Genomic DNA, 55,284 nt, shown 5'->3' on the forward strand with positions numbered 1-55,284 from the left:
CAACCCCGGAGGCTCGGTGAAGGACCGCGCAGCCCTGGCCATCGTCCGCGACGCCGAACGCCGGGGCCTTCTGCGCCCCGGCGGCACCATCGTGGAAGGCACGGCGGGCAACACCGGCATCGGGTTGGCGCTGGTCGGCAACGCGCTCGGCTACCGCACCGTCATCGTGATGCCGGAGACGCAGAGCCAGGAGAAGAAGGACATGCTGCGCCTGGTCGGCGCCGACCTTCGTCTGGTGCCGGCGGTGCCCTACTCCAACCCCGACAACTACGTCCGCTATTCCGGCCGGCTGGCCGAGGAGCTGGCGAAGACCGAGCCGAACGGCGCCGTCTGGGCCAACCAGTTCGACAATGTGGCGAACCGCGAGGGCCACCGCCTGACCACCGGTCCGGAAATCTGGACCCAGACCGAGGGGCGGGTCGACGCATTCACCTGCGCGGTGGGCAGCGGCGGCACGCTGGCCGGCGTCGGGCTCGCTCTGAAGGAGCGCAACCCGGACGTCCGCATCGTGCTGGCCGATCCGATGGGCGCCTCCCTTTACCACCACTACGCCCATGGCACGCTGAAGGCGGAGGGCAGCTCGATCACCGAAGGCATCGGCCAGGGCCGGATCACCGCCAACCTGGAGGGCGCCCCGGTCGATCAGGCTTTGCAGATCCCCGACGAAGAGGCCCTGCCGATCATCTTCGACCTGATCAAGTCGCAGGGGCTGGTGCTGGGCGGATCGTCGGGCATCAACGTCGCGGCGGCCATCCGCATCGCCCGGGAGATGGGGCCGGGCCACACCATCGTGACGATTCTCTGCGACGGAGGGCAGCGCTACCAATCGAAGCTCTTCAATCCGGCGTTCCTGCGTGAGAAGAATCTGCCTGTGCCCGATTGGCTGGATTCGTAAACGCACCCGAGGTTCCATGGAACTGATCTTCCGCGAGGACGCCTACGCCACCTCCTGCACCGCCACCGTGACGTCCGCGGACGAGCGGGGCATCCGATTGGACCGGACGGTCTTCTACCCCAACGGCGGCGGCCAGCCCGGCGACACCGGGCTGCTGCGCGTCGCCGGCGCCACGCTGCGCATCGTGGACACGGTGAAGGGCGACGGGCCGGACGATGTGATCCATGTGCCCGAGCCCGGCGCCGCCCTGCCCGCCCCCGGCACCCCGGTGGAAGCCGAGATCGACTGGGACCGCCGGCACCGCCACATGCGGATGCACACGGCGCTGCACCTCGTCTGCGCGGTCCTGCCCGGCGCCTCGATCACCGGCGCCCAGGTCGGGGCGGAGCGCAGCCGGGTCGATTTCAACGTGCCGACCGAGGGACTCGACAAGGAGGCCATCGCGGCGGCCCTGAACCGGCTGGTCGCCGCGGACACGCCGGTCGGCTCGCTGTGGATCACCGACGCGGAGTTGGACGCCAACCCCGAGTTGATCCGCACCCTGACGGTCAAGCCGCCGCGTGGTCATGGTCGCGTCCGGCTGGTGGACATCGCTGGGGTCGACCGCCAGCCCTGCGGCGGCACCCATGTGAAGCGGCTGGGCGAGATCGGCGGGCTCGACGTCGTGAAGATCGAGAACAAGGGCAAGCAGAACCGGCGCGTGATCGTCGCGCTGCGGGATTGAACGGGGAGGACATTCCATGACCGAATCGCACACCATCCACACCCTCCCCGGCCCGATCGTCCCGACGGCGTGGCTGGCGGAGCGGCTTGGCCAGCCAAGCTTGCGCGTTCTAGACGCCTCCTGGTTCATGCCCGGCTCCGGCGGCGACCCGGCCGCCGAGTTCCTGGAGCGGCACATCCCCGGCGCCGTGCGCATCGACATCGACGATGTGGCCCAGCCGGACACCCATCCCCTGCCGCACATGGTGCCGGACGAGGCGACCTTCGCGGCCAAGGTGGGGGCGCTCGGCGTCGGCAGCGGCGACGCGGTGGTCGTCTATGACAGCGCCGGCATGGCCACCGCCGCCGCGCGCGTCTGGTGGATGTTCCGCCTGTTTGGGCATGGCCGCGTCGCCGTGCTGGACGGCGGCCTGCCGAAATGGATCGCCGAGGGCCGCCCCTTGGAATCCGGAGCGGCCGAGCCGGCCCCGGCGGCGTTTGGGGCGACCCTGCAGCCGGGCCTGCTGCGCCGGGCCGACGATCTGCTCGCCAACATCGACTCGCGGGTGGACCAGGTGGTCGACGCCCGGGCCGCCAACCGCTACGAGGGCGCCGTCGCCGAGCCCTGGCCGGGCCGCCGCAGCGGGCGCATCCCCGGCAGCCTCAACCTGCCCTTCAACGAGCTGATCGACGCGGACAGCAAGACCCTGCTGCCGCCCGAAATCATCGCGGAGCGGGCGACGGGCGCCGGCCTCGATCTGGAACGCCCCATCGTTGCCTCCTGCGGCAGCGGCGTGACCGCCTGTGTGCTCGCGCTCGGGCTGGCCGCAGCCGGCAAAGAGGATGTGGCCGTCTATGACGGGTCCTGGGCGGAATGGGGCCTGCGCCCCGATCTGCCTCTGGAAACCGGACCGGTGAATCGGTGACCGACGCGCTGAGCATCCGCCACTACGAAGCTGCGGACCGCGACGACGTGGTGGCGCTGTGGACCGCCTGCAACCTCGTGGTGCCGTGGAACGACCCGGTGGCCGACATCGCGCTCGCCGTGTCGAAACCGAACGCCACGATCCTGATCGGCCGGGTGGACGACCGGACCGTGGCGTCCGTCATGGTCGGCCATGACGGTCACCGCGGCTGGTTCTACTATCTGGCGGTCGATCCTGCCTGCCGCGGAAGCGGCCATGGCCGGGCGATGGTCCGGGCGGCGGAGGGCTGGCTTGTCGAGTCCGGCATGCCCAAGGCGCAACTCATGGTGCGCACGACGAACCACGCCGTGGTGGCGTTCTATGAGCGGCTGGGCTATGCCACCGGTCCCGTTACCGTGATGCAGAAATGGCTGAAGACCGATTCTCCCTGACACCGCCGCCCCGGACGTCCCTGCCGCAGTCCCGGATCGCGGCGCCGGTGCCGCCGGGCTGCCTGTCCGTCATCGTCACCTATCTGGAGATGACGGCACCGCCGACCCATTCGCCCCTGCCCCGCCCGGCGGGTGACGTGGCGCTGGTGCGGGCCAACCCGCCAACCGCTTCCTACTACCGCTATCTCTACGACACGGTCGGCGAGCCCTGGCTGTGGCACGAGCGGCGGCGCATGCCGATGCCGGAACTGGGACGCATCGTCACCGACCCGCGGATCGAAATCTGGGTCCTCTACGTGAACGGCACGCCCGCCGGCTACGCCGAGATTGACCGGCGGGAGGACGACACCGATCTGGCCTATTTCGGGCTGATCCCCGATTTCATCGGCCTGAAGCTCGGCCCCTGGCTGCTCGACACGGCGATCCGGTTGGCCTGGCAGGGCGGGACGACGCGGCTTCTGGTCAACACCTGCACCTTCGACCATCCGAAGGCGCTGCCGCTCTACCAGTCGATGGGGTTCGTGCCGATCCGGCATGTGACCCGCGAGATCCGCGATCCCCGCCTCCTTGGCTGGCTGCCGCGGACCTCGGCCCCGCACATTCCGATCAACGAGTGACGGGCCGCTCCGGCCCGCTCGCCCGAGTTCGCTCCACGCCGTTCCGAACGCCAGGACACCGACGCCATGACGAAGGGCATTCTGTTCGCGTTCCTGGCCTTCGCCTTCTTCGCCTGGGGCGATGCGCTGGTGAAGGCGATCGGGCATGGGCTGGACCCCTTCGAGGTCACCTTCTTCGCCTACATCCTGCCGTTGCTGCTCTCCCCGGTCTTCATGACCCGGGGCGACCGGCTCGGCGACCTGCTGCGCTGGAACCGGCCCTGGCTGATGACGGTGCGGCTGGTCTTCGTGGCGGCCTCCACCCCGCTCAGCGTCATGTCGTTCCGCAGCCTTCCCTTCGCGGAAGCCTTCGCTATGATCTTCCTGATGCCCAGTTTGGTGACGCTGCTGGCGATCGTTGTGCTGAAGGAGCCGGTGCGCTGGCGTCGCCGGTTGGCCATCGGCGCGGCCTTCATCGGTGTGCTGATCGTCGCCCGCCCCGGCTTCCGCGAGCTGCTGCCCGGCCATTTCGCGGCGCTGGGCTGCGCCTTCAGCTCCGCCGTCGTGGTCATCACCGGGCGGATGATCGGGCATTCCGAGAAGCGCTTCACCCTGATCGGGACGGTCTTTCTGTCCACCGCCGTCGCGTCCGGCCTGCTGATGATCCCCGGCTTCGAGTGGCCGACGCGGGAGCAATGGATTCTGACGGTGGGCTTCGCCACCACGACCTTCGCCGCCCAGGCCCTCTTCACCCTGGCCGCCGCCTTCGCCCCGGCCGATCGCGTGGGGGCGGCCCAGTACAGCCAGATCCTGTGGGCGCTGGCCATCGGGGCGATCTTCTTCGACGAGTGGCCGGACCTGCTGTCGCTGGTCGGCATCGTGATCGTGGTCGGCTCCGGGCTGTTCATCTTCGCCCGCGAGCACGCCCGGCATCCCGACCCTATCCCTGGCCCGGCTCCCGATGCGGAGCCGGAGGTCAGCTCAGAATCTCTCCCAGAGCGGCGACCAGAGCCCGGTTTTCGTCCTCCCGCCCGACCGTGATGCGCAGGCAGTCGGCCAGCCCGTAGTCCTGGGTTGGCTTCACCAGGATGCCGCGGCGCGCCAGATGGTCCAGCACCGCCTGGACACCGAGCGACGGGTCGGTCGGGATGCGCGCCAGGATGAAGTTGCAGACGCTGGGATAGACGCGCACGCCGAGCTGTTCCAGCTCATGGCTCAGCCAGGGCAGCCATGCGCTGTTGTGGGCGAAGGTCGCCTCCTCATGCTCGGTGTCGCCGACGGCGGCCTCCGCCGCGGCCTGGGCGGCGATCCCGACGTTGAAGGGGCCGCGCGTCTGGTTGACCGCCTCGATCACCCCCGCCGGGCCGTAGGCCCAGCCGACTCGCAGCCCGGCCAGCCCGTGCAGCTTGGAAAAGGTGCGCACCATCAGCACGTTGTCGGAGTTCTCGACGATCTCCGTCCCGTCGCTGTAGTTGTCGCGGCGGCAATAGTCGGCGTAGGCCGAATCGAGCACCAGCAGCGTGTGCGACGGCAGGCCGGCGCGCAGCCGCAGGACCATCTCCGACGGGATGTAGGTGCCGGTGGGGTTGTTCGGGTTGGCGAGGAAGCAGAGCTTGGTCTTCTCGTTCGCCCGGTCGATCATCGCCTCGACATCGACGACCAGATCGCGCTCCGCCGCGATCACCGGCGTCGCCCCGGCGGCGCGGATCGCCTTCATGAAGCCGCGGTAGCCGTGCTCGTGGCACAAAACCTCGTCCCCCGGCCCGGCGAAGGCCTGGGTGACGAGGTGGATCATCTCGTCGGAGCCGTTGGCGCAGGTGATGTGTCCGGCGTCCAGATCGTAGCGCCGGGCAATGGCGTGGCGCAGGCGGTCCTGCGACCAGTCGGGATAGCGGTGGATCTGCGCTGCCATGTGGCGGTAGGCGGTGAGCGCCTTCTTGCCGGGTCCCAGCGGATTGACCGTCAGCGACAGATCGACCCAGGCGCCGCCGTCCTCCGGTGGTCTTGCGGGACGGTAGGGCTTGATCTGGCCAATTCCGGGACGGGGACTCAGCAGCTCCATCAGGCAGGCTCCGTTGTGCGCAGCGGCAAACAGCACGAACGGACTGCATTCAACCCGAAACCGGGGCAACCCGCCAGCGTTCCTTGCGGGTTGCGCTGGTTTACCGCGCCGGAACAAGCCGTTCCGGCGCGGTTGTGAGCATCAGTGGTTCAGGATCTGGCTGAGGAACAGCTTCGTCCGGTCCGACTGCGGGTGGTTGAAGAACTCGTTGGGCGTGTTCTGCTCGACGATCTCGCCGCGGTCCATGAAGATGACGCGGTCGGCGACCGACTTGGCGAAGCCCATCTCGTGCGTCACGCAGAGCATGGTCATGCCGTCCTCGGCCAGACCGATCATGACGTCCAGCACCTCCTTGACCATCTCGGGGTCGAGCGCCGAGGTCGGCTCGTCGAACAGCATGACCTTCGGGCTCATGCACAGCGAGCGGGCAATGGCGACGCGCTGCTGCTGCCCGCCGGAGAGCTGGCCGGGGTACTTGTGCGCCTGCTCGGCGATGCGCACCCGCTTCAGGTAGCGCATCGCCATCTCCTCCGCCTCGGCCTTCGGCTTCTTGCGGACCCATATGGGGGCGAGCGTGCAATTCTCCAGCACGGTCAGGTGCGGGAACAGGTTGAAGTGCTGGAACACCATGCCGACTTCGCGGCGGACCAGCTCGATGTTCTTCAGGTTGCCGGTCAGCTCGATGCCGTCGACGACGATGGAGCCCTTCTGGTGCTCCTCAAGCCGGTTCAGGCAGCGGATCATGGTCGACTTGCCGGAGCCCGAGGGGCCGCAGATGACGATCCGCTCTCCCTTGGCGACCGACAGGTCGATGTTCTTCAGGACGTGGAACTCGCCGTACCACTTGTGCACGCCCTGGCACTGGATGATCGGCTCCCCCTGGGGGAAGCTGCGCGCGGCGCCGGCGGTTTGGGTCATGGTCATCTCTTTTCCCTCTCCCTCAGCGACGGTGACCGCGACGCAGGTCGCGTTCGAGCTTTTGGCTGTATTTGGACATCGAGAAGCAGAACACCCAGTAGATCACGCCGATGAACAGGTAGGCCTCGCGGTAGAAGCCGCGCCAGGCCGGGTCGGACAGCGCCGCCTTGGCCGTGCCCAGCAGGTCGTAGAGGCCGATGATGATGACCAGCGACGTGTCCTTGAAGAAGCTGATGAAGGTGTTCACCAGCGGCGGGATGGAGATGGCGAGCGCCTGCGGCAGGATGATCTTGCCCATCGCCTGCCAGTAGTTCAGGCCGAGCGCGTCCGCCGCCTCGTACTGGCCTTTTGGAATGGCCTGCAGACCGCCGCGAATCGCTTCCGCCATGTAGGCGGCGGCGAACATGATGAAGGCGATCTGGGCGCGCAGCAGCTTGTCGAAGTTCACGCCGGTCGGCAGGAACAGCGGGAACATCACCGACGCCATGAACAGCAGGCTGATCAGCGGCACGCCGCGGATCAGCTCGATGTAGGTCACCGAGATGACGCGGATGGCCGGAAGCTGCGACCGCCGCCCCAGGGCCAGCAGGACCGACGCCGGAAAGGCCACGGACAGGCCGACCACCGAGAGCATCAGCGTCAGCGGCAGGCCGCCCCACAGCGTGTTCTCGACATAGGTCAGACCCAGAACGCCGCCCCACATCAGCACGCCCACCGCGGTCAGGCCAGCGATCCAGACGAGGCCCAGCCAGGGCTTCCAGAAACGGCGGTCGCAGCTCGCCAGCACCAGCGCGATGATGATCACGATGGTGATCAGCGGCCGCCACTGCTCGTCGTATGGGAAGGTGCCGAACATGACGAAGCGCAGCTTCTCGCTGACGAAGGTCCAGCAGGCGCCGCCCTCCTGCCGGCACACCTGGGGCGGCGTGCCGAAGCTGTTGGCGCTGAAGATCAGCCAGTCGAGAAGCGGCGGGATCGCCTTGAACAGCAGCCAGGCGATCAGGATCGTCAGGAGCGCGTTGTACCAAGTGTTGAACAGGTTGTTGCGCAGCCACGCCACGGGGCCGACGGTGTTGGCCGGCGGACGCTCGTCGGGAATGCTTCCGGTATGGACGTTGCCGGTATGGACGTTGCCGGTATGAACGTTGTTTGCCATGGCCGTCAGCGCTCCACCAGCGCGATGCGCTTGTTGTACCAGTTCATGAAGATCGAGATGCCCAGGCTGATGACCAGATAGGTGCCCATGATCATCGCCACGCCCTCGATCGCCTGACCGGTCTGGTTCAGCGTCGTGTTGGCGATCGACACCAGATCCGGGTAGCCGATGGCGAGCGCCAGGGAGCTGTTCTTGGTCAGGTTCAGATACTGGCTGGTCAGCGGCGGCACGATCACCCGCAGCGCCTGCGGCAGGACGACGAGCCGCAGCGTCTTGCCGCTGTCGATGCCGAGCGCCCTTGCGGCTTCCGTCTGGCCCCAGTTGACCGCCAGGATGCCGCTGCGCACCACCTCGGCGATGAAGGCGGCGGTGTAGACGACCAGCCCGACCAGAATCGCGAAGAACTCCGGGGTGAGGACCACGCCGCCGACGAAGTTGAAGCCCTGCAGCTTCGGAACGTCCAGCGCCGTCGGCGCGCCGCCGGCGATGTAGGCGATCAGCGGCAGGCCGATCAGCAGACCCAGGCTCGCCGATCCGATCGGGAAGGGCTGGCCCGTCCGCTCCTGCCGGGCCTTGGCCCAGCGCCGCAGGAAGATCACGCCGATCACTGCGATGGCGAGCGCGAAGCCCATCGTGCCCCACACCGGGTCGGCGGAGGGCACCGGCACGAACAGGCCACGCTGCGACAGGAACACGCCGGGAATCGGGTTCAGCGCCTGCCGCACCGGCGGCATGCTTTCCGAGACCAGCGCATACCAGAAGAAGAGCTGGAGCAGCGGCGGAATGTTTCGGACGATCTCCACATAGGTGGAGGCCAGCTTGGCGATCAGCCAGTTGCTCGACAGGCGGGCGACGCCGATCAGCGTGCCCAGCACGGTCGCCAGGACGACGCCGATGATCGACACCTTCAGCGTGTTCAGCACGCCGACCAAGAAGGCCCGGCCGTAGCTGTCCCGCGGATGGTAGTCGATCAGGCTCTCACCGATGCCGAAGGAGGCCTCGCGGTCCAGGAATCCGAATCCCGTCGCGATGGACCGCTTCGACAGGTTGTCGAGCGTGTTGTGAATAAGGAACCAGCCGACCGCGATGACGATGCCAACCACCAGAACCTGGTAGAACACGGCACGGACCGTCGGGTCGCTGAGGGAAAATGAAACACCGCCAGGCGCGCTTGGGCGCGCGGTGTCCCGGGTCTCGCTGGCCACGGTTCTCTCCCCTCACCAGCATGGCATAAGGGCGTCGGCCGCCTCCCGAACGTCCGCCGCAACTTGCGCCACGTATATCGTCTCCCAAACGGGCCTGCGGCACGGGCATTGATTCTTGTCGCCCTGCAACCGCCCTGCCCGTCGTCAAAAAAGGAAGGACCGCGGGCCTCCCTGTGGTCCGCGGTCCCCCTTTCCGTCCTTAGCGGATCGGCATCGCGTACTGCAGACCGCCGTTGGTCCACAGCGCGTTCAGGCCGCGCTCCAGCTTCAGCGGGGTCTTCGTGCCGACGTTGCGCTCGAAGATCTCACCATAGTTGCCCATGGTCTTGATGATGTTGTAGGCCCACTTCTCGTCCAGGCCCAGCGCCTTGCCCATGCCCGGCGAGGTGCCGAGGATGCGCTGGATCTCCGGGTTCTTGCTGTTCACGAACTCGTCGACGTTCTTGGACGTGATGCCCATCTCTTCGGCCTGGATGGTCGCGTAGACGGTCCACTTCACCACATCGAACCACTGGTCGTCACCATGGCGGACGGCGGGGGCCAGCGGCTCTTTGGAGATGATCTCCGGAAGGATGATGTGATCGTCCGGAACCGGGGCCACGCCAGCGCGGGTGCCGGCCAGGCCGGAGGCGTCCGTCGTCAGCACGTCGCAGCGGCCGGCGAAGTAGGCGGCGTTCACCTCGTCGTTCGACTCGATGACGACCGGGTTGTAGGACATGTTGTTGGTGCGGAAATAGTCCGCCAGGTTCAGTTCGGTCGTGGTGCCGGCCTGGACGCAGACGGTGGCGCCGTTCAGCTCCTTGGCGCTCTTCACGCCGAGCTTCTTGTTCACCATGAAGCCCTGGCCGTCATAATAGGTGACCGGGGCGAAGTTCAGGCCGACCGAGGTGTCGCGGGTCAGCGTGACGGTGGTGTTGCGCGACAGCAGATCGACCTCGCCCGACTGGATGGCGGGGAAACGCTGCTGGGCCGACAGCGGGGTGAACTTGACCTTGTTGGGGTCGTTGAACAGCGCAACCGCGACCGCGCGGCAGTAATCGACATCGAGACCGGTCCAGTTGCCCGAGCTGTCGGGGTTGCCGAAGCCCGGAAGGCCGGCGTTCACGCCGCACTGGACGAAGCCGCGGCCCTTGACGGCGTCCAGCGTCGGACCGGCCTGGGCGCCGGTCACGGCGCCGAACACCACGGCCGCGGCAGCAGCGGCGAGGATTCCCGATTTCATATTAAGCTCCACCCTGTTCTTGCGTTTTTACGCTTAGGTTCATGCATTGCGCGCCCCGCATGGCGGACACGCGCGTGTGACAAGAGTGCACCAACAGCAACCGGCTTGTCGAATCATCCTTAAGCCGTGCATTTGGCTTGGTTATCCCTTACAGAGGCTTGGGGAAAAGAAATCTTTGGCGGTCGGGTCCATCCTGGAAAGTCAGGATACGACCACCGTCACTGTTGTTGCGGGAAGACCCATGAAAGACGCACGAAAAGATACGGTCCTCGGACACGCCGGGCGCAGCCCGCGTGAGAATCACGGAATTGTGAATCCGCCGGTCTACCATTGTTCGACCGTGCTCTTTCCGACTCTGGAGGAGTTGGAGGCGAGCGACCGCGCCCCCTTCGACACGATCAACTACGGACGCGTCGGGACTCCGACCACGCTGGCCTTCGAACAGGCGGTGACGGAGCTTGAAGGAGCCTACCGCTCCGTCAACACCGGGTCCGGCCTGAACGCCATCGCGACGGCGCTGCTGGCCTTCACCAAGACCGGCGACCATGTGCTGATCACCGACAGCGCCTACGCCCCGACCCGCCGATTCGCCACCGACACGCTGGTCCCCTACGGCGTGGAGGTCGAGTATTTCGACCCCACCATCGGCGCCGGCATCACCGCGCTGCTGAAGCCCAACACCCGCGTCGTCTTCCTCGAATCGCCGGGCTCCCTGACCTTCGAGGTGCAGGACGTTCCGGCCATCGCCGCGGCGGCCAAGACGGTGGGCGCCACGGTGATGATCGACAACACCTGGGCCACCCCCCTCTTCTTCCAGCCGCTGAAGCATGGGGTGGACGTGTCGATCCACTCGGCGACCAAGTACATCGTCGGCCACGCCGACGCGATGCTGGGCGTGATCTCCTGCGCCGACGAGGCGCACTGGCTGGCGGTGAAGAAGGCGGCGACGCGGACGGGCACCTGCGCCGGGCCGGACGACCTCTATCTGGGGCTGCGCGGCCTGCGCACCCTGGCCGTCCGCCTGCGGCAGCACGAGGAAAGCGCGCTCGCGCTGGCCGGCTGGCTGTCGAAGCAGCCCGAGGTCACCCGCATCCTTCATCCGGCCTTCCCGGAATGCCCGGGCCATGATTTGTGGAAGCGCGACATCGGACGATCCTCCGGCCTGTTCTCCATCGTCATGCACGCGGCGCCGAAGCCGGCCCTGTCGGCGATGCTGAACTCCCTGGAGCTGTTCGGTCTGGGCTACAGCTGGGGCGGGTTCGAGAGCCTGATCCTGCCGGCGCGGCCCGGGGCCGTGCGCACGGCGACCCGCTGGACCGATCCCGGCACCGTGCTGCGGCTGCACGCCGGGCTGGAGAACGTCGACGATCTCATCCGCGACCTGGACGGCGCCTTCGCCCGCCTGAGGGCGGCCCGCTGACACGCGGCACGAACACGAGGACTGGACACCATGACGGACGCCACCGCGCCCGAGCCCGCATACCCCGAGCCCGCATACGATGACGTGATCGCGGCCATCGCCTTCAACGCCGACGGGCTGGTCCCCGCAATCGCCCAGGCGGAAGGCACCGGCGAGATTCTTATGATGGCCTGGATGAACCGGGACGCCGTTCTGGAAACCCTGCGCACGGGGCGCGTCTGCTACTGGTCGCGGTCGCGCAAGGGGTTGTGGCGCAAGGGCGAGACCTCCGGCCAGATGCAGCGGCTGAAGGATTTCCGCGTCGATTGCGACGGCGACACCCTGCTGGTCATCGTGGAACAGGACGGCGTCGCCTGCCACACCGGACGCCGCAGTTGCTTCTACCGAGCGCTGCGTGATGGAAAACTCGAAATTATTCAGGATGTTGAGACCGATCCTTCGGTTCTCTACGGACACACGCACAAATAAGACGGCAATAATTAAGACGCTAAACCTTCGCTGCAATGCGAAAAGTGTTTGATCTATGTCAAAGTAGCCGGGGTCCGGAGGAGGTAGAACGCTCTTGTCTCTAACCCTCCCTGTATTCGCCTATGCCGGGGGTTCCAATGGAACCCTCGGCTATTTTTTTGCCCGAAGACAATCTGGGCCGGTTGCAGGCAGCTGATAAAATTAGCGTCGATTGACGCAGATCAACGAAGCGGATGAGCCGCGGGAGTAAACAGTCCTTGTCTCTAACCCTCCCTGTATTCACTTAGCCGGAGATCCACTGGATCTCCGGTTTTTTCTTGTGCGGGTGATGGGCATTGCGCCGCAATCAGGGGCGGTGCCGTGTGCGGGTCCAGCGCATGACCGCTCCGATGACGGACAGCGGGACGACGATCACCGCCCCGATCAGGATGTAGGGCAGCGCCCAATGAAAGAAGTCGGCCGCCAACCGGGCGATGTCCTGGATCGTGCCCCAACTGTTGGTCAGGATGCTCGCCGGGTTGATGTCCAGAAAGGACAGAACCAGCCCGACCACGAAGCACAGAAGAAGCGTTCTGACGATCCAACCGACCAAGACATCACCTCGTGCTGACGCCGAACGGCGTGGGATTGCACACGCGCCCCGTGCAACGTCTCCGGTATGGAGACCGTTCCCTGAGGTAGATGGTGACGGCGGTGGCGCATGATAACGCCCAGGCCCGCCTTCGTACCGGCGCGTTCGGGTTATCCCCATTTTCTGTGGATAACTTTGTGGATGAGTCGTCAAGCCCGTTGGGGTGGCGGTCGGTTACCGCCATGCCCCTAATTTGGGCATGGCCATTGCGGTGCGAAACCATTGGATACACTGCGAATTGTCAGGCTTTGACCGCGATCGCGCGCTTCGCTATCCCTTCGTCTACGACGAAAGGGGTATGGGGATAACTGTGTTGACCAATTTTGGAATCAGGTGACCGACCACCGATGAAAATCAGCGGCCGGTCCAAATCGATAATGAGCAAGCGGAACTGCAAAGGAGATGGCGACCCCAGCAGGATTCGAACCTGCGACCTATCGCTTAGAAGGCGATTGCTCTATCCAACTGAGCTATGGGGCCCCGGTCCGGATCAGAAGCGCGGACGGTCCATGCGGAAGTTGTCGGCGTAGTTGCGCGGCCGAACGCGGCGCACGGGAGCGTCCTGGACCGTGTAGTCCCAGCCCTTGCGCTGGGCGAAGGCAACCGCCTCCTCCGACGTCTCGAAACCGATGCGCACCTGGTTGAGCGTGTCGCCAGAGCTGATCCAGCCCATCAACGGCTCCGGACGGCGCGGGGTTTCAATCTCGTATTCAAGCAGCCAACGATGCGTCTTGGCACGCCCGGACTGAGTGGCCGCTTTGCTCGGCTGGTAGATCCGGACCTTCATGACGCGGCATCTCCTCTGATACGTGCGTGGTGCATCGTTCGAATTTCGTTGGTCGGGGCGCCCGGATTCGAACCGGGGGCCTCCAGTACCCAAAACTGGCGCGCTGACCAGACTGCGCTACGCCCCGACGTCGGGCAGTGGAATACACGAACCCCGCGCGAACGGCAAGACGCAGCCGCATCTATCCCGCAGGGTGGGGCTTCCGTATGATGCCGCCCCTTTCGCCCCTGTCGAACAGCCGCCGTGAACAGCCCTTCCCTGCCCCCTCCCCGTCTTGCCGTCTTCGTCTCCGGACTGGACGACTCCCCGGCCGGGCGTGCCGCCGTGGGCGTCGCCAACGCTTTCCAGAGGTGGGGGTACGGGCTCGACGTCATCGCCCCGATGGGGGGCGGGCCGTTGCGGGCAGCGCTGCACCCCGGCATCGGTCAGATCGACCTGGCCAAGCGGCACACCGGCACCTCCGTCCTTGCGCTCTCCCGCATCGTCGCGGAGCGCCGGCCGGCCGGACTGGTCGGGGTGGGCTCGGACGCCGGGCTCGTCGCCCTGGCCGCCGCCCGGCTGGCGCGGCAGGGCACGCCGACGGCGGTGCTGGAGACGGCGTTGCCGCCCGGTGGAGCGTTGCGGCGCGCCCTGCGGGGATGGCTGCACCCGCGCGCCGCCATCGTGCTGAGCGGTGCGGTCACCAACCCCGAGACGGACCCCGAGGCGGCGGCCCGGCTCGTGCTGACCGCCTTCGGGTTCCCCGAGCAGGACCGTTAACGCGGCGCCATCACTTCGCGGTGCCGAACGCCGCGTGCACCACGCGGTCGCCTGGACGGATGCCCAGCCGCGCGCTCATGCCGCCGTTGATCTCCAGGATGCCCTTCACCGGACCGGCCGAGTTCACCGCGTCCAGCGACTGCGGCACGGCGTTGGCGTGGATGTTCACGATGCGGCCGTCGGCGCCGATGAAGATCATGTCGAGCGGGATCAGCGTGTTCTTCATCCAGAAGCTGGCCGGCTGCGGACGGTCGTAGGTGAACAGCATACCGGCGTCGGCGGCCATCTTTTCTCGGTACATCAGCCCCTGCGCCTGCTGCGCCGGGGTTTCCGCCAGTTCGATGTCGAAGCGGTACTTACCGCCTCCCGCCGTCTCGACGGTCAGGGAAGAGCGGGCGAAGCTCTCCAGCGCCACCGCCGGCAAGGCCGACAGCAGAACCACGGCTCCCATCAGAAGCCCACCCAGAAGGACACGCGCAGCCCGTCCGATCATCGCGACCAACCCATCCCTTGACGTTCGAGAGCCTGGACGATGCCGCCGCGCCGCCCGCCTGTCCAGAGGCGTCTCGTGAACGGCGTCACGCCGCCGTACGGTCGGTGGCGGTGGTGTAGATGTCCTTGGTCAGCGGCTTGATCTGCTTGATCTGATAGCCGGGGCGCGCGCTGAAGCGGCGGATGGCCCGCTCCCCGGCCTCGCGGTCGCTCTCGGCCCAGACGAGATAGTCGCGCCCACGCGCCCACTCGACGGCCAGCGGGTGCAGGGCGTCGATCTCGCCGATCTGCGTGTTGACGACCGTCACCAGCCATTCCTTGTCGTTCGGATTGCGCCGGTCGGTCAGGATCAGGAGCTGGGGCCGCTGCTTGGTCTGCGCTTCGGACAGGCGCCGCTGGATCTCCGACTGCTTGCGCCGCGCCTCGACGGTCCCGGCCATGCACTCCTCGATCTCCTTGACGATGTGCTCGTCCTCCTGCTGGAGCCGGCGGATCGTCGCCTCCAGCTTGCCGATCGTGTCCTTGGTGGCCCGCATCCGGCTGCGGCTCTGCGCGACCTGGGAATCGACCGCCAGCAGCACGTTGCCCAGCCACGCCCCGATGGCGATGATGCCGAGAATGATGAGGAAGTTGATCATCATGATGCGGGCGCCTTGATCCGGCCGGGGTTGGGGCGCCCCTGGGTCCTCTGGAAGGACTTGGTGAAACCCATCTTGAAGGGGAACGCCACCTCGACCAGCTGCTTGGCCTCCTCCGCTCCCGATGCCCAGACCTCCGCCACGTTGGCGCAGCGCCAGATCGGGTTGACCTGCGACTTGTCACCGCCGGCCGACGCCTTCTCCTGGCCGACGGTCACCAGGAACTTCGACAGGCCGGCCTGGGGATCGCCGACCTCATGCACGAACACCGGGGGCTGAAGGGCGATTTCCGCGATCGCCCGCTCCATCTTGCGGTTTTCGGTTTCGGCGCGGTGCTTCTCGGCGGACACCTGGTTGCGCCGCTGCACCTTGCCGTTCACCCGGTCCTGAAGCTCATGGATTTCCGAATGCAGGACATAGATGCGATTCTCAAGCTGGTCGAGACCCGCGGAGCGATGAAGAAAGTCGGGCAAGAAGCGCTTCAGCATCATGGCGACCGGGACGGCGGCCAGCATCATCGCGGCGATGGTCAGCAGGAGCAAGGTGGTGTTGGACATCGTCGGCCTGCCCCCTCTCCGTCTCTCCGGCTCCCGGTCTCCAGCGTGACGTGGCCGGTCGAACCAGCCTGCGGACAGCGCGAGTCGCGCGAATCAGGCTGGCCGATTCGTTCCATTACGTCAACTGCGTGACATATGTGAATGAAAAACTTTCCAAAGATTATCCGGTTCGGACCATTTTCGTGATTGCCGCAGCGGCAACGCGCCGCACCTCGTCGCGCAGCGGGCCGGGGCGTGGCGCGTCGGCGAGCGTGGTGAACCAATGCTCGGGCGGGTTGCGCCCGGCGGCGCGCGACCAGGACAGCGACCGCAGGACGCCTTCCGCCTCGGGCGTCGGCGGCACCGCCGGGTCGATGCCGTTCAGCACCGCCCAGATGCCCGCCCAGCAGCGCCCGACCGACCAGGGATTGTAGCCACCCCCGCCGACGACCATCAGGCGCGGCGCCAACCCCATCAGCGCCCGCACCGCCCGCCACAGCGCGCCGTTCGACAGCTCCAGCCGGCTCAGCGGGTCCTCGGCGAGCGCGTCGGCCCCCGTCTGGATGACCAGCGCCTGAGGGCGGAACCCTTGCCCCAGCGGCAGGATCACCGTCTCCAGCAGGTAATCCATCTCCGTGTCGTTGAACCCCGGCGGCACCGGCAGGTTGACGGCCATGGCGCCGGGGCGGTCCTCCGCCTTGCCGGTGAAGGGCCAGCGTCCGTCCTCATGGACCGACAGGGTCAGCACGCGGTCGTCGTCGGCAAAGGCGTCCTCCACCCCGTCGCCGTGGTGGGCGTCGAGATCCACGTAGAGCACCCGGTCGATCCCGGAATCGAGCAGCGCCAGGATGCCCAGCACCGGGGCGTTGAGGTAGCAGAAGCCGCTGGCCCGCCCCGGACGGGCGTGGTGCGTGCCGCTCGCAGGGCTGTAGACGATGCCGGATGGCTGCTCCGCCAGCAGGCGCCCAGCCAGGATGGCGGCGCCGGTGCTGATGGCGGGACGGCGGTACATCTCAGGAAAGACGGGATTCTCCAGCCGGCCGAGGTTGTAGCGCTCCCCCGTCGCGGCATCCACGCGCTGGTCGGCCTCGGCGCGGTGCAGGGCGGCGATGTAGTCCGGGGCGTGGAAGCGGGTCAGTTCCTCCGGCGTTGCGAACGGGCTGTCGCGGTAGACCGCGTCGGGCAGCCAGCCCATGGCGCGGCTGAGGTCGATGGCGGTCGAGACCCGCGGGATGGCCAGCGGGTGCTTCGCGCCATAGCTGGAGCCCCGGTAGATCTCGCTGCCCAGGAACAGCGGGTGGGCGGGAAAATCAGGCGGACATTCGGATCGGGATTCGGTCGGCATGGGGTGGAGAGGTGGAGCGGCGACGCCCGTCCGTCAACGTCTCGTGCACAGGGCCCCTTGTCGCGGCGGCGCAGCGATCTCTTTTCTTGAGGGGTACGGGCGACAATATCCGCGGGGGAGGCACGGCATGGACGGTGCGTGGCGTCTGGCGGGGATGGCCGTCGCGGTTTTTCTGGCCGGCGGAATGGGGGCGCCGGCCCTGGCCGACACGCCGGTCGATCTGGAACTGGTGCTGGCCGTGGACGTGTCCGGCAGCGTGGACGCGGAGGAAGGACGCCTGCAGCGCGAGGGGTACGTCGCCGCCCTCACCGACCCGAAGATCCAGGCGGCGATCCGCGGCGGTCCGTTCGGGCGCATCGCCGTCACCTACGTCGAATGGGCCGGCGACAGCTTCCAGCGCATCACCGTGCCCTGGACCCTGCTGAGCGACCACGGCAGCGTCGAGGCCTTCGCCTCCTCGATCGCCGAATTGCCCACGCTGAGCGCGCAGTGGACCTCGATCAGCGCGGCCATCGATTTCAGTGCCCGCCTGTTCAACGACAATGGATTCGAAGGGACGCGGCGGGTCATCGACGTGTCGGGCGACGGAGTCAACAACCGCGGCCGTCCCGTGCAATGGGCGCGCGACGAGGCAGTCGCCGCTGGGATCACCATCAACGGCCTGCCGATCCTCAACGACCGGCCCAATCCTTGGGGCGGGGCGGCTCCGACGAACCTCGACGGCTATTACGAGGAGCATGTGATCGGCGGGCCCGGCGCCTTCCTGGTGCCCGCCGTCAGCTTCGAAGCCTTCGCCGACGCCATCCTGAGCAAGCTGCTTCTGGAAATCTCCGGGCTCACTCCCGACGAAGGTGCGGGCGGGCGCAGCGGTTTTGCCAGCCGATAGAGAACCCGTGTCAGCCGGGCCGTTGCCATGTTGGCTCAACAAACATTACCTATGGAGTGCCGGTCATCCGGTTCGAAACCTGCGAGCGAGACCATGCCGATCAAGACGATCCTGCTGCACATGTCGAACGACGACCGCCACACCCAGCGGCTTGAGGTCGCGGTCGGTCTCGCCAAGCGCTTCTCCGCCTTTGTCGAGGTGCTGTTCGTGGCGACGCCGGTGTCGATGCCCCCAGCGGTGACCGGACGCGCCGCCTCCTACGCCTACATCGCCGAGGCCACGGCCATCGCCCACGAGAAGGCCGGACAGATCGAACAGGAGGTCCGGTCGGCGCTGAAGGACTGTTCCTACTCCTGGACGGTCGACGAAGGGGACCATGTGGAGTTGCTGGCCGCCCGCGCCGCCTATGCCGACCTCGCCATCGTGAGCCAGAGCCACGGCGACGATCTCAGCAATCGGGTGATGCTCCAGGTGCCGGACCGCCTTCCGCTGACCAGTTCCTGCCCGACCCTGGTGCTTCCCTACACCTTCCCGCCCCGGACCGAGATTGGCCGCCATGTGGTGGTGGCCTGGAAGAACACGCGGGAAGCCGGGCGCGCCGTGCGCAACGCCCTGCCCTTCCTCACGGCGGCCGGACGGGTCACGGTGGTTACCATCGACCCGCCGGGCGATGCGTTGGATGGTGGCCGTGACCTGATGATCTGGCTGGAGCGCCATGGCGTTCGCAGCCAGCATCAGGCCAGCATCTTCCAGGGCGGTGACGTCGGGGAGATCATTCTGGACAGCCACCGCAGCCTGGGCGGCGATCTGCTGGTGATGGGTGCCTACGGCCATTCCCGTCTGCGCGAGATGGTGCTGGGCGGGGCGACGCGCACGGTGCTGTCGAACCTCACCACCCCGGTCCTGATGGCCCATTGAAATTCGGCAGGCGGGCGGTGCTTCGGCACGGCCCGCCTGCTTATCGAGGGGGACCTAGAGGAAGAAGACCCAGGTCACCAGGACGAACAGCGGCACCAGGATGCCGCAGGACCACAGCATGTAGCCGAAGAAGCTCGGCATCGCCACGCCGCGCTCCTCGGCGATGGCCTTGACCATGAAGTTCGGCGCGTTGCCGATGTAGGTGTTGGCGCCCATGAACACCGCGCCCGCCGAAATGGCCGCCAGTGTCACGGCGAGGTCGGTCATCAGCACCTGCGCATCGCCGCCCGCGGTGTTGAAGAAGATCAGGTAGGTCGGCGCGTTGTCGAGGAAGCTGGACAGGATGCCGGCCGCCCAGAAATAGGCCGCGGGGACCGGCTGGCCGTCCTGGTTCACCGCCGCGATGATGGCGCCCAGCGCCCCGTCGGTGCCGGCCCGCAGGATGGCGATGGCCGGGATGATGGTCAGGAAGATCGCCGCGAACAGCTTCGCCACCTCCAGGATCGGCCCCCAGGTGAAGGCGTTGAGGCGGCGGCTGCGCGCGCTGGTCAGCACCAGCGACAGGCCGGTGATTCCGAGAAGCAGCAGGTTGCTGACGATCGTCTCCAGCGGCACCTGGATGTGGTAGATCTCCACCCCCACCCCGGGATGCCAGACGCCGCTCAGCAGCACCGCGCCGACGATGGCGACGAGCAGGAGCAGGTTCACCGCCCCCTCGATTCGCACCGGCTCGCGCTCATGCACGCCCTCGATCAGCGGGTGCTTGCCGGGGTCCTTGGTGTGCAGGTAGAGGTCCACCACGAAGTAGATCGCCAGCAGGCAGCCCGACACCAGAACCATCGGCCAGAACAGATGGATGGTCGGCCAGAAGAAGCTGACCCCCTTCAGGAAGCCCAGGAACAGAGGCGGATCGCCCAGCGGCGTCAGGGAGCCGCCAACGTTCGACACCAGGAAGATGAAGAAGACGACGGTGTGCACCTTGTGCCGCCGGTGCTCGTTGGCACGGATCAGCGGGCGGATCAGCAGCATCGAGGCGCCGGTCGTCCCCATCAGGCTGGCCAGCAGCGTGCCCAGCCCAAGCCCCAGCGTGTTCGCCAGTGGCGTGCCCACCAGCGTTCCGCAGATCCGCACGCCGCCCGCAACCGTGAACAGGGCGGTCAGCAGCACGATGAAAGGGATGTATTCGAGAAGCAGCGTGTGCAGCAGCTCGTAGGTGGCGAGGCCCGCCCCGAAGGTCAGCGCGAAGGGCAGCAGAAAGGCGATGGCCCAGCCGGCGGCGACCTTGCCGAAATGATGGTGCCAGAAGGATGGCGCCAGCAGCGGCATCAGGGCGATGGACAGCAGAATCCCGACGAAGGGAATCACCCAGAAGACATTCAGGTCGCGCCCGTCGAGATGCGGAGCCCCCGCAGCTTCCGCCGCCAGGGCCAGCCCCGGCAGTCCGGCGGCGGCGAGACCGGCCAGGGGAGCGGCAAGTGAACGGGCGAGGCGATGTCGGGTCGGTCGGGCGTCGGTCATAACAGGCATTCATCTGTAATATCAGTTACCGAAGTATGCGTCCCCGAAAGGGCTAAGCCAAGCCGGAACGCCCCTTCGGAATTCCCTTATCGGCCGTGCGTGAAGAACGTGTCTCTAACCGCAGGGCCTGAGTTCGAGTGGACTCGGGCCCGGCCCGCCGATCCAGCCGTGAAGCGGGCGGCACGTTCCGCCCGCGCACAATGTGTGGTCCGGTGTGAAGGAGGAAGCGGCCAGGACCAGCCGTTCCAGCGGCGGCACCGTCGGTACCCAGACCCACCAACCGTCGGCAAAGCGGGACTCGGCGGGCGGCTCCATCCCGGCACCGGCGCCCTTCACACGGGCCTCGGTCAGGACGAGACGTCCATCCTCGATGCGCCAGTCCTCCCGCCATTCGGTCTTTTCCACCGAATGGGTCCAGGACAGGGTGAAGGCGGGACCCGGCAGGGCGGCCAGAACCGCCCCACCGAGCGCCGACAGGCACAAGGCCACGCTCATGCCGCCGCCATCATGCCGGGGCGCTGGTCCGACCCAGGCGGCGCAGACGGTGGCGCTGCCACAGCAGGAAGGCCGCCGTCATGACGAAGCCGGCCTCGTCCGTCACGGGCAGGGACAGGACAAACAGGAAAGCCGCCGCCGCCGCGAACACCCGCTCCGCCCAGTTCATTGGCGTCCAGAAATACCCGATGGTCGCCGCGCCCCACAGGCCGATGGAAATCAGCGCCTTGAACAGGACGTAGGCCACGGCCAGCGGGTCGTCGGTCTGGAGCATCAGCGCCGGGTCGTACACCGCCATGAAGGGCACGACGTAGCCCGCCATGGCGACGCGTGTGGCGATCCAGCCGATCTCCATGTGCCCGGCCCGGCAGATGGACGAGGCGGCCAGCGCCGCCAGCGCCACCGGCGGGGTCAGGTCCGCCATGATGCCGAAGTAGAAGACGAACATGTGCGAGACGATCAGCGGCACGCCCATCTGCAAAAGGGCCGGCGCCGCGATGGCCGCGGTGATGATGTAGTTCGCCGTGGTCGGCAGGCCGGTGCCCAGAACGATGCAGGCCAGCATGGTCAGCAGCAGCGCGATCAGCAGATTGCCGCCCGACAGGTCCATGATGGTGGAGGCGAAGCTGGAGGCCAGCCCGGTCAGGGTCAGGATGCCGATCAGCACGCCCACCAGCGCGCAGGCCACGCCCACCCCCACGGCGTTCTTGGCGCCGTCGGCGAGGCTCTGCACCAGCAGCGCCAGCGTCTCCCGCCCGCCCTTCAGCGCCAGACAGGGCAGGACCAGCAGGCCGACGATGGCGAAGGCCAGATGCTCCGTCCGCAGCCCCATCCGCCACAGCGCTGCGGCGATGAGGCCAAGGACGACCCAGAAACCGACCCGCAGCACCGTCGTGCCGATGAAGCCGACGATCCGCGTGCCGAGGATCAGCGCGACGGTCAGGGCGATGCCGATCACCCCGGCGAACAGCGGCGTGAAGCCGGAGAACAGGAGGTAGACCAGCGCCGCCAGGGGCAGGATCAGGTACCAGCTCTCCTTCAGCGCGCCGAGGACGCTGGGGCATTGGTCCTTCGGCAGGCCGACGAGGTTGTGCTTGCCGGCCTCCAGATGGACCATCCAGAAGGCGCTGCCGAAATAGAGGATGGCCGGGATCGCCGCGGCGATGGCGATGTCGCTGAAGGGGACGCCGATGGTCTCCGCCATGATGAAGGCGGCCGCCCCCATGACCGGCGGCATGATCTGCCCGCCCATGCTGGCCGTCGCCTCCACCGCCCCGGCGAAGGCCGGGCGGTAGCCGAAGCGCATCATCAGGGGAATCGTGAACTGGCCGGTGGTCAGCACGTTTGCCACGCCCGAGCCGTTGATCGTCCCCATGAAGCCGGACGAGATGACCGCCACCTTCGCCGGCCCGCCCTTGGCATGGCCGACGAGGCCGAGCGACACGTCGTTGAACAGCTTGATCATGCCGGCGCGCTCCAGGAAGGCGCCGAACAGGATGAACAGGAAGATGAAGGTCGCGGAGACGAAGGTGGGCGTGCCGTAGATGCCCTCCGTTGAGAGGTACAGGTTGTCGATCACCTGGTCGACGTCGTAGCCGCGGTGGGCCAGCCCGAAGGGCAGATGGCGCCCGAACAGCGCGTAGGGGATGAAGACGCCGCACATGATCGGCAACGCCCACCCCATGATGCGCCGCGCCGCCTCGAACACCAGGGCGATGGTCAGCGCGCCGACGATCAGGTCCGTGGTGTTCGGGTCGCCGGCCCGCTGGATGAGATCGACCTCGAAAACGTAATGGTAGAGGCCGAGCGCGAACGCGCCCAGGCCAAGCAGCCAGTCGTACCAGGGAACGCTGCGCCGTTCAGCCTCCTGCCGGAAGCCGAACAGCGTGAAGGTCATCAGCAGCAGGAAGCCGACATGGACCGACCGCACGACCATGCTGGACAGCGGGTTGAAGGCCGCCGTCCAGATCTGGAACAGCGAGAAGGCGACGGCGATGGCGAAGACGGCCTTGCCCGCCACGCCTTCGAAGGCCACGACCGTGGAGGGGTTCTCACGGTCGATGGCTTGGCGGATTTTGTTGTCCGCCTCTTGGGGGGATGCGCTCATCGCACGGGGGTTCCGGGACGACGCGGCGCGCTTACATCAGGCCCTTTTCCTTGTAGAACTTCTCCGCCCCCGGATGCAGCGGCACCGGCGACTGGATGGTGGTGGCGTCCAGCTTGATCTGCTTGGCGGCGGCGTGGGCCGCACCCATCGCGTCGAGATTCTCGAACATCGCCTTGGTCATCGCGTAGACCGCGTCGTCCGACACGCCGGAATGGGTGACCAGCAGGTTGCGCACCGCCGCGGTCGGCACCGGCTCGCTCTGGCCGCTGTAGCTGTTGGCCGGGATGGTCTCGGCGATGTAGGCGGGATCACCGACCTTCTGGATGACGTCGGCCGGGATCGACACGATGGTGATGTCCTGCGAGGTCGCCAGATCCTTGATCGCCGCCACGCCAAGGCCGGCGGAGATCAGGGTCGCGTCGAGCTGCCGGTTCTTGATCAGGTCCACCGATTCGGCAAAGGGCAGATACTCGGTCTTGGCGAAGTCCTTGTAGCCCAGCCCGGCGGCGGCGAAGATCGCGCGGGCGTTCAGCTCCGTCCCCGACTTCGGCGCGCCGACCGACACGCGCTTGCCCTTCAGGTCGGCCAGCGTCTTAACGCCGGAATCCTTGCTCGCCACGATCTGGATGTAGTTGGGGTAGATGGCGGCGACGGTGCGCAGCTTGGTCAGCTTGCTCTTGAAGCCGGCCTCCTCGTCGCCCTTCCAGGCGCCGCTCAGCGAATCGCCGAGCGAGAAGGCGATCTCGCCGCGCTCCGACTGGAGGAGGTTCAGGTTCTCCACCGACGCCTTGGTGGCCTGGACCGTGACCTTCGCCCCCGGAATGGCCTTGCCGTAGATGCCGGACAGCGCGACGCCCAGCGGGTAATAGACGCCGCTGGTGCCGCCGGTCAGGACGGTGACGAACTGCTCGGCCTGGGCCGGCAGCGCGGTGAGCATGCAGACGCCGACCGCGGCCAGGAAACGTTTCATACTTCTGCCCTCCCAAAAGGCTGTCCGTTGCGGATCGTTCGTAAGACGCTTTGGTTTGCGTCGGATTGTTGGCTATCCTAACTTGTGGTCGGTGGGTCCGCCAGTCCGTAGGAACCGATAGACGCGCGGCGGTTCGGCACAAGCCCTCTCCCTTCGGAGGAGGCCGAACGGCGTCTTGACCGGATAGGACGGCGCGCCCCTATCCTTGTTCCGGTTGGTCCTGCACCACACTTTATCCCGCAGATCTGGAAGTACCGTCGAAAGAAGCGTCGCGAAGGTCGGGGCAACAGAACGTCACCAATCAATGGGAGGACAGCGGATGCCGTGTACCGTTTCCATGACCGTCAACGGAAAGGCGGTCTCGCGCGAGGTGGAGGAGCGGACCCTGCTGGTCACCTTCCTCCGTGACCAGCTCGGCCTGACCGGCACCCACGTCGGCTGCGACACCAGCCAGTGCGGCGCCTGCGTCGTCCACATCGACGGGCGGTCGGTGAAGTCCTGCACCATGCTGGCGGCCCAAGCCGACGGCGCCGCGGTCACCACCATCGAGGGGCTGGCGGCGGCGGACGGCACGCTGCACCCGATGCAGGCGGCCTTCCGCGAGCATCACGGCCTGCAATGCGGTTTCTGCACGCCGGGCATGGTGATGAGCGCCGTCGATCTGGTGACGGCCAACCCCTCCCCCAGCGAACATGAGGTCCGCGAAGGGCTGGAGGGCAACATCTGTCGCTGCACCGGCTACCACAACATCGTCAAGGCGGTGATGGCCGGGGCGGAGGCGATGCAGGGCGGCACGTTGAAGGCCGCCGCCGAATAACGGGCGGAAGCAAGGCTCACATGGGAGGAACACGAAGATGGCGAACCCCACCGGCATCGGCGCTTCCGTGCGCCGGCGCGAGGACGCGCGCTTCCTGACCGGGCGCGGCACCTACACCGACGACATCAACCGGCCCGGCCAGACCCACGCGGTCTTCGTCCGGTCCCCCTACGCCCACGCCCGCATCACCGGCATCGACGCGGCCGAGGCCATGCAGGCCCCCGGCGTGATCGCCGTGCTGACCGGCGCCGACATGGAGACCGACAAGGTCGGCAGCCTGCCCTGCGGCTGGCAGATCCACTCCAAGGACGGCTCCCCGATGAAGGAGCCGCCGCACTTCCCGATCGCCCGCGACCGCGCCCGCTACGTCGGCGACGCCGTCGCCGTGGTGATCGCCGAGACGCGCGAGCAGGCGAAGGACGCCGCCGAGCTGGTGATGGTCGATTACGAGGAGCTGCCGGCGGCGGTAACCTCGCTGAAGGCGCTGGAGGGCGGCGCGCCGCTGGTCCATGACGAGGTCGGCGGCAACCTCTGCTTCGACTGGCATCTCGGCGACGCGGCGGCGGTGGACGCGGCCTTTGCACAGGCGGCGCATGTCGCCAAGCTCGATCTGGTCAACCAGCGCCTCGTCCCCAACGCCATGGAACCGCGGGCGGCGCTCGGCGAGTACGACCGGGCAACCGGCGAGCACACGCTGACGACCACCAGCCAGAATCCGCACGTCATCCGCCTGCTGATGGGCGCCTTCGTGCTGGGCATCCCGGAGCACAAGCTGCGCGTCGTCGCCCCCGACGTCGGCGGCGGCTTCGGCTCCAAGATCTTCCATTACGGGGAGGAGGCGGTCGTCACCTGGGCGGCGAAGAAGGTCGGGCGTCCGGTGAAATGGACCGCCGAGCGCTCCGAGAGCTTCCTGACCGATGCCCACGGCCGCGACCATGTCAGCCACGCCGAACTGGCGATGGACCGGGACGGCAACTTCCTGGCGCTGCGCGTCGCGACCATCGCCAACATGGGCGCCTATCTGTCGACCTTCGCGCCGTCGATCCCGACCTACCTCTACGCCACGCTGCTGGCCGGCCAGTACAAGACCCCGGCGATCTACGCCGAGGTGAAGGCGGTCTTCACCAACACCGTGCCGGTGGACGCCTACCGCGGCGCCGGACGGCCGGAGGCCTGCTACCTGATCGAGCGGCTGGTCGAGGTCGCCGCCGCCGAGACGGGCATCGACAAGGCGGAGCTGCGCCGCCGCAACTTCGTGCCGGCCAGCGCCATGCCCTACCAGACCCCGGTGGCGCTGCAATACGACACCGGCGACTTCGCCAAGAATCTGGACATCGCCCTGCCGCTCGTCGACTACGACGGCTTCGCGGCGCGCAAGGCCGAATCCGCCCGGCGCGGCAAGCTGCGCGGCATCGGCTTCGCCACCTACATCGAGGCCTGCGGCATCGCGCCGAGCAACATCGCGGGCGCGCTCGGCGCGCGGGCCGGGCTCTACGAATCGGCGGAGGTGCGTTTCCACCCCACCGGTTCGGTGACGGTCTTCACCGGCTCCCACAGCCATGGGCAGGGGCACGAGACGACCTTCGCGCAGCTCGTCTCCGAACGCTTCGGCGTGCCCATCGAGAATGTGGAGATCGTCCACGGCGACACCAGCAAGATCCCCTTCGGCATGGGCACCTACGGCTCGCGCTCGCTGGCGGTCGGCGGGTCGGCCATCGTCAAGGCGATGGACAAGGTGGAGCGCAAGGCCAAGAAGATCGCCGCCCACATGCTGGAGGCCGCCGAGGCCGACATCGAGGTGAAGGATGGGCGGTTCGTGGTGGCCGGCACCGACAAGGCGCTGACCATCGGCGACATCGCCCTGCAGGCCTACGTCCCGCACAACTTCCCGCTCGACGAGCTGGAACCGGGGCTGGACGAGCAGGCCTTCTACGACCCGAAGAACTTCACCTACCCCAACGGCTGCCACGTCTGCGAGGTGGAGATCGACCCCGACACCGGCGTGGTCCAGGTGGCGAGCTTCGCCGCAGTGGACGATTTCGGGCGGGTCATCAACCCGCTGATCGTCGAGGGGCAGGTCCATGGCGGGCTGGTCCAGGGCATCGGGCAGGCGCTCTACGAGAACTGCGTCTACGACGAGGAGTCGGGCCAGCTCATCACCGGGTCCTACATGGACTATTGCATGCCGCGGGCGGACGACGTGCCGTCCTTCACGGTGCGCTACCACGAGGACCAGCCCTGCACCCACAACCCTTTGGGCGTGAAGGGCTGCGGCGAGGCCGGGACCATCGGTGCGTCGGCCGCCGTGATGAACGCGGTGGTGCACGCCCTGTCCGAGTACGGCGTCACCCATCTCGACATGCCGGCGACCCCGGAACGGGTCTGGCAGGCGATCCGGCGCCACACCCCCGCCCAGGCGGCCGAGTAAGAGGGAGGAGACATCATGTACGCCTTCACCTATCACCGCCCCAAGAGCGTCGCCGACGCCGTGGCCCTGCAGAGCCGGTTCGAGGACCCGAAGCTGCTGGGCGGCGGGCAGACGCTGCTGCCGACGCTCAAGCAGCGCCTCGCCCGGCCGAGCGACCTGATCGACCTCGGCCAGATCCCGGAGCTTCAGGGCATCCGGGAAGAGGCCGGCGGCTTGACCGTCGGCGCCTTCACTCGCCACGCCCAGGTCGCCCATTCCGACGTCGTGCAGCGCGTCATCCCGGCGCTGGCCAGCCTCGCCGAGGGCATCGGCGACCGGCAGGTGCGCAACATGGGCACGCTCGGCGGGTCGATCTGCAACGCCGACCCCTCCGCCGACTACCCGGCCGCGGTCGTCGCGCTGAAGGCCACGGTGCGGACCGACCGTCGGGAGATCGCCGGCGACGACTTCTTCACCGGCATGTTCGAGACGGCGCTGGAGCCCGGCGAGATCGTCACCGCCGTGCATTTTCAAAAGCCGGACAAGGCCGCCTACGCCAAATTCCGCAACCCGGCCAGCCGTTACGCCATCGTCGGCGTTTTCGTGGCCGTGTTCGGCAGCGAAGTCCGCGTGGCCGTGACCGGCGCCGGCCCGTCGGTCTTCCGAGCGGACGACATGGAGGCGGCGCTGGCCCAGGACTTCCGCGCCGACGCCCTGAACGGCGCGTCGGTGTCGGCGGACGGGCTGAACGCCGACATCCACGCCAGCGCCGACTACCGCGCCCATCTGGTGCGGGTGATGGCGCGGCGCGCGGTTGAAAACCTGCTCTAGATATGCTTATTGGGTTGAGGAGGTTGTCAAAAAACCTCCTCAATCGCGCAATTTTTCTAGGACAATCTATGCACACGCTTATACTGGGGAATGTCCGTTGTTTTCCTGAAGAAATTCGGATCCCTATACGTCCATTAACAGTCTTAGTGGGCGAGAACAGCTCAGGGAAAAGCACAATTTTATCCTGTGCTAGAGCGATTTGGGATGTATTCTTTGGAAATGGCGTACCTGGATTTAATGACGAACCATTCTATTTTGGGGCCTACAAGAATATAAAATCTTACCAAACGACCGAAGGAGCCCCAATCACTTTAGGCTTCGTTACTACCTTAATTAATAGAACTTCAAAAAAGAATGAAAAATTTTTCCCAGATTCTTTTGAAGTCGAGCATCGTTCAGAATTAACTGAGAAATTTGGTAGTTTGCTTGTCAAAAATATGTCGGTATGTTTTTTAGACATAGAACTCATGTATTCAGAAATGGATAATGGTTTTCTGAAGTATATGATAAGAAAAAGTGGTGATGTGATCGTGGAGTTCTCAATAAAAAAGCAGGATATTTATCCTCATATTGTCGATCTTTACGGAGGAAGCGTGCTTAGAGCTTTCTTTCAAGGTGACTTCATATCAACTTATGCAAAGAAGCCAGTAAGCGAAGAGAATGATGAGCTTATTCGTCGCATTAGTTACCTTATGGGTTATATCGCTGCACATTATGCTCGTCGGCCGTTTGCAATAGCACCAGTTCGCTCGAAACCAGAACGGACTTATGAAATTATGAATGGAAAGAAGCAGTCTGTAGGGAGCCATACGGCTCAATTCCTTGTCAATAGACATCAGAGCGCGAATAAAACTTGGACACAAATAAAGAGAAAGATCGACCGCTTTGGAAAAGCATCTGGTCTATTTGATGAGATTGAGATCAAACATTTTGGAGATTCTACAAGCGACCCGTTCCAGATCCGATTCCGAGTTGGAAGCAAGTACATAAATATCGCTGACGTTGGATACGGTGTTAGCCAGATACTTCCAATTATTGTAGATTGCATAGATCCAACAGAGGCGGAACTGTTGTTACTTCAGCAACCGGAGGTTCATCTGCATCCAAGGGCTCAGGCTGAATTTGGCACTTTCCTATTGGATGTCGTTTCGACAACTGGGAAATCTTTTATAGTTGAAACGCACAGCGACTATTTCTTGGACAGAATATTAATGACCATGAGGATGTCAAAAAAAATCAAAAACGACAACATTTCCCTCATCTTTTGCGACTACAAGAGCGGGAAAACTTCAGTTAAGCGCATACGCGTCGATGAAAATGGCAATATCATTAAGCCTCCGCCACGTTATAGGAGATTTTTTCTTGAAGAAGAGCGGCGGTTTTTCAACATTTAATGGCTGAAGAAAGATCATGTGCTTAATCATAGATGCAAACGCGTTGAGCTTAGCCTTCCCTAAGCAAGGGGGAGTTAGCGACGAGGCTCAGCCAATTATGAAGTGGTTAGCTTCGAAAAATGGCCACACTGTATTCGGAGGGCATCTTGCAGCCGAGATCCAAAAGGTGGGAAGCGCCAGCCGCCTTTTCAAAGAGCTGGTGAAACAAGGGAAAGCTCATATTCTTTGTGATGATCGAATAAAAAAAGAAGAGGATGCAGTTAATCGTTTGGGATTGTGCGTCTCAAATGACACACATGTAATTGCTCTCGCAAGAACATCAAAATCTCGTGTTTTATACACTCATGACAAGGCATTAATGGCTGACTTTACCAATAAATCACTTATTGATAATCCGAGAGGTCATATCTACTCAAGCCCATCTCATGCACATTTATTAAATAGCACTAAAAAGTGTGCTAGTTGCAAACCCCGCTAGGCTAGCTTGATCCAAATGGAATGAAAATATTTAAAAAATGCAAAAATTCATGATTTAATTTTATACGTCAAACTATTGTCACCATAAAATTGGAGTTGTTTTATGATTAAGCGGAGATCAACGGACTTAGATACGGTTCAATACTATGAAGCAGCTCAGTGGAACAACACCCGCCTCTGTCGATGACACGCTGGAACTGCTGCGGCGGGGGAACTACGTCGCCGACCGCTCGCTGGCGACGGCACTGTACCTCGCGCTGAAGCTTCGGCGTCCGCTGTTCCTGGAGGGCGAGGCCGGGGTCGGCAAGACCGAGATCGCCAAGGTGCTGTCCGCCACGCTGGGCCGTCGCCTGTTGCGGCTGCAATGCTACGAGGGGCTGGACGTCGCCGCGGCGGTTTACGAATGGAACTACGCCCGGCAGATGATGGAAATCCGGCTGGCCGAGGCGTCGGGCGACCGCGACCGGGACGCGCTCGCCGCCGATATCTTCTCCGAACGCTTCCTCATCAAGCGGCCGCTGCTCCAGGCGCTGGAGCCCGATCCGGCCGGCGCGCCCGTCCTGCTGATCGACGAGCTGGACCGCACCGACGAGCCGTTCGAAGCCTACCTCCTCGAAATCCTCTCCGATTTCCAGGTCTCGATTCCGGAGTTTGGAACGGTCACGGCGCCGGAGCCGCCCATCGTCATCCTGACCTCCAACCGTACCCGCGAGATTCACGACGCGCTGAAGCGGCGCTGCTTCTACCACTGGGTCGACTACCCCAACGCCGAGCGCGAGCGCGCCATCCTGGCGGTGAAGGCGCCGAACGCCGACGCCCGGCTGGCCGCCCAGGTCGTCGGCGTCGTGCAGAGCCTGCGCGGGATGGACCTCTACAAGGCGCCGGGCGTGGCGGAGACTCTGGACTGGGCGCAGGCGCTGGTCGAGCTGAACCAGCTGGAGCTGGAGCCGTCGGTCATCAACGACACGCTGGGCACGCTGCTGAAATACCAGGACGACATCGCCCGCATCCAGGGCAGCGAGGCCGCGCGCATCCTGGCCCAGGTCAAGACGGAACTCGCCGCCTCCACGGCGCGGTGAAAATGGCCATGCAAGGCGGCCTTGCCATCAACCTGATGCATTTCGCCCGCGCGCTGCGGGCGGCGGGGCTGCCGGTCGGACCGGGCAAGCTGCTCCAGGCCGTGGAAGCCATTGAGGCAGTCGGGATCGGCAACCGGGCGGATTTCTACTGGGCGCTGCACGCCGTCTTCGTGAACCGGCGCGACCAGCGCGAGGTCTTCGACCAAGCCTTCCACGTCTTCTGGCGCAATCCGGACATCCTGAAGCGGATGATGGGGCTGATGCTGCCGACCATCCGCACGGAGGCGCCGGACAGCCAGGACCCGATGTCCCGCCGCGTCGCCGACGCGCTGCGCGGCACCGCGCCGGAGGCCGAGGGGCCGGAGAAGTCGGAGATCGAGGTGGACGCCGCCTTCACCGTTTCGGCCCAGGAACGGTTGCAGGAGAAGGATTTCGAGAAGATGTCCGCGGCGGAGATGGCCGAGGCCAAGCGGATGCTCACCCGCATCGCCCTGCCGGTCGCCGAGGTGACGACCCGCCGCCATCGCCCCGACCCGCAAGGACCGCGCGTGGACCCGCGGGCGACGCTGCGGCGGATGCTGCGCTCCGGCGGCGATCTGGCCGATCTGGCGCGGCGCAGCCGCCGCACGCGCCCGCCGCCGCTGGTCGTGCTGTGCGACATCTCCGGCTCCATGACGCGCTATTCGCGGATGCTGCTGCATTTCATGCACGCGCTCAGCAACGACCGCGACCGGGTGCACAGCTTCGTCTTCGGCACCCGCCTGACCAACATCACCCGCCATCTGCGGCACAAGGACGTCGACGTGGCGCTGGACGCCGTGTCGGCGGCGGTGGCGGACTGGTCGGGAGGAACGCGCATCGGGACGGCGCTGCACGCCTTCAACCGGACCTGGGCGCGCCGGGTCCTCGGCCAGGGGGCGGTGGTTCTGCTCATCACCGACGGGCTGGACCGGGATGCCGGAGAAGGTCTTGCGGCGGAGGCCGAACGGCTGCACAAGAGCTGCCGCCGACTGGTCTGGCTGAACCCGCTCTTGCGGTGGGAGGGGTTCGCACCAAAATCCAGCGGTATCCGGGCCTTGTTGCCGCATGTGGACGACTTCCGCCCGGTCCACAACCTGAACAGTCTGGCCGGGCTCGCCGACGCGCTGAACCGCGACGGGCCGCGACGGGCCGAAAGCCTGCGCAAGTGGCTGAAGGAGGCCGCATGAGGGACGATATTCTGGAGCAGGCCGCGGGCTGGCGCGCGGAGGGCCGCAAGGTCGCCCTGGCGACGGTGGTCGCCACCTGGGGGTCCTCCCCCCGCCCGGTGGGCAGCCAGATGGCCGTGGACGACGCCGGTTCGATGATCGGCTCCGTCTCCGGCGGCTGCATCGAGGGGGCCGTCGTGCACGAGGCGCGCAAGACCATGGAGGATGGCGAGCCGAGGATGATCTCGTTCGGGGTCAGCAACGAAATGGCCTGGGAGGTCGGGCTGGCCTGCGGCGGCCGGGTGCAGGTCTATGTCGAGGCCGTGGAATGAAGCGCGACATCACCGAACGGCTGCTCGCCGCCCGCAAGGTCGGGCGTCCCGTGGCCCTGGTCACCGACCTCGGTACCGGCCTGCAGACGCTGGTCTACGAGGACGCCATCCACGGCGGCTTCGGGCTGGAGGACGATCTTCTGGAGGAGGTGCGGGAGCGGCTGCGCCAGGATCGGTCCGGCCTCATCGCCGATTTGGAGGAGGAGGATGAGGACGGCGTCCAGCTGTTCGTCCAGACCCACAACCCGCCGCTGCGGCTGCTGGTGGTCGGCGCCGTGCACATCGCCCAGGCGCTGGCCCCGCTCGCCGCGCTGACCGGCTACGCCGTCACGGTGATCGACCCGCGCGGCTCCTTCGCCACGGAATCGCGCTTTCCCGGCGTCGCCCTGCATGAGTCCTGGCCGGACGAGGCGCTGTCCGCTCTGGCGATCGACAACCGCACCGCCGTGGTGACCCTGACCCACGATCCCAAGCTGGACGACCCGGCGCTGCTGGTGGCTCTGCGCTCCCCGGCCTTCTACGTCGGCTCGCTCGGCAGCAGGCGCACCCACGCCAAGCGGCTGGAGCGGCTGAAGGAGCAAGGCGTGACCGACGCGGAGCTGGCGCGCATCCACGCCCCGGTCGGGTTGGACATCGGCGCCGTGACCCCGGCGGAAATCGCCCTGTCGGTCATGGCCCAGATCACCGCCGTGCGGCGCAAGGCCGGCGCGGCCTGACAGGAGTTCATCAGCATGTTTTTCGGCCCGCTGCCCCTGCGGGAGCTGGAAGGCGCCATCCTGGCGCATTCGGTCCGCCGCGGCTCCGTCAGCTTCAAGAAGGGCCGCGTCCTCAGCGCCGAGGACGTGACCGCGCTGCGCGACGCCGGCCTTACCACGGTAACCGCCGCCAAGCCCGGCCCTGACGATGTGGGGGAGGACGCGGCGGCGGCCCGCATCGCCGCCGCCTTGAAGGGGCAGGAGATCACCGTCGGCGCCGCCTTCACCGGCCGCGTCAACCTGTTCGCCGAATCGCGCGGCCTGTTCGTTCCGGATGTCGAACGGATCAACGCGCTGAACCTCATCGACGAAAGCGTAACGGTCGCCACCCTGCCCGCCTTCGCGCCGGTCGAGCCCGGCCAGATGGTCGCCACGGTCAAGATCATCCCCTTCGCCGCCCCCCGTGGCGCCGTGGAGGGGGCGGAGGTCGAGGCGTCCGCCGGGATGCCGGCGCTGCGCGTCGCCCCCTTCCGCCCCGTGACCGCCGCGCTGATCCAGACCCGCCTGCCCGGGGTGAAGGACAGCGTGCTCGACAAGACCGTGTCCGTGACGCGGGAGCGTCTGGAGGCGATGGGCGGGCGGCTGGTCCGCGATTCGCGCTGCTACCATGGCGAGGCGGCTCTGGCCGACGCCATCGCGGCGGCGGGGCGCGTCGACCTGCTGCTGATCGCCGGGGCCTCGGCCATCACCGACCGGCGCGACGTGCTGCCGGCGGGCATCGAGCGGGCGGGCGGCGTGATCGAGCATTTCGGCATGCCGGTCGACCCCGGCAATCTGCTGCTGATCGCGCATATCGGGGAGACGCCGGTGCTCGGCCTGCCCGGATGCGCGCGGTCGCCAAAGCTGAACGGCTTCGACTGGGTGCTCCAGCGCATCGCCGCCGGCATTCCGGTGACGCGGGCCGACGTCATGCGCATGGGGGTGGGCGGCCTGCTGGCCGAGATCCCCAGCCGCCCCCTGCCCCGTTCCGGCACGGTCGCGGTGGAGCCGCCGCGGGCGCCGCGCATCGCCGCACTGGTTCTGGCCGCCGGACGGTCGAGCCGGATGGGCGGCAGCAACAAGCTGCTCGCCGATGTCGGGGGGGAGCCGCTGGTCGTCCGCACGATCGAATCGGTGCTGGCCTCGCAGGCCAAGCCGGTGGTGGTGGTGACGGGCCACATGGCGGAGGCGGTGTCCGCGCCGCTGGCCGGGCGCCCGCTGACGATCGTCCACAACCCGTCCTTCGCCGACGGGCTCAGCGCCTCGCTGCGCGCCGGGCTGGCCGCCCTGCCAGCGGACATCGACGGTGTGGTGGTGTGCCTCGGCGACATGCCGCGCGTCACGCCGCAGGCCATCGACCGGCTGATCGCCGCCCACAACCCGCTGGAGGGCCGGACCGTCTGCGTCCCGACCGTCCATGGCAAGCGCGGCAACCCGGTCCTGTGGGACCGCGGCTTCTTCGCGGAGATGGCGAAGCTGAGCGGCGACGCCGGGGCCAAGACCCTGCTGGCCACCCACGCCGATCAGGTGGTCGAGGTGCCGGTGGAGGACGGCGGCATCCTCTACGACGTGGACACGCCGGACCTGCTGGCGGAGCTTCGCGGGTAAGGTTCAGGCGGCCCGTTCGATCACCAGATCCAGCCAGCGGCGGGAGATCGTCCGGGCGACCGCCCCGGCGGCGGGCAGGTGCCGCTCCAGCGCCGCGTCCAGCCCGTCGAGGACGGCCCGGTTGCGCTCACGCGAGTCGACGCCGAATTTATCCGCCCAGCCGCGGACGATGGCGGCGTCGGCCTCCGGGTGGAACTGGAAGGCGTAGAGGTTGCGGCCGAGCCGGAAGGCCTGACGCATGCAGGCGTCGCTCCAGGCCAGGGGCACGGCGCCCTCGGGAAATTCGAAGGTGTCGTAGTGCCACTGCACCATGCGCAGCTCCGGGGCCAGCCCGCCGAACAACGGATCGTCCGAAGCGGCTTCGAACAGCCGGACCGCGCCGACGCCGATCTCCGCCACCGAATGGCGGTAGACGCGGGCGCCGAAGGCGCGGGCGGCCAACTGCGCGCCCAGGCAGATGCCCATCACCGGGCGCTCCTCCGCCGCGAAGGCGCGGATCAGCTCCATGACCTGCGGAAAGTGCGGCCCCTGCGCGTCGTTCCAGGCGTCCTGCGGTCCGCCGAGAACCAGCAGCCCGTGATAGCCCTCCGGCGTGGCGGGCAGCGCCTCCCCCTCGTCCGCGGCGACGGTGACCAGCGTGGCGCCGAACTCGGCCAGCGCGTCCCCGACGAGTCCGGCGGGGGCGTTTCGGTTGTTCTGGACGACCAGGATGCGCATGGGGGACCACGTCGGTGAAAGCGGATGCCCCGTTCATGAGCGGCGACGGCGGCGAAATCAAGCGATGCAAGGCGGCTATGCGCCACGCCGCGGGACGGCGTACAGTGCGGGGACGCGAAGGAAGCCTTTCAACTTCCCCAGGGAGACGAGATCGATGCTGACCCGGATTCGCACGCTGGCGGGGGTCGCCACCCTTGCCGGTGCCCTGCTGTTCCCCGCGACCCTGCTGTTCCCGACCGCGGTCGCCGCCCAGAACGGGACGGTGACCTTCCTGCACTTCAACGACATCTACGAGATTTCGCCGGTGAAGGGCCGCGGCGGCTTCGCCCCTCTGATGACGGTGCTGAAGGCGGAGCGGCAGCGCAGTGCCGGCGCGCTCACCACGGTCGGCGGCGATTTCCTGTCCCCCTCCCTGCTCTCCGGGACGACGCGGGGGGCGCAGATGCCCGACCTGTTCAACGCCATGGGCGTGGACGTCGTCGGCTTCGGGAATCACGAATTCGACTTCGGCACGGAGGTGCTGAAGGCCCGCATCGCCGAATCGAAGTTCCCCTGGGTCGGCACCAACATCGCCGGACCGGATGGCCAACCGCTCCCCGGTTCGGTCGCCACCTGGACGAAGACGGTCGGCGACGTCAAGGTCGGTTTCCTCGGAGTCCTCACCCCGGAGACCGCGCATCTGTCCAGCGGCGGGGCGGAGGCCACCTTTACCAACGTGCAGGCCGCCGCGGCCCTGGCGGTGAAGGCGCTGCGCGACGCGGGGGCGAACGTCGTGGTCGCGCTGACCCACCAGACCATCACGGAGGACCGTGGTCTGGCGGTCAAGGTGAAGGGCATCGACCTGTTGTTGGGCGGCCATGACCACGACCCGATCAGCTTCTACGAAGGATCGACCCTGATCCTGAAGGCCGGGGCGGACGGCCATTATCTCGGCGTCATCGATCTGGCGGTCAGCACCAAAGCCACGGACAAGGGGCCGGCGACCACCGTCACACCCTCCGGCTGGCGCTTCGTCACGACCGCCGGGGTGGCCCCGGACGCCGAGGTCGGGGCGCTGGTCAAGCGCTACACCGACCAGCTCGACGCCACGCTGGCCGGCGTGATCGGGCGGACGGAGACCGACCTCGACAGCCGCAAGGACGTCGTCCGCTCGCAGGAAACGACGATGGGCAACCTGATCGCCGACGCGCTGCGCGACGGGCTGAAGGCCGACGTTGCCATCACCAACGGCGGCGGCATCCGCGCCGACATGTTGCACCCGGCGGGCAGTTCGCTGACCCGCAAGGACATCTTCGCGGAGATGCCCTTCGGCAACGTCGCCGTGCTGACGCTGCTGTCCGGAGCCGACATTCTGGCCGCGCTGGAGCATGGCGTGTCGAAGGTGGAGGACAAGGCCGGGCGCTTCCCGCAGGTGTCGGGCCTGACCTTCACCTACGATCCGAAGCTGCCGTCGGGCACTCGCGTGACCGGGGTGACGGTGGGCGGCCAGCCGCTCGACCCGGCCAAGACCTACCGCGTGGCGACCAACGACTACATGCTGAAGGGCGGCGACGGCTACGCGGCGCTGTCCCGCGGCCGGACGGTGGTGGACGCCTCCGGCGCCGTGCTGATGGCGACGATGGTCATGGACTATGTGGAGGCGAACAAGACCGTCGCCCCGAAGGTGGAAGGCCGCATCGTCGCGAAGTGATCGGAGCGCGCGAAAAAAGAACGCCCCTGGACCGGCCGGTCCGGGGGCGCAAGGCCAGGATGGATCGTTGGTGAAGCGTCAGGCGCTGCGACGGGCGTGGCGCGCGGCCCCTTCGGCCCGCGCGTTCAGCCGCCGCACCGCGTCGTTCGCGGTTTTCGCCGACAGCTCCGAAATCTTGACGCTGCGGTTGAGCAGAAGTTCCATCTCGTCTTTGACCATGCTGCTCTGCGCCGCGTAGAGGTCCTGGACCGACCGGCTGCGCATCATCGCGTTCATGCCTTCGGCGTTGCGGGCCATCGCCTCCTGGGCGAAGCCCATCCATTCGCGCATGATGGACTGCATGCCATCCATCAGCACGGATCCGCACTGCGTCATGACGTCCATGTTCTCGCGGGCCTGCTGGGCGACCTCGCCCTGCGCTTCCGCGGACAGACCCATCATGCGCTTGAGCTGATCGGAGGTCTGACCGGCGACTTGGCCAGCGACCTGACTCGCCTTCCCCATCACATCGCTGGCCGTGTCGGCGCCGCGCTGGGTTGTCTCCGCGGCGGTTTCCGCCATGCGGCGGGTCGTGTCCTCGGCAACATTCCGGCCCTTGGCGGCGGTGTCGCGCGCGATGGTCTGCGCGTCCTTCTCTGAAGCCATCTGCCTTGCTCCTGGTTTCGTTCCGTCCGAATCGGACGCTTCCCCCATTTTTCTTAGGTGCCGCGATTTTTTGTGCAGTGCGACACAAGCATCCATATACCATGGTGGCGAAGAATAGTTCCACAACTCTAAAAACTAACCTTACCTACTTTTTTGCGGATACGAAGAAGTCTCCACCAGGATTTATTGCATAGAATTTTGCGTCAAATTTCATGCGGTGTTTTAGTCGATCCAAAGAAAATCGCCAGGCAGCGCTGTAGGCGAGATGCGGATGGCCCGAGCAGTCCCCAAATTCTAGGGCAAGCAAACCTGAGCCGGTGCGTTGCCCGTCCTGGTCCGACACCGGCCCACCCGCGGAGGATGCCCATGCTCATCGGCGTGCCGACGGAAATCAAAAACCATGAATACCGCGTCGGGCTGACCCCGGCCTCGGTCCGTGAACTGACGCATCACGGGCACAGCGTGCTGGTGCAGGCGGGAGCCGGCACCGCCATCGGGCTGGACGACGAGCACTATGAAGCCGCCGGAGCGGAGATTGTGCCGGACGCCGCAACCGTCTTCGCCCGCTCCGAGATGGTGGTGAAGGTGAAGGAGCCCCAGCCGCAGGAATGCGCGATGCTGCGCCGGGAGCAAGTCCTGTTCACCTATCTGCATCTCGCCCCCGACCCGAAGCAGACCAGGCTGTTGCTGGACTCCGGCGCCGTCGCCATCGCCTATGAGACGGTGACGGACTCCCGCGGCGGCCTGCCGCTCCTGGCGCCGATGAGCGAAGTGGCCGGTCGCATGTCGGTGCAGGCCGGCGCCCATTGCCTGGAGAAGGCGCAGGGCGGGCGCGGCGTCCTGCTCGGCGGCGTGCCCGGCGTGCCGGCGGCCAAGGTGGTGGTGCTGGGCGGCGGCGTGGTCGGCACCAACGCCGCCCGCATGGCCATGGGGCTGGAGGCGAAGGTGATCGTCATCGACAAGTCCCTGCCCCGCCTGAAGGAGCTGGACCTGCAATTCGGCGCCAAGTTGCAGACGCTTTATTCGACGGTCGACACGATCGAGGAGCATGTGCTCGACGCCGACCTCGTCATCGGCGCGGTCCTCGTGCCGGGGGCCGAGGCGCCGAAGCTGGTGACCAAGGCGATGGTGGAGCGGATGCGGCGGGGCGCCGTGGTGGTGGACGTCGCCATCGACCAGGGCGGCTGCTTCGAGACCTCGCACCCCACCACCCACGCCGATCCGACCTATCTGGTGGACGGGGTGGTCCATTACTGCGTCGCCAACATGCCGGGGGCGGTCGCGCGCACCTCGACCTTCGCGTTGAACAACGCCACCCTGCCCTTCACGCTGGCGCTCGCCGACCGGGGCTACCGCGCGGCGCTGGCCCGCGACCCGCATCTGCGGGCCGGGCTGAACATCCACGCCGGGGCGGTCACCTGCAAGGCGGTGGCCGACGCCCAGGGGCTGGCTTACCAGCCGGCGGAGGAGGCGCTGCGGCTTTGAATGCCGTTCCCGGAGGGTGGCGACGCCATCGCCCCCTCCGGGAACGGGCGCTCAGGCCGACCGCAGCGGCGAGAATCGGAAATCGCAGTGGCTGGCGCCGCCGGCCAGGGTTTGCGTTCTCTCCAAATGGATGCCGCGTGTCGCGTAGGCATCGAAGTCGAGACCGCAGATGTTCGGCAGAAGCTCCTTGTCACCGTGGCGGGCCGCGAATTTGCAGAAACCGCAGGCTCGGTAGTTGATGCCGAACGTGAAATCATCCCCCGGCCCCGGCTCGACGAAGTCGTAGACGAAATCCTCGGGAAACCGCTCTTCGCGGCTTTTCTCCGCCTGCTCGCGCAGAAAGGCTTGGTTTTCCGGCGACAGGAACTGTTCGCCCGCGGCGAGGCGGTCCGCTTCGGGCACGGTGAGCAGTTGGGCCTTGTAGGCATCCCGCTCGATGTCGCCGATCACGGACAAAGGCACGCCGTGCCGCCGGAGCACCCGGCTGATGGCCATGAAGCCCAGGAGACGCATGAAGAAGTCGCTCATGCGGCTTTCCGCGCCTCCAACATAGGGCATCTGCGTGAGCACGATGGCGAACTCGTCCATCACCTTCCGCTTGATTCCCGCGATGCCGGATGGATCGACGTGCGCGCGCAGCATCCCTTCGGCAAGGTCGAGGCGTTGCCGCATCGCCGCTTCCATCGCGCCGCGGTGGTGCTCGTAAAAGGAATGAATGACTCCGGCCATGCGCTGTCTCCCCACACTCAATGGCGGCCGGTCGGGCGAGACCCGCTCACGGGCGCTTGTTTCCAAAGCGGGCGGTGATCTCCCCGACGATGCCGCGGCGGAACAGCAGCACGCAGGCGACGAAGATGACGCCGATCACCACCGGCACCGGCAGGTTGCTCGCCGCCAGATAATTCTCCAGCGTCACCACCAGCGCCGCCCCGACCACCGGCCCGAACAGCGTCCCGATGCCGCCCAGCAGGGTCATCAGCACCACCGCGCCGGACATCTGCCACTGCACATCGGTCAGAGTGGCGAGTTGGAAGACGATGGCCTTGGTGCCCCCCGCCAGACCGGCCAGCGTGGCGGACAGGACGAAGGCCATCAGCTTGTAATGATCGGTGCGGTAGCCGAGCGAGATGGCGCGCGGCTCATTCTCGCGGATCGCCTTCAGCACCTGCCCGAAGGGCGAGTGGACGGTGCGCCAGATCACCGCGAAGCCGAACAAGAAGACCGCCAGCACCGTGTAGTACATGGACATCGACTGGCTGAGGTCGATCACACCGAACAGATGCCCGCGCGGCACCGCCTGAATGCCGTCCTCGCCGCCCGTGAACTTGAGCTGCAAGGCCATGAAGAAGACCATCTGCGACAGGGCCAGCGTGATCATGGCGAAGTAGATCCCCTGCCGCCGGATCGCCAGCGCGCCGAAGGCCAGACCGAGAAGTCGCGGCGAAGGCCGTCCCCAGCAGGATGCCGAGTTCCGGCGGCAGCCCCCAGACCTTCACCGTGTGGGCGGTGATGTAGGCCGCCCCGCCGAAGAAGGCGGCGTGGCCGAAGCTCAGCAGACCGGCGAAGCCGATCAGCAGGTTGAAGGCGCAGGCGAACAGCGCGAAGCACAGCACCTTCATCACGAAGACGGGGTACAGCACGTAGGGCGCGGCGATCAGGACCAGCAGCAGCACGGCCAGGGCCAGCAGGCCCGGCATGGCCGGTCTTCCGGTGGCGGGGGCTGCGGTTTCGCGGCGGACGGCGTGAATCTCGGTCGCCATGGGTCACCTCTCCCGCCCGAACAGGCCGGCGGGCTTGATCAGAAGCACCACGGCCATGATGACGAAGACGACGATGTTGGACGCCTCCGGATAGAACACCTTCGTCAGGCCTTCCAACAGGCCCAGACCGTATCCGGTCAGCACCGCCCCCAGAATCGACCCCATGCCGCCGATCACCACCACGGCGAAGACGACGATGATCAGGTTGGAGCCCATCAGCGGCGACACCTGATAGATCGGCGCCGCGAGAACGCCAGCCAGCCCGGCCAGAGCCACGCCGAACCCGTAGGTGGCCGTGATCATCAGCGGCACATTGATGCCGAAGGCCTGGACCAGAACCGGATTCTCGGTGGCGGCGCGCAGGTAGGCGCCGAGCTTCGTCCGCTCGATGGCGTACCAGGTGGCGAGGCAGACGACCAGCGAGGCGACGACGACCCAGCCGCGGTAATTGGGCAGGAACATGAAGCCGAGATTCTGACCGCCGCGCAGCAGATCGGGGATCGGGTAGGGCTGGCCCGACACGCCGTAGAAATGCCGGAACGCCCCCTCCACGATCAGCGCGAGGCCGAAGGTCAGCAGCAGCCCGTAGAGATGGTCGAGCTTGTAGAGGCGGCTGAGCAGCGTCTTTTCCAACACCACGCCGAAGGCGCCGACGACCAGCGGCGCCAGCAGCAGCGCCCACCAGTAGCCGATCCCCGCCGTGGTCAGCAGCAGCCACGCCACGAAGGCCCCCAGCATGTAGAGCGCGCCGTGGGCGAAGTTGATGACGTTGAGCATGCCGAAGATGACGGCCAGCCCGAGGCTGAGCAGCGCGTAGAAGGACCCGTTGATCAGCCCCAGAAGAAGCTGCCCGAACAGCGCCTGGGGCGGGATGCCGAAAATGGTGGACATGTGCGGTTCGCCTCCGGCCCTTCTCCGACCGTTCTGCGCGGCGGGTGATCGCCCCGGCGCCCGTCCCCGCACGCGGCGGTGGACGGAACGCCGGGGCGGGCGGGGGTCAGCCCGGCAGCTTGCAGCCGCTTTCCGCCATGGTGGCGAAGGCTTCGTCGCCAGGGATGGTGCGGATGATCTCGTAATAATCCCATGGCCCCTTGGACTCGCTGGGCTTCTTCACGCGGGCCAGATACATGTCGTGGACCATGCGGCCGTTCGGCAGGATCTTGCCGTTTTTGGCGAACATGTCGTTGACCGGCATCTCCTTCATCTTGGCCGCGACGGTCGGCCCGTCGTCGGTCCCCGCCGCCTCGATGGCCTTCAGATAGTGCTTCACCGAGGAGTAGCTGCCGGCCTGCACCATGGTCGGCATCTTGCCGGTCTTGGCCTTGAACTTTTCCGACCAGGCGCGCTTCTCGTCGTCCATGTCCCAGTAGAAGCCGGTGGTCAGGACGAGGTCCTGCGCGACCTGGAGCCCCAGAGCGTGCACATCCGACAGGAAGATCAGCAGCCCGGCCAGCTTCTGTTGCCCGCTTTGCGTCAGGCCGAACTCCGACGCCTGCTTGATGGAGGTGATGGTGTCGCCGCCGGCGTTCGCGAGGCCGATGACCTGCGCGCCCGACGACTGCGCCTGCAACAGGAAGGAGGAGAAGTCCGCCGTGTTCAGCGGCGCACGCACCGCGCCGACGACCGTGCCGCCGGCCTTCTTCACCTGCGCCGCCGTGTCGGTTTCGAGCTGGTGGCCGAAGGCGTAGTCGGCGGTCAGGAAGAACCAGCTCTTGCCGCCCTCCTTCACGATGGCCTGCCCGGTGCCGACGGCCAGCGCGCGGGTGTCGTAGGCCCAGTGGAAGCCGGTGGGCGAGCAGGCGTCGCCGGTCAGGCGCGAGGTCGCCGGCCCCTGCATCAGGAAGATCGTCTTCTTCTCGCGCGTCACCTCCTGCACCGCCAGGGCGACGCCGGAGTTCGGCACGTCGACGATGACGTCCACCCCGTCGCGGTCGATCCATTCGCGGGAGAGGTTGGAGCCGATGTCCGGCTTGTTCTGGTGGTCGGCCGAGACGACCTCGATCGGCTTGCCGAGAATCTTGCCGCCCACCTCCTCGACCGCCATGCGGACGGCGACCGCCGAGCCCTCGCCGCCCAAATCGGCGTAGAGGCCGGAGCGGTCGTTGAGGACGCCGATCTTCACGACGTCGCCGGAGATCTTGCCCTGCTGGGCCTGCGCGGAACCGACGGCCAGCGCGGCGAGCGCCGCTCCGGCAAGCAGACGTGCAATCATTCCATTCCTCCCGGTTCGAATTCGAGCGTTTCTGCTTGTTGATTCAGACACCCAGATACGTGTGCAGCTTCTCCATGTTGGCGGCGAGCTGGTTGTTCGGGATCATGTCCACCACATGACCTTCCTCCATCATGTAATGGCGGTCGGCGATGGTGGCGGCAAAGCGGAAGTTCTGCTCCACCAGCAGGACGGTGAAGCCGCGCTGCTTCAGCTTGCGCACCGCCACCCCGATCTGCTCGATGATGACGGGGGCCAGCCCTTCCGTCGGTTCGTCGAGAAGGATCATGGTGGCGCCGGTGCGCAGGATGCGCGCGATGGCCAGCATCTGCTGCTCGCCACCCGACAGGCGGGTGCCCTGTGTCGAGCCCCGGCCCTGCAGGTTGGGGAACAGCTCGTAAATCTGCTGAACCGTCATGCCACCGTCCTTCACGACGGGCGGCAGGGTCAGGTTCTCATCGACGTTGAGCGAGGCGAAGATCCCGCGCTCCTCCGGCACATAGCCGATGCCGAGGCGCGGGATCTTGTGCGGCGCCATGCCGATCAGTTCCTGTCCCTGGAAACGGATGGAGCCGGTGCGCTTGCCGACGATTCCCATGATCGAGCGCATGGTGGTCGTCTTCCCGGCGCCGTTGCGGCCCAGCAGGGTCACCACCTCGCCCTGGCGGACCTCCAGGTTGACCCCGTGCAGGACGTGGCTCTCGCCATAGAAGGCGTGGAGATCGGAAACCTCCAGCATCGCCGTCCTCACCGTTGCGCCGTCAGGCATGACCGCTCCCCATGTAGGCTTCCCGGACCTTCGGGTGGCGCGACACCTCGGCGTAGGGCCCCTCGGCCAGGACCTCGCCGCGGGCCAGCACGGTGATCCAGTCCGACAGGTTGGAAACCACGGACAGGTTGTGCTCCACCATCAGGATCGTGCGGTTGGCCGAGACCCGCTTGATCAGCGCCGCGATGCGGTCGATGTCCTCGTGCCCCATGCCGGCCATCGGCTCGTCCAGCAGCAGCATCTCCGGCTCCAGGGCCAGCGTCGTGGCGATCTCCAGCGCGCGCTTGCGGCCATAGGGAAGCTCCGCCGCCGGCCGGTGGGCATAGCCGGCCAGCCCGACATCCTCCAGCAGTTCCATCGCCCGCCCGTTCAGCCGGTCGAGCACCGATTCCGATTTCCAGAACTGGAAGGAGTTGCCGAGCGGCCGTTGCAGCCCGACCCGCACATTCTCCAGAACCGACAGATGCGGGAACACCGCCGAGATCTGGAAGGAGCGGATGATGCCCAGGCGCGCCACGTCCGCCGGCTTCACCGCGGTGATGTCGCGCCCGTTGAACAGGATGTTCCCATTGCTGGGTTGAAGGAACTTGGTGAGCAGATTGAAAACGGTCGTTTTTCCGGCCCCGTTGGGACCGATCAGCGCATGGATGGACCCCCGCTTCACCCGCAGGCTGACGTCGCGGACGGCGACGAAGCCCCGGAATTCCTTGGTCAGTCCGCGCGTCTCCAGAATGACGTCACTTGCCATATCCTCCCCATTCCCTGTTTTTCAGCAGCCTTCCGCGAGGCCGCCTGTTGTTTGGTTCAGGTTAGCAGCAATCTGTCACACGTACAGCTTACGGAAAGAACTTAATCCCGTCCATCCGGAAGCACTTATGGCGCGACAATGCGTTGCCGGACGGCGAGTCCGGAGGGGCAAAGGGCCCAGTTGGCGGCCGAAACGCGGGCATGAAAAAAGCGGCCACGCAGGGCCGCACACCGACTCGCGGCACGCCCCCGGACTCGAGGCCGGAAGCGTGCCTTTCTCTTTCGACGCAGGAGCCGGAAACCGCGGTACCGATACGACTCAGGCAGCCGCGGATCAGGCCGCCGAGGTCAGCGGAAAGCCGCTGTAGTCGAGCGACGCGGACCAGAAGCGTTCGAGCTTGCGCAGGGTCTCGTTCGCCTTGACCAGCTCCTCGTCGCTGAAGCCGGCCTTTTCCAGCGCCGTCAGGTGGCGCTCGAACATGCGGCTGATCTTCTCGCGGAGATCGAGGCCCTTCTCCGACAGGCGGACGCGCACCGACCGGCGGTCGTGCGGCGAACGCTCCTGCCCGAGATAGCCGTTCTCGACCATCTTCTTGACGTTGTAGGACACGTTGGAGCCGAGATAGTAACCGCGCGCCGTCAGCTCGCCGACGGTCATCTCGTCCTCGCCGATGTTGTACAGGATCAGGCTCTGGACGTTGTTGATGTCCTGGATACCGAGCCGGTCAAGCTCGGTCTTCAGCACCTCGAGAAAATGGCGGTGAAGCCGTTCGATCAAGAGGATGCTTTCATAATAGGGTTTGCGCACCGCGGTCTCCTTTGGCTCGTACCGGACATGGGCCGACCTGTGGCCTTTCCGGGGTCCTTAAGGGGAGATTAACCGATCATTGTCCGGCAATCACCTCAATAATGCCCCAAAAGCACAGCCCGGGTTGTAGAACAGCCTGGCCCTGCGGAATTCCCCCGTCCTGCCGTGCCAAGCCCCGTCGCGTGCCGGAATGTGCCCGGAATCCGGGCATCCCGGCGGCATTCCCGCCCGGCGAACCGGGCGGCAAGCCGACCCGTCCCACCCGACCTTCCATAACAACCGTCAGGTTTGAGACAAGTCCCGCAAGGATTTCCCTGATACTAACGCAGAAACACACGGAATGTGCCCGCATCCTTGCACGTCCTGGGTGCAATAAAGGGGAACACACCTCTTCATTCGGTAAAGCGCAAATCCCCGCCAACGGGTTCGGCGAAGTAACCGGCGACCTCTTCAGCCGTCACATCGGCGAGAGTGGCCGGCGACCAGCGGGGATTCCGGTCCTTGTCGACCAGAGCCGCGCGGATGCCTTCGTAGAAGTCATGGCGCTTGAGGAAGGCGAGGCTGAGGCGAAGCTCCTGGATCATGCAGCCGTCGAAGTCCAGCCGGGCGCCACGGCGCAACGCCTCCAGCGTCACCTTCAGGCTGGTCGGCGACACCCGCTTCAACGTGGCGAGCTGGCCGGTGGCCCACTCCGTGCCCTCGGCCTCCAAGGCGGCGACGACGGCCTCCACCGCGTCGTGGGCGTAGCAGCGGTCGATGGCCGCGCGGTTGGCGGCGACCGGCGGTTCGCCAGCCTCCTCACGATGGCGCGCGACCGCCTCGTCGGCGGGCACGCCGTCGGCCAGCTCGGCGATCAGAGACTCCAGCTTGGCGCTGGGGACGAAGGCGTCGGCGGCGCCGACCTCGATCATGTCGGCCGCCTTCAGCCGGTCGCCGGTCAGGCCCAGCCAGACGCCGACCTGCCCGGGCAGGCGCGGCAGGAAATAGGTGCCGCCGACATCCGGATAGAGGCCGATTCCCGTCTCCGGCATCGCGAACATCGTCCGCTCGGTCACGATCCGGTGCGACCCGTGCACCGACAGGCCGACGCCGCCGCCCATGCTGATGCCGTCGATCAGCGCGACATAGGGCTTCGGGCAGGTGTGGATCAGGCGGTTGAGGACATACTCCTCGCTGAAGAAGGCGCGGATGGACGCGCCGTCACCCTGCCCCGCCTTGGCGGCCTTGCCCGTCTCGTACAGGTTCACCACGTCGCCGCCGGCGCAGAAGGCCTTCTCTCCGGCGCCCTGCACGACAATGGCCTTGACCTCGGGATCGGCGATCCAGGCGCGCAGCTGCGGATCGAACAGGCGGATCATGCCCAGAGTCAGGGCGTTCAGCGCCTTCGGGCGGTTCAGCGTCACCAGCCCGATGGAGCCGCGGCGTTCGAACAGGATTTCGGCGATCTGGGGCTGGGCGGGTTCGCTCATGGTTCCGGTCGTTTCCATTTGTTCGTTTGTGGGGCGGATTTGTTGGTTTCGAGCGATGATACGGGCGGCGGGCGGCGTGTCAAACCGCGGTTTCGCAGCGCAGCGTCGCGGAACACCGCCCCGGCCTCAGCCGTTGCCGCACCCACAGTCATGAGCGGGACAGTTCCATGATGGCAGCCTCAGCAGCGCAAGCGTCACGTCAGGAAGGAGCGGGCCGCAAGACGGCCATCATCCTCAACCGGTCCGCGGGAACGCTGGCCGGACAGCCGATCGACGACACGGTGGCGGCGATCCGCAGCGCCTTCGAGCGGCACGGGGCGGAGGTGTCGCTGACCGCGGTGGAGCCGGCCGACTGCGAATCGGAAATCCGCAAGGCCATCGAGTCCGACGCGGAACTGGTCATCGTCGGCGGCGGCGACGGGACCATCCACACCGCGGTCAACATGATCCTGCCCACCGGCAAGATCCTGGGCATCCTGCCGCTCGGCACCATGAACCTGCTGGCGCGCGACCTGAAGACCCCGCTTGACCTCGACGAGGCGTACGAGGCCCTGGCCGCCGGGGAGGTGAGCAGCATCGACGTCGCGGAGGTGAACGGCGAGGTCTATCTGAACAGCTCCGTCCTCGGCTTCTACCCCCAGGTGGTTCAGGAGCGCGAGGAGAAGCGCAAGCGGCACCGCCTGCTGAAATGGCCGGCGATGGCGCTGGCCATGGTTCGCACCTTCCGTCGCCTGCCTCTTCTTGACGTGCGGATCGACTGGGGCGAAGGGCCGCGCCGCGTGCGCACACCGATCCTCGTGGTGTCCAACAACCCCTTCGACGGCGAGGCGGGCAGCATGCTCCTGCGCCGCAACACGCTCGATTCCGGCAAGCTCGGCGTCTATGTGGCGCGGCAGCGCGACCCGTGGGGGCTGTTGCGGCTGATGGGGCGAACCGTGCTCGGAACTTGGCAGCAGGATGAGGAGTTGGAAACGCTGACGGCCACGCAACTGACGGTGCACAGCCGGCGGAGGCGGCTGAAGATGGTCAACGACGGCGAAATCCTGCAGATGGAGCCGCCGCTGAACTACCGCATCCGTCATAAGGCGCTGAAGGTCCTGCTGCCCAAGGCGGTGCCGGAAGGCGACGGCGCGTGACGGGAATGACTGCCGGGGAGGTGTCGTGAAGAAGCTCGCCCACATCTCGGACCTGCATTTCGGGCGGATCGACCCGCTGGTGGTCGACGGCCTGCTGGCCGACCTGACGGCGTCGCAGCCCGACCTGATCGTCATCTCGGGCGATCTGGTCCAGCGCGCCAAGGCCCGCCATTTCCTGGAGGCGCGGGCCTTCCTGGAGAAGCTGCCCTTCCCTTATCTGGTCGTGCCGGGCAACCACGACATTCCGGTCTACAACGTGGTGCGCCGCTTCCTCGACCCGTTCGGCAACTACAAGCGCTACATCACCAGTGACCTCAGCCCCTTCCACATCGATTCGGAAATCGCCGTGCTGGGGATCAACACGGCGCGCTCGGTCATCGCGGATTTCTCCGAAGGGCGCATGAACAAGGCCCAGATCAAGCGCGTGCGCGAGGTGTTCTGCGAGGTGCCGGACACCGTCTTCAAGGTGCTGTTCACCCACCACCCCTTCCTGCCGCCGCCCGACGCCCCGAAGACGAAGCTGGTCGGGCGGCACAAGCTGGCCCTGCCGGCGCTGGAAAGCTGCGGGGTGGACCTGCTGCTGGCCGGGCACCTGCACCGTGCCTATTCCGGCGACATCATGACCCACCACACCCAGGTTGCCCGCTCCATCCTGGTCGCCCAGGCCTCCACCGCGACCTCCACGCGGCTGCGCAACGAGGCCAACGCCTACAACCTCATCGCCATCGAACCGCCGCGCGTCACCTTCGAGGTGCGGTCGTGGGAGGGGGCGGCCTTCACCGGCGGCCTCGTCTCGCAATGGCGCAAGGACGGCCACCGCTGGGTCATGGAGATGCAGGACTCGGGATTCAGACCTGTGAGCGGTGCGGCTTGAGTCGCGGCGGCCATGCGGCGTAGGATCGCGCCGCAAGTTTTAAGAGCACATCAGGTCCCCGCATGTCCGCTTCGCATTTCCGGTCCCCGGCGTCCTTCCCGCGCACCCGGCTTCGCCGCAACCGCGCCGACGCCTGGACCCGCCGCCTCGTCGCCGAGAACCGCCTGACCGTGGACGACCTGATCTGGCCGGTCTTCGTCATCGAGGGGCAGAACCAGCGGGTGCCGGTGGCCTCCATGCCGGGCGTGGAGCGGCTGACCATCGACCTGCTGACCGAGGCGGTGGCCGCGGCCGGCGACCTCGGCATCCCCTGCGTCGCCCTGTTCCCGGTCGTCGGCGCCGAGGGCAAGTCGGAGGACGCGGCCGAGGCCTACCGCCCCGACAACCTGATGAACCGCGCCATCCGCGCGCTGAAGGCCGCCGTGCCCCATGTCGGCATCCTGGGCGACGTGGCGCTGGACCCCTACACCAGCCACGGCCACGACGGGCTGATGCGCGACGGCTACATCCAGAACGACGAGACGGTCGAGGTGCTGGCCCGGCAAGCGCTGTCGCAGGCCGACGCCGGCGTGGACATCGTCGCCCCGTCGGACATGATGGACGGGCGCATCGGCCTGATCCGCGACCGGCTGGACAGCCATGGGTACGAACTGGTGCGGCTCTGCTCCTACGCCGCCAAATACGCCTCGGCCTTCTACGGCCCCTTCCGCGACGCGGTGAATTCCGGCGGTTTCCTGAAGGGCGACAAGAAGACCTACCAGATGAACCCCGCCAACACCGACGAGGCCCTGCACGAGGTCGCCCTCGACCTCCAGGAGGGTGCGGACATGGTGATGGTGAAGCCCGGCCTGCCCTATCTGGACGTCATCCGCCGGGTGAAGGACACCTTCGCCGTACCGACCTTCGCCTATCACGTCTCCGGCGAATACGCGATGCTGCGCGCCGCCGCGCAGAACGGCTGGCTGGATTACGACAAGGCGCTGCTGGAGACCCTGACCGGCTTCAAGCGCGCCGGCTGCGACGCGATTTTGACTTATGGCGCCGTGGATGCGGCGCGGCGTCTGCAGGAAGGCTGACCCTTCCCCGCGGGGCCGCGCTGCGGCACGGCCCCGCTCGCTCTTCCGTTACTTCGGCGTGCCCTTCCACACCTGGAACTGCGGCGTTTCCAGAAGCAGATCGGCGTGGCCGAAGGCCGTCTTGAACAGCTTGCCCACACCCGCCGTCCGCTGGGTCACCGCGACCAGCGAGCCGCGCAGCTTCAGATACTGCTTGGTGCCGGCGACCAGAGCCTCCAGCATCCCGAAATCCTCGTCCTTGCCGCGGTGGAGCGGCGGGTTCGAGACGATCAGCCCGAAGCGCTCGCGCGCGCCGAGGCCGGCCAGCCCGTCGCTGAGCACACATTCAGCGTCCGGCACGTTCTGGCGGGCGGCGTGCAGCGCCACCGCGTCGATGTCCAGCAGGGTCAGCCGGGCGTCCGGCGTGCGCTCCCGCACCGCCCGGGCGATCACCCCGGCGCCGCAGCCGAAGTCCAGGACGGCGGTGCCCGCCGCGATCTCCGGCAGGACCTGGAGCAGGCATTCCGTACCGGTGTCGAGACGGCCATGGGCGAACAGGCCGGGGTAGGACACCAGATCGAGCGCCCCGTCACGCCCCGGTAGCGGCAAGGCGACGGTCTCCCGCCAATCCTCCAGATTGCCCTTGGCCGAATCGCTGGTCCGGCGGGTTTCCAGCAGGCGGGCGCGGCGCTTGATGGTCAGCGTCTCCACGCCTTCCGCCAGCCCGTCGAATCGCTTCGGCGCGGAGGTGATGCCCTCGTCGTTGCTGCCGGCGATCCACAGCGGCGCTCCCGCCGGCAGGCGTGCGGCCAGGGCGTGCAGCGCCATCTCGAAGGCGGCCCAGCCGCGCGGCAGGCGCAGGACCGCGCCGTCGAAGGCGCCGTCCGCCGGCCAGGGCGCGGCCGGTTTTCCGTCCAGCCCCAGGCGGTGCCAGGAAACGACCTCCGCCCCGCCCTCGGTCAGGGCCTCTTCCATGGCGCCGTCGGTGTCGCCGGCCACCAGGATGCGGCCCTGCGGGCGGCGGTCGGCCAGGGCCTCCGCGGCGACGCCGGCCACGGTGGAATCGCGGTCGGTCGCGCGGTTGGACAATCGGCTCACAGGCTCTTTTCCCTTTATCCCCTGGTTCCTCAACCCTTGTCGCGCATCAGGCGCGCCTTGTCGCGCTGCCACGACCGTTCCTTCTCGGACTCGCGCTTGTCGTGCTTCTTCTTGCCCGTGGCGAGACCGACCTCGACCTTGGCGATGCCGCGGTCGTTGAAGTAGACGGTCATCGGGATCAGCGTGATCCCCTTCTGCTTGATGGCGCCCATGAGCTTGCTCAGCTCGCGGCGGTGCACCAGCATCTTGCGCGGGCGCTTGGTCTCGTGCTGAAGCCAGCGTCCCGCCTGCCCGTACTCCGGGATGTAGGCGTTGAACAGGTACAGTTCCCCGTTCTTGAGGCCGGCGTACGCCTCGTTGATGCTGGCACGGCCGCCGCGCAACGACTTCACCTCTGTGCCGGTCAGGATCAGACCGGCCTCCATGGTGTCTTCGATGAAATAGTCGAAGCGTGCGCGGCGGTTCTGTGCCGCCATGCGCCTTGGTTCGGGCTCGCGGGCGGCCACGGATCCTCCTTTCCCTGGGGCGGGGTGCTGCCGTCCCTTAGGACAGCAGCCCGGCCTTCTTCATCGCGTCGCGGACCGTGGTCCGCGTGCTTTCCGACGCGGCGACCAGCGGCAGACGAACCTCATCCGAGGACTTGCCGAGCAGGCTGGCGGCGTATTTCACCGGGGCCGGGCTCGTCTCCACGAACATGGAATCGTGCAGCGGGGTCAGCAGGTCGCGGTACTTGTAGGCGGTGGCGAGATCGCCCTTCCGCCAGGCGTCCTGCATCGCGGCGCATTGGGCCGGCGCGATGTTCCCCGTCACCGAGATGCAGCCGACGCCGCCCTGCGCGTTGAAGGCCAGCGCCGTCGCGTCCTCGCCCGAGAGCTGGATGAAGTCGGGACCGACCTCCTGCAGCAGGCGGACCGGGCGGGCCAGATCCGCCGTGGCGTCCTTCACGCCGATGATGTTCGGCAGCTTGGCGAGGCGGGCCATCGTTGCCACCGACATATCCACGACACTGCGGCCGGGAATGTTGTAGATAACGATCGGCAAATCCGCCGCGTCATGGATCGCTTTGAAATGCTGGTACAGACCTTCTTGCGTCGGCTTGTTGTAATAGGGCGTGACGACCAGCGCCGCGGTAGCGCCGGCCTTCTTGGCGTGCTGGGTCAGCGAGATCGCCTCCTCGGTGGAGTTCGACCCGGTGCCGGCGACGACCGGAACCTTCCCGCCCGCGGCCTCGATGCACAGCTCGACGACCCGGTTGTGCTCCTCGTGGGAGAGGGTGGGCGACTCACCCGTGGTGCCGCACGGAACGAGACCGTGGGTGCCCTGCGCAACCTGCCACTCGACGAAGGACTGGAAGGCGGCCTCGTCCACTTTCCCGTTTTTAAACGGGGTCAAAAGAGCGACGATGGAACCGTACAACATGCCTGCCACCTCCGACGGACTTCAAGAAAAGTGTCGCGCACCTTAGCCGCACCCGTTCCCCCGAGCAAGAGCGCCCGGATGATCATCCGACATGCCACCCGTTCCGCCACCCGTTCCGCCATTGCCGCCGCCCTGCTGGGGCTGATCGTGCTGTCCCAGCCCGCCGGAGCGGCCAGCCTGACGGCGCAGGACCTCGCCGTCTACCGGCAGGCCTTCAAGGCGGCCGACAACGACCGCCACGACGAGGCGCTGCGCATCGCCGCCCAGGCGTCCAACAAGCTGCCGGCCAAGGTGATCCGCTGGATGGCCCTGGCGACTCCCGGCGGCGGCAGCTTTGACGAGATTGCCGCCTTCATCCGCGAGAACGGCGACTGGCCCAACCAGGCGCAGCTCCGCCGTCAGGCGGAAAAGGCGATGCCCATCGACCTGGACGAGGACCGGGTGCTCGCCTGGTTCAAGCAGTACCCGCCCCTGTCCAACGAAGGCTTCATGCGCCACGCCGACACGCTGCTGGCGACCGGCAACGCCGAGCGGGCCGTGCGGATGGTGCGCGACCGCTGGGTGGAGGCGAACTTCACCTCCGCGGACGAGGAGCAGTTCCTGGTCCGCTACCGCTCGCACCTGCGTCCGCAGGAGCACAAGGCGCGCATCGACCGGCTGCTGTGGGAGCGCCAGGAAGCCGCGGTGCGCCGCATGCTGCCCTTCTTCGACGAAGCCTACGACCTGCTGATCGAGGCGCGGATCGCGCTGGACAGCGACGCCAAGAACGCCGACGCCGCGTTGGCCCGCGTCCCAGCCTCCCTGCGCACCGACCCCGGCCTGCTGTTCGACCGCGCCCGCTACCGCCGCCGCAAGGGCGACGACGCGGGGGCGCTGGAGATCATCGCCCAGGCGCCCAAGGACATGGGCCGTCCGCAGGCTTGGTGGACGGAGCGCCACATCCTGGCCCGCCGCGCCATGGTGAACGGCGACCACAACCTCGCCTACCGTCTGGTGACCGCGCATGGACAGACCGAGGGCAGCGGTGCCGCGGAGGCGGAGTTCCTCGCCGGCTTCCTGGCGCTGCGCTTCCTCGACGATCCGTCGAGCGCCTTCAACCACTTCCACAAGCTCTACCGCTCGGTCGGCGCGCCGATCAGCAAGGCGCGCGGCGCCTACTGGTGCGGGCGCGCGGCGGAGGCGCTGGGCCAGACGGCGCAGGCCAAGGACTGGTACGCCAAGGCCGCCCAGTACGGGACGACCTTCTATGGTCAGCTCGCCGCCCGCCACGCCGGGAACGGACGCATCGCCCTGCCCGCCGAACCGCGCGTGTCCAACGCCGACGCCACCGCCTTCGAGCGGCGGGAGGTGGTGCGCGTGACCAAGCTGCTGGCCGAGATCGAGGGCAACACCGACGAGCGGGTGACCGCCTTCCTGCGCCGAATCAGCCTCGACGCCAAGGAGCCGGCGGATTACGTGCTGGCCGCCAAGCTGGCCCGCGAGGTCGGACGCCGCGACCTCGCCGTCGCCGCCGCCAAGGACGCCGCGCAGAACGACGTGTTCCTGGTGGAGGCCGGCTACCCGATGATCGAGAGCCGGCCGGCCGCTCCGGAAATCGCCCTGGTGCACGCCATCATCCGGCAGGAAAGCACCTTCAACACCCGCGTGGTGTCCTCGGCCGGGGCGCGCGGCCTGATGCAGCTGATGCCCGGAACGGCGCAGCTGGTCGCCGGCAAGCTGGGCGTCAAGCACGACACCGCCAAGCTGATCAGCGACCCAGACTACAACGTGCGGCTCGGCTCGACCTATCTGGCGGACATGATCGACCGCTTCAACGGCTCCTACATCATGGCCATCGCCGCCTACAACGCCGGCCCGACCCGTGTGCGCCAATGGATCGACACCTACGGCGACCCGCGCGGCGAAGCCATCGACGCTGTGGACTGGCTGGAGCTGATCCCGATCTACGAAACCCGCAACTACGTGCAGCGGGTCATGGAGGCCATGCTGGTCTACCGGGCGCGCATCCAGGGCGCCAAGGCGGAGCTGAACCTGGACAAGGAAATTCGTCGCTGATCTCCCGGCGGTCCTTCGTCTCCACCGGACGAGGGACCACCGCGACGCTCAACAACGAATATTCGAAAGTCACAAAAGCCGGCTTAACTCTGTCACATACCAAAATCGAAATCGTCCAATTTTCGCTCTTTTTGTCTGAAGTGGTAACTCTTCTTCCTGTCCGGAAGGTGAATTGCATTTAATGCTCTATTAACCACAAGACGAGAGAATTCCCATGCACGGACGGACCGTGTTTCTCTTTATTCCGTGATTGGGAGCCTACCATGCCAGCACCGATGGTCGCCGATGAAGTCCGCCAGGCGTGCCGCATTCACGCGCGCCTTTTAGACGCCTTCATCGCCTTGACGGAGCAGGAGCTGACGCAGCTTGCCCCTGGCTTCGCCGAGGAAAGCCTCATGG

Annotated in this window: 55 protein-coding genes, 2 tRNA genes and 1 pseudogene (2 of these 58 only partly in view); 28 read left to right on the plus strand and 30 right to left on the minus strand. The window is 66.6% G+C overall.

Going from position 1 to position 55,284, the window contains the following annotated elements:
• The 6 genes from ACWPN5_RS10755 to ACWPN5_RS10780 all read left to right on the plus strand — a co-directional run.
• Positions 1-895: the 3' portion of a cysteine synthase A gene (locus tag ACWPN5_RS10755; protein WP_145686236.1), read on the plus strand. It extends 110 nt beyond the left edge of the window; the window shows 895 of its 1,005 coding nt (coding positions 111-1,005); its start codon lies off the left edge, out of view; the stop codon is at positions 893-895.
• A 16-nt stretch (positions 896-911) separates the two neighbouring features.
• Entirely contained in the window at positions 912-1,619 is a 708-nt protein-coding gene (locus tag ACWPN5_RS10760) for an alanyl-tRNA editing protein (RefSeq protein WP_492295387.1), read from the plus strand.
• A 16-nt stretch (positions 1,620-1,635) separates the two neighbouring features.
• Positions 1,636-2,523, plus strand: a complete 888-nt coding sequence (gene sseA / locus ACWPN5_RS10765) for a 3-mercaptopyruvate sulfurtransferase (protein ID WP_492295388.1) — start codon at positions 1,636-1,638, stop codon at positions 2,521-2,523.
• Positions 2,520-2,954 (plus strand): GNAT family acetyltransferase, encoded by a 435-nt coding sequence (locus tag ACWPN5_RS10770; RefSeq protein ID WP_492295389.1) that lies wholly within the window; start codon positions 2,520-2,522, stop codon positions 2,952-2,954. Before sseA ends, ACWPN5_RS10770 begins: the two co-directional genes overlap by 4 nt.
• A complete protein-coding gene (locus ACWPN5_RS10775) occupies positions 2,930-3,571 on the plus strand; it encodes a GNAT family N-acetyltransferase (protein WP_492295390.1) in 642 nt (213 codons plus the stop codon). The genes ACWPN5_RS10770 and ACWPN5_RS10775 overlap by 25 nt, the downstream gene beginning before the upstream one ends.
• Positions 3,572-3,637: 66 nt before the next feature.
• Positions 3,638-4,591 carry an EamA family transporter gene (locus tag ACWPN5_RS10780; RefSeq protein ID WP_200478664.1) on the plus strand — a complete coding sequence of 318 codons (954 nt, stop codon included), beginning with the start codon at positions 3,638-3,640 and terminating at the stop codon, positions 4,589-4,591.
• Here ACWPN5_RS10780 and ACWPN5_RS10785 read toward each other — a convergent pair.
• The 5 genes from ACWPN5_RS10785 to ACWPN5_RS10805 form a co-directional block, all read right to left on the minus strand.
• Positions 4,527-5,612: a pyridoxal phosphate-dependent aminotransferase gene (locus tag ACWPN5_RS10785; protein WP_145686246.1), complete on the minus strand. Its 1,086-nt coding sequence runs from the start codon at positions 5,610-5,612 to the stop codon at positions 4,527-4,529. The genes ACWPN5_RS10780 and ACWPN5_RS10785 overlap by 65 nt on opposite strands.
• A gap of 141 nt (positions 5,613-5,753) precedes the next feature.
• On the minus strand, positions 5,754-6,530 hold the full coding sequence (locus ACWPN5_RS10790; protein ID WP_119508431.1) for an amino acid ABC transporter ATP-binding protein: 777 nt from the start codon (positions 6,528-6,530) through the stop codon (positions 5,754-5,756).
• Between the two features lie 22 nt (positions 6,531-6,552).
• Positions 6,553-7,686, minus strand: a complete 1,134-nt coding sequence (locus ACWPN5_RS10795) for an amino acid ABC transporter permease (RefSeq protein WP_492295391.1) — start codon at positions 7,684-7,686, stop codon at positions 6,553-6,555.
• A 5-nt stretch (positions 7,687-7,691) separates the two neighbouring features.
• On the minus strand, positions 7,692-8,891 hold the full coding sequence (locus tag ACWPN5_RS10800) for an amino acid ABC transporter permease (protein WP_145686250.1): 1,200 nt from the start codon (positions 8,889-8,891) through the stop codon (positions 7,692-7,694).
• Positions 8,892-9,090: 199 nt separating this feature from the next.
• Positions 9,091-10,113 carry an amino acid ABC transporter substrate-binding protein gene (locus tag ACWPN5_RS10805; RefSeq protein ID WP_014240430.1) on the minus strand — a complete coding sequence of 341 codons (1,023 nt, stop codon included), beginning with the start codon at positions 10,111-10,113 and terminating at the stop codon, positions 9,091-9,093.
• Between the two features lie 241 nt (positions 10,114-10,354).
• On the opposite strand from ACWPN5_RS10805, the gene metC reads away from it, so the two are divergent.
• Complete coding sequence (metC, locus tag ACWPN5_RS10810; protein ID WP_492295392.1) at positions 10,355-11,533, plus strand: cystathionine beta-lyase; 1,179 nt, start codon at positions 10,355-10,357, stop codon at positions 11,531-11,533.
• Positions 11,534-11,563: 30 nt separating this feature from the next.
• A complete protein-coding gene (hisI, locus tag ACWPN5_RS10815) occupies positions 11,564-12,001 on the plus strand; it encodes a phosphoribosyl-AMP cyclohydrolase (protein WP_145686254.1) in 438 nt (145 codons plus the stop codon).
• 346 nt (positions 12,002-12,347) lie between these two features.
• Here the strand turns inward: hisI and ACWPN5_RS10820 are convergent, their stop codons facing one another.
• The 4 genes from ACWPN5_RS10820 to ACWPN5_RS10835 form a co-directional block, all read right to left on the minus strand.
• Positions 12,348-12,593 (minus strand): DUF6460 domain-containing protein, encoded by a 246-nt coding sequence (locus tag ACWPN5_RS10820; protein WP_145676475.1) that lies wholly within the window; start codon positions 12,591-12,593, stop codon positions 12,348-12,350.
• A gap of 442 nt (positions 12,594-13,035) precedes the next feature.
• Positions 13,036-13,112, minus strand: a tRNA-Arg gene (locus tag ACWPN5_RS10825).
• Positions 13,113-13,122: 10 nt separating this feature from the next.
• A complete protein-coding gene (locus ACWPN5_RS10830; protein WP_014240426.1) occupies positions 13,123-13,419 on the minus strand; it encodes an ETC complex I subunit in 297 nt (98 codons plus the stop codon).
• 49 nt (positions 13,420-13,468) lie between these two features.
• Positions 13,469-13,546, minus strand: a tRNA-Pro gene (locus ACWPN5_RS10835).
• Between the two features lie 116 nt (positions 13,547-13,662).
• On the opposite strand from ACWPN5_RS10835, the gene ACWPN5_RS10840 reads away from it, so the two are divergent.
• The gene (locus tag ACWPN5_RS10840; RefSeq protein WP_492295393.1) at positions 13,663-14,178 is read left to right on the plus strand and encodes a hypothetical protein; all 516 of its coding nucleotides are present in this window, start codon (positions 13,663-13,665) and stop codon (positions 14,176-14,178) included.
• 10 nt (positions 14,179-14,188) lie between these two features.
• Here ACWPN5_RS10840 and ACWPN5_RS10845 read toward each other — a convergent pair whose 3' ends face one another.
• The 4 genes from ACWPN5_RS10845 to ACWPN5_RS10860 form a co-directional block, all read right to left on the minus strand.
• A complete protein-coding gene (locus ACWPN5_RS10845) occupies positions 14,189-14,629 on the minus strand; it encodes a DUF192 domain-containing protein (RefSeq protein ID WP_492295394.1) in 441 nt (146 codons plus the stop codon).
• 127 nt (positions 14,630-14,756) lie between these two features.
• On the minus strand, positions 14,757-15,311 hold the full coding sequence (locus ACWPN5_RS10850; RefSeq protein WP_145686264.1) for a hypothetical protein: 555 nt from the start codon (positions 15,309-15,311) through the stop codon (positions 14,757-14,759).
• Positions 15,308-15,865 (minus strand): hypothetical protein, encoded by a 558-nt coding sequence (locus ACWPN5_RS10855; protein WP_145686272.1) that lies wholly within the window; start codon positions 15,863-15,865, stop codon positions 15,308-15,310. Before ACWPN5_RS10855 ends, ACWPN5_RS10850 begins: the two co-directional genes overlap by 4 nt.
• 160 nt (positions 15,866-16,025) lie before the next feature.
• A complete protein-coding gene (locus ACWPN5_RS10860; protein WP_492295395.1) occupies positions 16,026-17,189 on the minus strand; it encodes an acetoin utilization protein AcuC in 1,164 nt (387 codons plus the stop codon).
• A gap of 127 nt (positions 17,190-17,316) precedes the next feature.
• Here ACWPN5_RS10860 and ACWPN5_RS10865 point away from each other — a divergent pair, with 127 nt between their 5' ends.
• Positions 17,317-18,075, plus strand: a complete 759-nt coding sequence (locus tag ACWPN5_RS10865) for a DUF1194 domain-containing protein (protein WP_492295396.1) — start codon at positions 17,317-17,319, stop codon at positions 18,073-18,075.
• A 93-nt stretch (positions 18,076-18,168) separates the two neighbouring features.
• On the plus strand, positions 18,169-18,993 hold the full coding sequence (locus ACWPN5_RS10870; RefSeq protein WP_200476870.1) for a universal stress protein: 825 nt from the start codon (positions 18,169-18,171) through the stop codon (positions 18,991-18,993).
• A 54-nt stretch (positions 18,994-19,047) separates the two neighbouring features.
• On the opposite strand, the gene ACWPN5_RS10875 is transcribed toward ACWPN5_RS10870, so the two are convergent.
• The 4 genes from ACWPN5_RS10875 to ACWPN5_RS10890 form a co-directional block, all read right to left on the minus strand.
• Positions 19,048-20,511: a sodium:proton antiporter gene (locus ACWPN5_RS10875; protein ID WP_492295397.1), complete on the minus strand. Its 1,464-nt coding sequence runs from the start codon at positions 20,509-20,511 to the stop codon at positions 19,048-19,050.
• 114 nt (positions 20,512-20,625) lie between these two features.
• Positions 20,626-21,006 carry a DUF1850 domain-containing protein gene (locus ACWPN5_RS10880; RefSeq protein ID WP_200476868.1) on the minus strand — a complete coding sequence of 127 codons (381 nt, stop codon included), beginning with the start codon at positions 21,004-21,006 and terminating at the stop codon, positions 20,626-20,628.
• 10 nt (positions 21,007-21,016) lie between these two features.
• Positions 21,017-23,113, minus strand: coding sequence for a TRAP transporter permease (locus ACWPN5_RS10885; RefSeq protein ID WP_145686305.1), 2,097 nt, complete (start codon positions 23,111-23,113; stop codon positions 21,017-21,019).
• A 31-nt stretch (positions 23,114-23,144) separates the two neighbouring features.
• Positions 23,145-24,083, minus strand: a complete 939-nt coding sequence (locus ACWPN5_RS10890) for a TAXI family TRAP transporter solute-binding subunit (RefSeq protein ID WP_137114513.1) — start codon at positions 24,081-24,083, stop codon at positions 23,145-23,147.
• 319 nt (positions 24,084-24,402) lie between these two features.
• Between ACWPN5_RS10890 and ACWPN5_RS10895 the strand changes: the two genes are divergently transcribed.
• The 10 genes from ACWPN5_RS10895 to ACWPN5_RS10940 all read left to right on the plus strand — a co-directional run bounded on the left by ACWPN5_RS10895 (position 24,403) and on the right by ACWPN5_RS10940 (position 34,949).
• The gene (locus ACWPN5_RS10895) at positions 24,403-24,900 is read left to right on the plus strand and encodes a (2Fe-2S)-binding protein (protein ID WP_145686306.1); all 498 of its coding nucleotides are present in this window, start codon (positions 24,403-24,405) and stop codon (positions 24,898-24,900) included.
• Between the two features lie 37 nt (positions 24,901-24,937).
• A complete protein-coding gene (locus ACWPN5_RS10900; RefSeq protein WP_492295398.1) occupies positions 24,938-27,328 on the plus strand; it encodes a xanthine dehydrogenase family protein molybdopterin-binding subunit in 2,391 nt (796 codons plus the stop codon).
• A 15-nt stretch (positions 27,329-27,343) separates the two neighbouring features.
• Positions 27,344-28,138 (plus strand): FAD binding domain-containing protein, encoded by a 795-nt coding sequence (locus tag ACWPN5_RS10905; protein ID WP_492295399.1) that lies wholly within the window; start codon positions 27,344-27,346, stop codon positions 28,136-28,138.
• A 68-nt stretch (positions 28,139-28,206) separates the two neighbouring features.
• A complete protein-coding gene (locus ACWPN5_RS10910) occupies positions 28,207-29,532 on the plus strand; it encodes an AAA family ATPase (RefSeq protein WP_492295400.1) in 1,326 nt (441 codons plus the stop codon).
• 43 nt (positions 29,533-29,575) lie between these two features.
• Positions 29,576-30,010, plus strand: coding sequence for a hypothetical protein (locus ACWPN5_RS10915; protein ID WP_492295401.1), 435 nt, complete (start codon positions 29,576-29,578; stop codon positions 30,008-30,010).
• Positions 30,011-30,155: 145 nt separating this feature from the next.
• Positions 30,156-31,088: an AAA family ATPase gene (locus tag ACWPN5_RS10920; RefSeq protein ID WP_492295402.1), complete on the plus strand. Its 933-nt coding sequence runs from the start codon at positions 30,156-30,158 to the stop codon at positions 31,086-31,088.
• 8 nt (positions 31,089-31,096) lie between these two features.
• The gene (locus ACWPN5_RS10925; RefSeq protein WP_492296379.1) at positions 31,097-32,296 is read left to right on the plus strand and encodes a vWA domain-containing protein; all 1,200 of its coding nucleotides are present in this window, start codon (positions 31,097-31,099) and stop codon (positions 32,294-32,296) included.
• Entirely contained in the window at positions 32,293-32,607 is a 315-nt protein-coding gene (locus ACWPN5_RS10930; RefSeq protein ID WP_114859690.1) for an XdhC family protein, read from the plus strand. The genes ACWPN5_RS10925 and ACWPN5_RS10930 overlap by 4 nt, the downstream gene beginning before the upstream one ends.
• The gene (locus tag ACWPN5_RS10935) at positions 32,604-33,323 is read left to right on the plus strand and encodes an XdhC family protein (protein WP_492295403.1); all 720 of its coding nucleotides are present in this window, start codon (positions 32,604-32,606) and stop codon (positions 33,321-33,323) included. The genes ACWPN5_RS10930 and ACWPN5_RS10935 overlap by 4 nt, the downstream gene beginning before the upstream one ends.
• A 15-nt stretch (positions 33,324-33,338) precedes the next feature.
• Positions 33,339-34,949: an NTP transferase domain-containing protein gene (locus ACWPN5_RS10940; RefSeq protein WP_492295404.1), complete on the plus strand. Its 1,611-nt coding sequence runs from the start codon at positions 33,339-33,341 to the stop codon at positions 34,947-34,949.
• Between the two features lie 3 nt (positions 34,950-34,952).
• Here ACWPN5_RS10940 and ACWPN5_RS10945 read toward each other — a convergent pair whose 3' ends face one another.
• On the minus strand, positions 34,953-35,666 hold the full coding sequence (locus ACWPN5_RS10945; protein ID WP_492295405.1) for a type 1 glutamine amidotransferase: 714 nt from the start codon (positions 35,664-35,666) through the stop codon (positions 34,953-34,955).
• Positions 35,667-35,820: 154 nt separating this feature from the next.
• Between ACWPN5_RS10945 and ACWPN5_RS10950 the strand changes: the two genes are divergently transcribed.
• Positions 35,821-37,356: a bifunctional metallophosphatase/5'-nucleotidase gene (locus tag ACWPN5_RS10950; protein WP_492295406.1), complete on the plus strand. Its 1,536-nt coding sequence runs from the start codon at positions 35,821-35,823 to the stop codon at positions 37,354-37,356.
• A gap of 78 nt (positions 37,357-37,434) precedes the next feature.
• Here ACWPN5_RS10950 and ACWPN5_RS10955 read toward each other — a convergent pair whose 3' ends face one another.
• Positions 37,435-38,001: a phasin family protein gene (locus ACWPN5_RS10955; RefSeq protein ID WP_145676519.1), complete on the minus strand. Its 567-nt coding sequence runs from the start codon at positions 37,999-38,001 to the stop codon at positions 37,435-37,437.
• A gap of 366 nt (positions 38,002-38,367) precedes the next feature.
• Between ACWPN5_RS10955 and ald the strand changes: the two genes are divergently transcribed.
• Positions 38,368-39,486, plus strand: a complete 1,119-nt coding sequence (ald, locus tag ACWPN5_RS10960) for an alanine dehydrogenase (RefSeq protein ID WP_145686324.1) — start codon at positions 38,368-38,370, stop codon at positions 39,484-39,486.
• Between the two features lie 51 nt (positions 39,487-39,537).
• Here ald and ACWPN5_RS10965 read toward each other — a convergent pair whose 3' ends face one another.
• The 8 genes and pseudogenes from ACWPN5_RS10965 to ACWPN5_RS11000 all read right to left on the minus strand — a co-directional run bounded on the left by ACWPN5_RS10965 (position 39,538) and on the right by ACWPN5_RS11000 (position 47,248).
• The gene (locus tag ACWPN5_RS10965; protein ID WP_145686326.1) at positions 39,538-40,215 is read right to left on the minus strand and encodes an L-2-amino-thiazoline-4-carboxylic acid hydrolase; all 678 of its coding nucleotides are present in this window, start codon (positions 40,213-40,215) and stop codon (positions 39,538-39,540) included.
• Between the two features lie 46 nt (positions 40,216-40,261).
• Positions 40,262-41,183 (minus strand): annotated as a pseudogene (locus ACWPN5_RS10970) (branched-chain amino acid ABC transporter permease).
• 66 nt (positions 41,184-41,249) lie between these two features.
• A complete protein-coding gene (locus ACWPN5_RS10975; RefSeq protein ID WP_038527753.1) occupies positions 41,250-42,137 on the minus strand; it encodes a branched-chain amino acid ABC transporter permease in 888 nt (295 codons plus the stop codon).
• Between the two features lie 106 nt (positions 42,138-42,243).
• Positions 42,244-43,458, minus strand: coding sequence for an ABC transporter substrate-binding protein (locus tag ACWPN5_RS10980; RefSeq protein ID WP_145686330.1), 1,215 nt, complete (start codon positions 43,456-43,458; stop codon positions 42,244-42,246).
• A gap of 43 nt (positions 43,459-43,501) precedes the next feature.
• Positions 43,502-44,224: an ABC transporter ATP-binding protein gene (locus ACWPN5_RS10985; RefSeq protein ID WP_145686332.1), complete on the minus strand. Its 723-nt coding sequence runs from the start codon at positions 44,222-44,224 to the stop codon at positions 43,502-43,504.
• Positions 44,217-44,972 (minus strand): ABC transporter ATP-binding protein, encoded by a 756-nt coding sequence (locus tag ACWPN5_RS10990; RefSeq protein WP_145686334.1) that lies wholly within the window; start codon positions 44,970-44,972, stop codon positions 44,217-44,219. Before ACWPN5_RS10990 ends, ACWPN5_RS10985 begins: the two co-directional genes overlap by 8 nt.
• A 333-nt stretch (positions 44,973-45,305) precedes the next feature.
• Positions 45,306-45,779, minus strand: a complete 474-nt coding sequence (locus ACWPN5_RS10995) for a MarR family winged helix-turn-helix transcriptional regulator (protein ID WP_014240398.1) — start codon at positions 45,777-45,779, stop codon at positions 45,306-45,308.
• 392 nt (positions 45,780-46,171) lie between these two features.
• Positions 46,172-47,248, minus strand: coding sequence for an enoyl-CoA hydratase/isomerase family protein (locus tag ACWPN5_RS11000; protein WP_145686336.1), 1,077 nt, complete (start codon positions 47,246-47,248; stop codon positions 46,172-46,174).
• 167 nt (positions 47,249-47,415) lie between these two features.
• Between ACWPN5_RS11000 and ACWPN5_RS11005 the strand changes: the two genes are divergently transcribed.
• The 3 genes from ACWPN5_RS11005 (at position 47,416) to hemB (ending at position 50,334) form a co-directional block, all read left to right on the plus strand.
• Positions 47,416-48,384 carry a diacylglycerol/lipid kinase family protein gene (locus ACWPN5_RS11005; protein ID WP_145686338.1) on the plus strand — a complete coding sequence of 323 codons (969 nt, stop codon included), beginning with the start codon at positions 47,416-47,418 and terminating at the stop codon, positions 48,382-48,384.
• A 25-nt stretch (positions 48,385-48,409) separates the two neighbouring features.
• On the plus strand, positions 48,410-49,258 hold the full coding sequence (locus ACWPN5_RS11010; RefSeq protein ID WP_492295407.1) for a metallophosphoesterase family protein: 849 nt from the start codon (positions 48,410-48,412) through the stop codon (positions 49,256-49,258).
• 62 nt (positions 49,259-49,320) lie between these two features.
• Complete coding sequence (gene hemB, locus ACWPN5_RS11015; RefSeq protein WP_200476855.1) at positions 49,321-50,334, plus strand: porphobilinogen synthase; 1,014 nt, start codon at positions 49,321-49,323, stop codon at positions 50,332-50,334.
• Positions 50,335-50,382: 48 nt separating this feature from the next.
• Here hemB and ACWPN5_RS11020 read toward each other — a convergent pair whose 3' ends face one another.
• The 3 genes from ACWPN5_RS11020 to dapA form a co-directional block, all read right to left on the minus strand.
• Positions 50,383-51,411: a class I SAM-dependent methyltransferase gene (locus tag ACWPN5_RS11020; protein WP_492295408.1), complete on the minus strand. Its 1,029-nt coding sequence runs from the start codon at positions 51,409-51,411 to the stop codon at positions 50,383-50,385.
• Positions 51,412-51,440: 29 nt separating this feature from the next.
• Positions 51,441-51,887: an SsrA-binding protein SmpB gene (smpB, locus tag ACWPN5_RS11025; protein WP_145686347.1), complete on the minus strand. Its 447-nt coding sequence runs from the start codon at positions 51,885-51,887 to the stop codon at positions 51,441-51,443.
• A 67-nt stretch (positions 51,888-51,954) separates the two neighbouring features.
• A complete protein-coding gene (dapA, locus tag ACWPN5_RS11030) occupies positions 51,955-52,830 on the minus strand; it encodes a 4-hydroxy-tetrahydrodipicolinate synthase (RefSeq protein WP_145686349.1) in 876 nt (291 codons plus the stop codon).
• Between the two features lie 78 nt (positions 52,831-52,908).
• On the opposite strand from dapA, the gene ACWPN5_RS11035 reads away from it, so the two are divergent.
• Both ACWPN5_RS11035 and ACWPN5_RS11040 read left to right on the plus strand, forming a co-directional pair.
• A complete protein-coding gene (locus ACWPN5_RS11035; RefSeq protein WP_145686352.1) occupies positions 52,909-54,885 on the plus strand; it encodes a lytic transglycosylase domain-containing protein in 1,977 nt (658 codons plus the stop codon).
• Positions 54,886-55,148: 263 nt separating this feature from the next.
• On the plus strand, positions 55,149-55,284 hold the 5' portion of the coding sequence (locus ACWPN5_RS11040; RefSeq protein ID WP_145686354.1) for a hypothetical protein. Its footprint extends 92 nt past the window's final position; only the first 136 of its 228 coding nucleotides appear in the window; the start codon lies at positions 55,149-55,151; its stop codon lies beyond the right edge, outside the window.

The sequence above is a fragment of the Azospirillum sp. UENF 211521 genome (assembly GCF_058780535.1).

Excerpts from the sequence above, each read along its gene's own strand:
- ACWPN5_RS10760 (WP_492295387.1), top strand. The coding sequence starts at position 912 with ATGGAACTGATCTTCCGCGAGGACGCCTACGCCACCTCCTGCACCGCC.
- sseA (WP_492295388.1), top strand. The coding sequence starts at position 1,636 with ATGACCGAATCGCACACCATCCACACCCTCCCCGGCCCGATCGTCCCG.
- ACWPN5_RS10775 (WP_492295390.1), top strand. The coding sequence starts at position 2,930 with ATGGCTGAAGACCGATTCTCCCTGACACCGCCGCCCCGGACGTCCCTG.
- ACWPN5_RS10780 (WP_200478664.1), top strand. The coding sequence starts at position 3,638 with ATGACGAAGGGCATTCTGTTCGCGTTCCTGGCCTTCGCCTTCTTCGCC.
- ACWPN5_RS10785 (WP_145686246.1), bottom strand. The coding sequence starts at position 5,612 with ATGGAGCTGCTGAGTCCCCGTCCCGGAATTGGCCAGATCAAGCCCTAC.
- ACWPN5_RS10790 (WP_119508431.1), bottom strand. The coding sequence starts at position 6,530 with ATGACCCAAACCGCCGGCGCCGCGCGCAGCTTCCCCCAGGGGGAGCCG.
- ACWPN5_RS10795 (WP_492295391.1), bottom strand. The coding sequence starts at position 7,686 with ATGGCAAACAACGTTCATACCGGCAACGTCCATACCGGCAACGTCCAT.
- ACWPN5_RS10805 (WP_014240430.1), bottom strand. The coding sequence starts at position 10,113 with ATGAAATCGGGAATCCTCGCCGCTGCTGCCGCGGCCGTGGTGTTCGGC.
- metC (WP_492295392.1), top strand. The coding sequence starts at position 10,355 with ATGAAAGACGCACGAAAAGATACGGTCCTCGGACACGCCGGGCGCAGC.
- hisI (WP_145686254.1), top strand. The coding sequence starts at position 11,564 with ATGACGGACGCCACCGCGCCCGAGCCCGCATACCCCGAGCCCGCATAC.
- ACWPN5_RS10830 (WP_014240426.1), bottom strand. The coding sequence starts at position 13,419 with ATGAAGGTCCGGATCTACCAGCCGAGCAAAGCGGCCACTCAGTCCGGG.
- ACWPN5_RS10845 (WP_492295394.1), bottom strand. The coding sequence starts at position 14,629 with ATGGGAGCCGTGGTTCTGCTGTCGGCCTTGCCGGCGGTGGCGCTGGAG.
- ACWPN5_RS10850 (WP_145686264.1), bottom strand. The coding sequence starts at position 15,311 with ATGATGATCAACTTCCTCATCATTCTCGGCATCATCGCCATCGGGGCG.
- ACWPN5_RS10855 (WP_145686272.1), bottom strand. The coding sequence starts at position 15,865 with ATGTCCAACACCACCTTGCTCCTGCTGACCATCGCCGCGATGATGCTG.
- ACWPN5_RS10860 (WP_492295395.1), bottom strand. The coding sequence starts at position 17,189 with ATGCCGACCGAATCCCGATCCGAATGTCCGCCTGATTTTCCCGCCCAC.
- ACWPN5_RS10865 (WP_492295396.1), top strand. The coding sequence starts at position 17,317 with ATGGACGGTGCGTGGCGTCTGGCGGGGATGGCCGTCGCGGTTTTTCTG.
- ACWPN5_RS10870 (WP_200476870.1), top strand. The coding sequence starts at position 18,169 with ATGCCGATCAAGACGATCCTGCTGCACATGTCGAACGACGACCGCCAC.
- ACWPN5_RS10875 (WP_492295397.1), bottom strand. The coding sequence starts at position 20,511 with ATGACCGACGCCCGACCGACCCGACATCGCCTCGCCCGTTCACTTGCC.
- ACWPN5_RS10880 (WP_200476868.1), bottom strand. The coding sequence starts at position 21,006 with ATGAGCGTGGCCTTGTGCCTGTCGGCGCTCGGTGGGGCGGTTCTGGCC.
- ACWPN5_RS10885 (WP_145686305.1), bottom strand. The coding sequence starts at position 23,113 with ATGAGCGCATCCCCCCAAGAGGCGGACAACAAAATCCGCCAAGCCATC.
- ACWPN5_RS10890 (WP_137114513.1), bottom strand. The coding sequence starts at position 24,083 with ATGAAACGTTTCCTGGCCGCGGTCGGCGTCTGCATGCTCACCGCGCTG.
- ACWPN5_RS10895 (WP_145686306.1), top strand. The coding sequence starts at position 24,403 with ATGCCGTGTACCGTTTCCATGACCGTCAACGGAAAGGCGGTCTCGCGC.
- ACWPN5_RS10900 (WP_492295398.1), top strand. The coding sequence starts at position 24,938 with ATGGCGAACCCCACCGGCATCGGCGCTTCCGTGCGCCGGCGCGAGGAC.
- ACWPN5_RS10905 (WP_492295399.1), top strand. The coding sequence starts at position 27,344 with ATGTACGCCTTCACCTATCACCGCCCCAAGAGCGTCGCCGACGCCGTG.
- ACWPN5_RS10910 (WP_492295400.1), top strand. The coding sequence starts at position 28,207 with ATGCACACGCTTATACTGGGGAATGTCCGTTGTTTTCCTGAAGAAATT.
- ACWPN5_RS10920 (WP_492295402.1), top strand. The coding sequence starts at position 30,156 with ATGAAGCAGCTCAGTGGAACAACACCCGCCTCTGTCGATGACACGCTG.
- ACWPN5_RS10925 (WP_492296379.1), top strand. The coding sequence starts at position 31,097 with ATGCAAGGCGGCCTTGCCATCAACCTGATGCATTTCGCCCGCGCGCTG.
- ACWPN5_RS10930 (WP_114859690.1), top strand. The coding sequence starts at position 32,293 with ATGAGGGACGATATTCTGGAGCAGGCCGCGGGCTGGCGCGCGGAGGGC.
- ACWPN5_RS10935 (WP_492295403.1), top strand. The coding sequence starts at position 32,604 with ATGAAGCGCGACATCACCGAACGGCTGCTCGCCGCCCGCAAGGTCGGG.
- ACWPN5_RS10940 (WP_492295404.1), top strand. The coding sequence starts at position 33,339 with ATGTTTTTCGGCCCGCTGCCCCTGCGGGAGCTGGAAGGCGCCATCCTG.
- ACWPN5_RS10945 (WP_492295405.1), bottom strand. The coding sequence starts at position 35,666 with ATGCGCATCCTGGTCGTCCAGAACAACCGAAACGCCCCCGCCGGACTC.
- ACWPN5_RS10950 (WP_492295406.1), top strand. The coding sequence starts at position 35,821 with ATGCTGACCCGGATTCGCACGCTGGCGGGGGTCGCCACCCTTGCCGGT.
- ACWPN5_RS10955 (WP_145676519.1), bottom strand. The coding sequence starts at position 38,001 with ATGGCTTCAGAGAAGGACGCGCAGACCATCGCGCGCGACACCGCCGCC.
- ald (WP_145686324.1), top strand. The coding sequence starts at position 38,368 with ATGCTCATCGGCGTGCCGACGGAAATCAAAAACCATGAATACCGCGTC.
- ACWPN5_RS10965 (WP_145686326.1), bottom strand. The coding sequence starts at position 40,215 with ATGGCCGGAGTCATTCATTCCTTTTACGAGCACCACCGCGGCGCGATG.
- ACWPN5_RS10975 (WP_038527753.1), bottom strand. The coding sequence starts at position 42,137 with ATGTCCACCATTTTCGGCATCCCGCCCCAGGCGCTGTTCGGGCAGCTT.
- ACWPN5_RS10980 (WP_145686330.1), bottom strand. The coding sequence starts at position 43,458 with ATGATTGCACGTCTGCTTGCCGGAGCGGCGCTCGCCGCGCTGGCCGTC.
- ACWPN5_RS10985 (WP_145686332.1), bottom strand. The coding sequence starts at position 44,224 with ATGCCTGACGGCGCAACGGTGAGGACGGCGATGCTGGAGGTTTCCGAT.
- ACWPN5_RS10990 (WP_145686334.1), bottom strand. The coding sequence starts at position 44,972 with ATGGCAAGTGACGTCATTCTGGAGACGCGCGGACTGACCAAGGAATTC.
- ACWPN5_RS11000 (WP_145686336.1), bottom strand. The coding sequence starts at position 47,248 with ATGAGCGAACCCGCCCAGCCCCAGATCGCCGAAATCCTGTTCGAACGC.
- ACWPN5_RS11005 (WP_145686338.1), top strand. The coding sequence starts at position 47,416 with ATGATGGCAGCCTCAGCAGCGCAAGCGTCACGTCAGGAAGGAGCGGGC.
- hemB (WP_200476855.1), top strand. The coding sequence starts at position 49,321 with ATGTCCGCTTCGCATTTCCGGTCCCCGGCGTCCTTCCCGCGCACCCGG.
- smpB (WP_145686347.1), bottom strand. The coding sequence starts at position 51,887 with ATGGCGGCACAGAACCGCCGCGCACGCTTCGACTATTTCATCGAAGAC.
- dapA (WP_145686349.1), bottom strand. The coding sequence starts at position 52,830 with ATGTTGTACGGTTCCATCGTCGCTCTTTTGACCCCGTTTAAAAACGGG.
- ACWPN5_RS11035 (WP_145686352.1), top strand. The coding sequence starts at position 52,909 with ATGATCATCCGACATGCCACCCGTTCCGCCACCCGTTCCGCCATTGCC.